General features: G+C 48.3%; 51 protein-coding genes, 6 pseudogenes and 1 other annotated feature. Of the genes and pseudogenes, 34 read left to right on the top strand and 23 right to left on the bottom strand.

The features are described 5' to 3' along the window. Positions 1 to 507: 507 nt before the first annotated feature. Positions 508 to 873, bottom strand: a complete 366-nt coding sequence (locus HV213_RS32580) for a helix-turn-helix domain-containing protein (RefSeq protein ID WP_181213168.1) — start codon at positions 871 to 873, stop codon at positions 508 to 510. Positions 874 to 1,110: 237 nt separating this feature from the next. Here HV213_RS32580 and HV213_RS32575 point away from each other — a divergent pair, with 237 nt between their 5' ends. The 22 genes and pseudogenes from HV213_RS32575 to HV213_RS32470 all read left to right on the top strand — a co-directional run bounded on the left by HV213_RS32575 (position 1,111) and on the right by HV213_RS32470 (position 20,744). Continuing rightward, on the top strand, positions 1,111 to 1,566 hold the full coding sequence (locus HV213_RS32575; protein WP_181213167.1) for a transcription termination/antitermination NusG family protein: 456 nt from the start codon (positions 1,111 to 1,113) through the stop codon (positions 1,564 to 1,566). 64 nt (positions 1,567 to 1,630) lie between these two features. After that, positions 1,631 to 1,855 (top strand): hypothetical protein, encoded by a 225-nt coding sequence (locus HV213_RS32570; protein WP_115105220.1) that lies wholly within the window; start codon positions 1,631 to 1,633, stop codon positions 1,853 to 1,855. A 52-nt stretch (positions 1,856 to 1,907) separates the two neighbouring features. Beyond that, a complete protein-coding gene (locus tag HV213_RS32565) occupies positions 1,908 to 2,582 on the top strand; it encodes a lytic transglycosylase domain-containing protein (RefSeq protein WP_181213166.1) in 675 nt (224 codons plus the stop codon). 65 nt (positions 2,583 to 2,647) lie between these two features. Beyond that, positions 2,648 to 2,881, top strand: coding sequence for a TrbC/VirB2 family protein (locus HV213_RS32560; RefSeq protein ID WP_249415269.1), 234 nt, complete (start codon positions 2,648 to 2,650; stop codon positions 2,879 to 2,881). A 14-nt stretch (positions 2,882 to 2,895) separates the two neighbouring features. Then, positions 2,896 to 4,764: pseudogene (locus tag HV213_RS32555) on the top strand (VirB3 family type IV secretion system protein); the annotation flags it as partial. A 92-nt stretch (positions 4,765 to 4,856) separates the two neighbouring features. Next, positions 4,857 to 6,085, top strand: a protein-coding gene (locus HV213_RS32550) for an IS3-like element ISEc36 family transposase (RefSeq protein ID WP_110129298.1) whose coding sequence is annotated in 2 segments (ribosomal slippage) — positions 4,857 to 5,172 and positions 5,172 to 6,085 — 1,230 coding nt in all. Because the reading frame shifts where the segments join, the coding sequence is not laid out codon by codon here. A 12-nt stretch (positions 6,086 to 6,097) separates the two neighbouring features. After that, positions 6,098 to 6,982 (top strand): annotated as a pseudogene (locus HV213_RS32545) (VirB4 family type IV secretion system protein); the annotation flags it as partial. Between the two features lie 46 nt (positions 6,983 to 7,028). After that, a complete protein-coding gene (locus HV213_RS32540; RefSeq protein ID WP_115105225.1) occupies positions 7,029 to 7,754 on the top strand; it encodes a TrbJ/VirB5 family protein in 726 nt (241 codons plus the stop codon). Positions 7,755 to 7,764: 10 nt separating this feature from the next. Continuing rightward, positions 7,765 to 8,043, top strand: coding sequence for an EexN family lipoprotein (locus tag HV213_RS32535; protein WP_181213165.1), 279 nt, complete (start codon positions 7,765 to 7,767; stop codon positions 8,041 to 8,043). 10 nt (positions 8,044 to 8,053) lie between these two features. After that, positions 8,054 to 9,073 (top strand): TrbL/VirB6 family protein, encoded by a 1,020-nt coding sequence (locus HV213_RS32530; protein ID WP_181213164.1) that lies wholly within the window; start codon positions 8,054 to 8,056, stop codon positions 9,071 to 9,073. A 217-nt stretch (positions 9,074 to 9,290) separates the two neighbouring features. Beyond that, entirely contained in the window at positions 9,291 to 9,974 is a 684-nt protein-coding gene (locus HV213_RS32525) for a VirB8 family type IV secretion system protein (protein ID WP_115105229.1), read from the top strand. Then, positions 9,974 to 10,873 (top strand): P-type conjugative transfer protein VirB9, encoded by a 900-nt coding sequence (virB9, locus tag HV213_RS32520; RefSeq protein ID WP_115105231.1) that lies wholly within the window; start codon positions 9,974 to 9,976, stop codon positions 10,871 to 10,873. Before HV213_RS32525 ends, virB9 begins: the two co-directional genes overlap by 1 nt. After that, on the top strand, positions 10,870 to 12,144 hold the full coding sequence (gene virB10 / locus HV213_RS32515; RefSeq protein WP_115105232.1) for a VirB10/TraB/TrbI family type IV secretion system protein: 1,275 nt from the start codon (positions 10,870 to 10,872) through the stop codon (positions 12,142 to 12,144). Before virB9 ends, virB10 begins: the two co-directional genes overlap by 4 nt. A 6-nt stretch (positions 12,145 to 12,150) precedes the next feature. Next, the gene (gene virB11 / locus HV213_RS32510) at positions 12,151 to 13,182 is read left to right on the top strand and encodes a P-type DNA transfer ATPase VirB11 (RefSeq protein ID WP_115105234.1); all 1,032 of its coding nucleotides are present in this window, start codon (positions 12,151 to 12,153) and stop codon (positions 13,180 to 13,182) included. Further along, positions 13,169 to 13,573, top strand: coding sequence for a cag pathogenicity island Cag12 family protein (locus tag HV213_RS32505; RefSeq protein WP_115105236.1), 405 nt, complete (start codon positions 13,169 to 13,171; stop codon positions 13,571 to 13,573). The genes virB11 and HV213_RS32505 overlap by 14 nt, the downstream gene beginning before the upstream one ends. 30 nt (positions 13,574 to 13,603) lie before the next feature. Continuing rightward, complete coding sequence (locus HV213_RS32500; RefSeq protein WP_115105195.1) at positions 13,604 to 13,909, top strand: conjugal transfer protein; 306 nt, start codon at positions 13,604 to 13,606, stop codon at positions 13,907 to 13,909. 2 nt (positions 13,910 to 13,911) lie between these two features. Continuing rightward, complete coding sequence (locus HV213_RS32495; RefSeq protein WP_115105196.1) at positions 13,912 to 14,220, top strand: hypothetical protein; 309 nt, start codon at positions 13,912 to 13,914, stop codon at positions 14,218 to 14,220. Positions 14,221 to 14,226: 6 nt separating this feature from the next. Continuing rightward, positions 14,227 to 16,428 (top strand): type IA DNA topoisomerase, encoded by a 2,202-nt coding sequence (locus HV213_RS32490; protein WP_115105198.1) that lies wholly within the window; start codon positions 14,227 to 14,229, stop codon positions 16,426 to 16,428. Further along, positions 16,425 to 16,823, top strand: a complete 399-nt coding sequence (locus HV213_RS32485) for an H-NS histone family protein (RefSeq protein ID WP_181213163.1) — start codon at positions 16,425 to 16,427, stop codon at positions 16,821 to 16,823. The genes HV213_RS32490 and HV213_RS32485 overlap by 4 nt, the downstream gene beginning before the upstream one ends. Before the next feature lie 746 nt (positions 16,824 to 17,569). Next, positions 17,570 to 19,468 carry a type IV secretory system conjugative DNA transfer family protein gene (locus HV213_RS32480; protein ID WP_115105201.1) on the top strand — a complete coding sequence of 633 codons (1,899 nt, stop codon included), beginning with the start codon at positions 17,570 to 17,572 and terminating at the stop codon, positions 19,466 to 19,468. A 9-nt stretch (positions 19,469 to 19,477) separates the two neighbouring features. Then, positions 19,478 to 20,224, top strand: a complete 747-nt coding sequence (mobC, locus tag HV213_RS32475; protein ID WP_115105203.1) for a MobC family replication-relaxation protein — start codon at positions 19,478 to 19,480, stop codon at positions 20,222 to 20,224. Then, complete coding sequence (locus HV213_RS32470; protein WP_115105205.1) at positions 20,217 to 20,744, top strand: phospholipase D family nuclease; 528 nt, start codon at positions 20,217 to 20,219, stop codon at positions 20,742 to 20,744. The genes mobC and HV213_RS32470 overlap by 8 nt, the downstream gene beginning before the upstream one ends. Positions 20,745 to 20,931: 187 nt before the next feature. On the opposite strand, the gene HV213_RS32465 is transcribed toward HV213_RS32470, so the two are convergent. The 4 genes from HV213_RS32465 to HV213_RS32450 all read right to left on the bottom strand — a co-directional run bounded on the left by HV213_RS32465 (position 20,932) and on the right by HV213_RS32450 (position 24,329). Beyond that, positions 20,932 to 21,882 (bottom strand): ArdC family protein, encoded by a 951-nt coding sequence (locus HV213_RS32465; protein ID WP_181213162.1) that lies wholly within the window; start codon positions 21,880 to 21,882, stop codon positions 20,932 to 20,934. A 310-nt stretch (positions 21,883 to 22,192) separates the two neighbouring features. Next, complete coding sequence (locus HV213_RS32460; protein ID WP_115105208.1) at positions 22,193 to 23,029, bottom strand: macro domain-containing protein; 837 nt, start codon at positions 23,027 to 23,029, stop codon at positions 22,193 to 22,195. Positions 23,030 to 23,076: 47 nt separating this feature from the next. After that, a complete protein-coding gene (locus HV213_RS32455; RefSeq protein WP_115105210.1) occupies positions 23,077 to 23,631 on the bottom strand; it encodes a TIR domain-containing protein in 555 nt (184 codons plus the stop codon). Between the two features lie 47 nt (positions 23,632 to 23,678). Beyond that, positions 23,679 to 24,329 carry a YkgJ family cysteine cluster protein gene (locus tag HV213_RS32450; RefSeq protein ID WP_115105212.1) on the bottom strand — a complete coding sequence of 217 codons (651 nt, stop codon included), beginning with the start codon at positions 24,327 to 24,329 and terminating at the stop codon, positions 23,679 to 23,681. Between the two features lie 475 nt (positions 24,330 to 24,804). Here HV213_RS32450 and HV213_RS32445 point away from each other — a divergent pair, with 475 nt between their 5' ends. From HV213_RS32445 to HV213_RS32435, 3 genes are all read left to right on the top strand, one after another. Continuing rightward, positions 24,805 to 25,794, top strand: a complete 990-nt coding sequence (locus HV213_RS32445) for a recombinase family protein (RefSeq protein WP_044715113.1) — start codon at positions 24,805 to 24,807, stop codon at positions 25,792 to 25,794. A gap of 153 nt (positions 25,795 to 25,947) precedes the next feature. Next, positions 25,948 to 26,568, top strand: coding sequence for a ParA family partition ATPase (gene parA, locus HV213_RS32440; protein WP_044715110.1), 621 nt, complete (start codon positions 25,948 to 25,950; stop codon positions 26,566 to 26,568). Positions 26,569 to 26,606: 38 nt separating this feature from the next. After that, positions 26,607 to 26,834 carry a plasmid partition protein ParG gene (locus HV213_RS32435; RefSeq protein WP_044715105.1) on the top strand — a complete coding sequence of 76 codons (228 nt, stop codon included), beginning with the start codon at positions 26,607 to 26,609 and terminating at the stop codon, positions 26,832 to 26,834. A gap of 15 nt (positions 26,835 to 26,849) precedes the next feature. On the opposite strand, the gene HV213_RS32430 is transcribed toward HV213_RS32435, so the two are convergent. From HV213_RS32430 to uidA, 10 genes and pseudogenes are all read right to left on the bottom strand, one after another. Beyond that, positions 26,850 to 27,547 (bottom strand): IS1-like element IS1B family transposase gene (locus tag HV213_RS32430; protein WP_095033700.1). Its coding sequence is split into 2 segments (ribosomal slippage): positions 26,850 to 27,298 and positions 27,298 to 27,547, totalling 699 coding nucleotides; the frame shifts between segments, so codons are not numbered across the junction. Positions 27,548 to 27,688: 141 nt separating this feature from the next. Further along, positions 27,689 to 27,892, bottom strand: a pseudogene (locus HV213_RS33470) (aldehyde dehydrogenase family protein); the annotation flags it as partial. A 78-nt stretch (positions 27,893 to 27,970) separates the two neighbouring features. Then, positions 27,971 to 28,096: pseudogene (locus tag HV213_RS33465) on the bottom strand (integrase core domain-containing protein); the annotation flags it as partial. Between the two features lie 70 nt (positions 28,097 to 28,166). Further along, the gene (uxuR, locus tag HV213_RS32420) at positions 28,167 to 28,955 is read right to left on the bottom strand and encodes a Uxu operon transcriptional regulator (protein WP_181213170.1); all 789 of its coding nucleotides are present in this window, start codon (positions 28,953 to 28,955) and stop codon (positions 28,167 to 28,169) included. Positions 28,956 to 29,172: 217 nt separating this feature from the next. Next, positions 29,173 to 30,603 (bottom strand): glucuronate isomerase, encoded by a 1,431-nt coding sequence (gene uxaC, locus HV213_RS32415; protein WP_058656698.1) that lies wholly within the window; start codon positions 30,601 to 30,603, stop codon positions 29,173 to 29,175. 19 nt (positions 30,604 to 30,622) lie between these two features. After that, a complete protein-coding gene (locus tag HV213_RS32410) occupies positions 30,623 to 32,092 on the bottom strand; it encodes a fructuronate reductase (RefSeq protein ID WP_071446540.1) in 1,470 nt (489 codons plus the stop codon). Between the two features lie 106 nt (positions 32,093 to 32,198). Further along, positions 32,199 to 33,383 (bottom strand): mannonate dehydratase, encoded by a 1,185-nt coding sequence (gene uxuA / locus HV213_RS32405; RefSeq protein ID WP_071446539.1) that lies wholly within the window; start codon positions 33,381 to 33,383, stop codon positions 32,199 to 32,201. A 300-nt stretch (positions 33,384 to 33,683) separates the two neighbouring features. After that, positions 33,684 to 34,949, bottom strand: a complete 1,266-nt coding sequence (gene uidC / locus HV213_RS32400; protein WP_058656695.1) for a glucuronide uptake porin UidC — start codon at positions 34,947 to 34,949, stop codon at positions 33,684 to 33,686. 49 nt (positions 34,950 to 34,998) lie between these two features. Further along, positions 34,999 to 36,371 (bottom strand): annotated as a pseudogene (gene uidB, locus HV213_RS32395) (glucuronide transporter). After that, positions 36,368 to 38,179 carry a beta-glucuronidase gene (uidA, locus tag HV213_RS32390; protein WP_058656693.1) on the bottom strand — a complete coding sequence of 604 codons (1,812 nt, stop codon included), beginning with the start codon at positions 38,177 to 38,179 and terminating at the stop codon, positions 36,368 to 36,370. Before uidA ends, uidB begins: the two are co-directional and overlap by 4 nt. Before the next feature lie 376 nt (positions 38,180 to 38,555). Between uidA and HV213_RS32385 the strand changes: the two genes are divergently transcribed. Further along, positions 38,556 to 39,164 carry a TetR/AcrR family transcriptional regulator gene (locus HV213_RS32385; protein ID WP_058656692.1) on the top strand — a complete coding sequence of 203 codons (609 nt, stop codon included), beginning with the start codon at positions 38,556 to 38,558 and terminating at the stop codon, positions 39,162 to 39,164. A 246-nt stretch (positions 39,165 to 39,410) separates the two neighbouring features. On the opposite strand, the pseudogene HV213_RS32380 reads toward HV213_RS32385, so the two are convergent. The 3 genes and pseudogenes from HV213_RS32380 to cadR form a co-directional block, all read right to left on the bottom strand. Further along, a pseudogene (locus tag HV213_RS32380) lies at positions 39,411 to 40,337 on the bottom strand (IS3 family transposase); the annotation flags it as partial. Then, positions 40,227 to 40,343, bottom strand: a sequence feature (AL1L pseudoknot). It overlaps the preceding pseudogene by 111 nt. 272 nt (positions 40,344 to 40,615) lie before the next feature. Then, positions 40,616 to 41,620 (bottom strand): IS110-like element IS4321 family transposase, encoded by a 1,005-nt coding sequence (locus HV213_RS32375; RefSeq protein WP_000427623.1) that lies wholly within the window; start codon positions 41,618 to 41,620, stop codon positions 40,616 to 40,618. 90 nt (positions 41,621 to 41,710) lie between these two features. Further along, complete coding sequence (gene cadR, locus HV213_RS32370; protein ID WP_050136657.1) at positions 41,711 to 42,151, bottom strand: Cd(II)/Pb(II)-responsive transcriptional regulator; 441 nt, start codon at positions 42,149 to 42,151, stop codon at positions 41,711 to 41,713. Between the two features lie 85 nt (positions 42,152 to 42,236). Here cadR and HV213_RS32365 point away from each other — a divergent pair, with 85 nt between their 5' ends. From HV213_RS32365 to HV213_RS32340, 6 genes are all read left to right on the top strand, one after another. Next, positions 42,237 to 44,642, top strand: coding sequence for a heavy metal translocating P-type ATPase (locus HV213_RS32365; RefSeq protein ID WP_011638891.1), 2,406 nt, complete (start codon positions 42,237 to 42,239; stop codon positions 44,640 to 44,642). Further along, positions 44,639 to 45,718 (top strand): signal peptidase II, encoded by a 1,080-nt coding sequence (gene lspA, locus HV213_RS32360; RefSeq protein WP_050136658.1) that lies wholly within the window; start codon positions 44,639 to 44,641, stop codon positions 45,716 to 45,718. Before HV213_RS32365 ends, lspA begins: the two co-directional genes overlap by 4 nt. Before the next feature lie 129 nt (positions 45,719 to 45,847). Further along, positions 45,848 to 46,405 carry a recombinase family protein gene (locus HV213_RS32355; RefSeq protein WP_082238049.1) on the top strand — a complete coding sequence of 186 codons (558 nt, stop codon included), beginning with the start codon at positions 45,848 to 45,850 and terminating at the stop codon, positions 46,403 to 46,405. Between the two features lie 2 nt (positions 46,406 to 46,407). Further along, the gene (locus tag HV213_RS32350) at positions 46,408 to 49,377 is read left to right on the top strand and encodes a Tn3 family transposase (protein ID WP_004213592.1); all 2,970 of its coding nucleotides are present in this window, start codon (positions 46,408 to 46,410) and stop codon (positions 49,375 to 49,377) included. A gap of 78 nt (positions 49,378 to 49,455) precedes the next feature. Next, entirely contained in the window at positions 49,456 to 50,460 is a 1,005-nt protein-coding gene (locus HV213_RS32345; RefSeq protein ID WP_000427623.1) for an IS110-like element IS4321 family transposase, read from the top strand. Between the two features lie 322 nt (positions 50,461 to 50,782). Continuing rightward, positions 50,783 to 50,920, top strand: a complete 138-nt coding sequence (locus HV213_RS32340) for a hypothetical protein (protein WP_164845859.1) — start codon at positions 50,783 to 50,785, stop codon at positions 50,918 to 50,920. A 287-nt stretch (positions 50,921 to 51,207) separates the two neighbouring features. On the opposite strand, the gene HV213_RS32335 is transcribed toward HV213_RS32340, so the two are convergent. Then, positions 51,208 to 51,762, bottom strand: a complete 555-nt coding sequence (locus HV213_RS32335; protein WP_050074634.1) for a hypothetical protein — start codon at positions 51,760 to 51,762, stop codon at positions 51,208 to 51,210. A gap of 2 nt (positions 51,763 to 51,764) precedes the next feature. Next, on the bottom strand, positions 51,765 to 52,346 hold the full coding sequence (locus tag HV213_RS32330; protein ID WP_050074633.1) for a ComF family protein: 582 nt from the start codon (positions 52,344 to 52,346) through the stop codon (positions 51,765 to 51,767). 522 nt (positions 52,347 to 52,868) lie between these two features. Between HV213_RS32330 and HV213_RS32325 the strand changes: the two genes are divergently transcribed. Next, positions 52,869 to 53,432 (top strand): ParA family protein, encoded by a 564-nt coding sequence (locus HV213_RS32325; protein ID WP_181486543.1) that lies wholly within the window; start codon positions 52,869 to 52,871, stop codon positions 53,430 to 53,432. A gap of 39 nt (positions 53,433 to 53,471) precedes the next feature. Next, positions 53,472 to 53,699, top strand: coding sequence for a plasmid partition protein ParG (locus tag HV213_RS32320; RefSeq protein WP_008815937.1), 228 nt, complete (start codon positions 53,472 to 53,474; stop codon positions 53,697 to 53,699). A gap of 130 nt (positions 53,700 to 53,829) precedes the next feature. On the opposite strand, the gene HV213_RS32315 is transcribed toward HV213_RS32320, so the two are convergent. From HV213_RS32315 to repA, 3 genes are all read right to left on the bottom strand, one after another. After that, on the bottom strand, positions 53,830 to 54,114 hold the full coding sequence (locus HV213_RS32315; RefSeq protein WP_142972764.1) for a type II toxin-antitoxin system RelE/ParE family toxin: 285 nt from the start codon (positions 54,112 to 54,114) through the stop codon (positions 53,830 to 53,832). Next, positions 54,107 to 54,349 (bottom strand): type II toxin-antitoxin system ParD family antitoxin, encoded by a 243-nt coding sequence (locus tag HV213_RS32310; RefSeq protein WP_050074632.1) that lies wholly within the window; start codon positions 54,347 to 54,349, stop codon positions 54,107 to 54,109. Before HV213_RS32310 ends, HV213_RS32315 begins: the two co-directional genes overlap by 8 nt. Before the next feature lie 571 nt (positions 54,350 to 54,920). After that, entirely contained in the window at positions 54,921 to 55,838 is a 918-nt protein-coding gene (repA, locus tag HV213_RS32305; RefSeq protein WP_149465089.1) for a plasmid replication initiator RepA, read from the bottom strand.

Below are 55,838 nucleotides of genomic sequence, written 5' to 3'. Positions count from 1 at the left end.
GCCCGCCCGCGCTTATGGCGAGGAAGAGGGGTTGTTTTAGGTTATGCATTTGCTATAATCCTTTTCAGGCGCCGCGCCTGCTTTCGACCCCCTGAATATCCCTCGTTCCGCCAAGTTCGTCAGGATTTCAGGGGGTTTTTGCATTCAGGGTGTGGCTTTTGCCTATCACCCTTTCCCTAGACGCTATTACCGGGAACGTCCCACCCGTATGAATACTTGTAAACGCAGGTAAATTACCACGTAGTGAAGCAACGATCAATTCCCCCGCCAAAAGATCCCGCAAAGAACATATCTAATTTACCCAATCAATTCATACAGATATTGAGTCTCAACATTATTAACATTGTGAATATCAACAGGGGTTTTCTCTTGTCTATGTAGATTCAGAGTGAACGCATTTCTTTGTTAATTCAGTGGAAATTCCGCTTCCTCGCTTTGAGTGTTCGGTGCTCGCCTATGGCTGCGCTCCGCCTCAATCAAAGACTGTGGCGAGCGGTAGATGCTGGATTAACGACGTTTTAAGCATTCACTTAATTCGCCAGCTAGCTTTCTCGCCTCATCAAGCTGTTCCGCTAATTTTTTCACCTCTATGACGGTGTTGTAATGGGGATTTGAATCAGGATTCATACGATTCCTGTGGAATTCCAAAACAGTATTAGCAAAATCATCATCCACCGTATAAAAATAATTTTCTGGATAATCAAGAACTTTGGCAATCTTTTTTACTAAGTTAAAAGGCGGCTCTGTCCTTCCTACCTCATAACTCGACAATCGGGAACGAGTGTTGATTCCCTCAACACCGATAAGCTGAGAAAGTTTTTCCTGTGAAATTCCAGCCATTTCCCGCGCTTCTTTCAGTCTCTTAGGCACCATGTATGTCACCCCCTTTGGGAGTCTCATCTTACAAGGCGCAAACGCGCAAAATGTCCACATAATGAATCGTGGTTGATTTTGCATACATCAATGTTATTATCATTGCAGAACCTTTACATTGACATACTATTTATACTGTATAAAAATACAGTTGTTTTATGTAAAGGGACATTTACTAAGGAGTACGCCTCTAAGGACGGCGGAAAATGGGGGCTTGTGCCCGGGAGGTAAATTGCTATGAATCTATGGTATTTGCTGTACTGCAAATCGCAGGATGCAGAAAGAATAAAGAATCGTGTCAGTGGGTTAGGAGTTGTCTCGTTTTCCCCGCAATATGTAAAGGTAACAAGGCGCAAGGATTGCAATGCAGTTCGCATGGAAGATAAGCCACTATTTCCTAATTATTTATTCCTCTCTTTTGATATTAACAAAATCCACACATCTGATATTACATCTATCCCCGGTGCTATTGGCTTTGTTCGTTTTGGTACTGATCCGTGCACTATCCCCGACAAAGTAGTTTCAGCCATCGAGTGCGCCCGTCTGGTTTCGATTAACCAAGACGAGGACGCGATTGAATGCCGCAACATCTCCCCGGTGTTGCTTCAAAAAATACAAGAGCTATCGCTGATTAGATCAGTAGAGACGCGCCAGGTCGCATTTTCAAAGCTTCTGGAAACTGCTGACTTTTAAATCATCCCCAATCGCACACTGCCAGTCATACAGGCGATATTTATTTACAGGAGATCCCCTCCCAATGCCGAAAAAAAAGTTGGGTGTACCAACCAGCACGGCGGTTATTTACGTTGGGCAACCCCGCTACCAGCTACTTGCCGCCCACGCCAGGGAAATTAGTTATCTGTCGAGCACAGATATAAAGGCAAGTAATTTCCTCCATTACCTGATCGATGAATTTGCAGACAAGGCTCATAAAAAGCTACTCGGGGAGTTACTTGAAAAAACTCAATCAAAAGAGGATTAACCCATGCCCAAATCCACCTTAAGCGCTCCGGACGACTGTCAAGGAGGGTAAAATGCTATCGACCTCTGCCTTTCTTGCTCTGACGTTACAGTGTGCCGCATCAATTCACCCGGACACAGCACAGGACGTTGCAAGAATTGAATCAGGTTTTAATCCCTATGCCATTGCCGAAATAATCCCAAAAGCAGAAAGATTACCAGGTGATAAAGGTGTTATTACTCATTTACCAAAATCAAAAGGAGAAGCCCTCAATATAGTAAAAAACATTGAAAAGAAGAATAGACGCTATTCTGTCGGTTTAATGCAAATTACCAGCACCAACTTTAGCAAGTTTGGCATGACCGCCGATAAATTATTTTCCCCCTGCAATAATCTTTCTGTTTTCGAAAAAATAATTACTGATTGCTACCTACGCGGTACAACGTTGGAAAGGGCGCTCAGTTGTTATTATTCTGGAAATTTCAATACAGGAAAAAAACCGGAAAAATCATTCGGTAATACAAGTTACGTGCAGAGAATAGGTTACGTTGTGCCTTCAACAAAAGAGGACAAGCAATCAATCCAAACTGAACCAGAGAAAATAAATATATCAACCTTCTATCCTCATGAGGTTGTTCGCGGCGATGTTATAGATAGCACCCAATCAGAAACCGAAACAATCAAATACCCTGCACATATCGTGCGCGGTGACTTTGTTATTACTGAAAATAAGGAAACCAACAAATGAGCATTAAATCTAAATTTGTAGCTATCAAAAATAAAGTTCAAGAAACCATCATTTCCCTGTCCGTCATGGTATCCCCAGCTATGGCGGCCAGTGGGGGTTTTGATAAAGCTAATGAATCACTCAATATGTGGGTTGTGGGCTTAGGAACTTTAGCTGTAGCCACAGTAACGCTGTGCGTAATGTGGATTGGCTACAAGGTCTTATGGGATGGAAAGAAACTTAGTGACATGCAAAACGTCATTATTGGCGGCATTCTTATCACTGGTGCATCTGGTTTTGGTGCGTATTACATGGCTTAACTCTGGAATAAATCATGGCCATTCTAAACAAGGCATTAACAAGACCAGCGGCACTATTGGGAATACCATTAGTCCCTCTGGTTATTGCATGTGGGGCAATTGCACTGATGACTGTTTATCTCAGGAATTATTGGTTGCTTTTACTGCTTATCCCCACACTAATTGAAATGAGAAGCAAGGCACGAAAAGACATCCAGTTTTTCAACCTTAAACTTCTTGAATTCAAGACAAGAGGCCGTAAGGCCTCTAATAAATTCTATGGTGCAAATGTAATTTCATCACAGCAGTATGAAGCCATAGATATTACGGAGTTTAATAAAAAAATGAGATTAAACGAAAGTGTAAATATCTCTAAATACATTCCTTACTCATCACATGTTAATGAACATATAGTCAAAAACCGAAAAGGAGACTTTGTTGCAACATGGGAACTCGGTGGAACTATTTTTGAATGTGAAGACGAACATCACCTCACATTTCAAACGGTGAAGCTGAATAATATGATAAGAGCATTTGAGGGGCTTCCGGTCACCTTCTATTTGCATAGAGTACGGGAAAGTTACACTGATACTTTCGAGTGTAACTCTGGCATTCCCTTTTCTGATGAAGTTGCCAGCCTTTACTACAATACGATTAAAGATAAGCCATTTCGCCATAGCCGGTTATTTTTAACAGCGTGTTTTATCCCGCTATCTCGCCTTGAAAGATCAGCGATGAAACAGAAGTCTGACGGGGCAAGGAGACAAGCGCTGGATGCTTCGCTAAAAGTGATGCTTGAGCATTGGGAACTATTAAATACCTCGCTGGAGAGCTTTACAGCGACACCATTAGGTGCGTATGAAGAGAACGGGCGCGTTTACTCCTCTCAATTGTCGTTCTATAACCGACTACTTACAGGGAAATGGCAGAAAATCGCCGTTACACGCTCACCGTTCTATGACGTACTCGGTGCATCAGATTTGTTTTTCTCAACGGATACTGGCCAGTGCAATGGGATTGATGAGCCGATATTTTTCCGTAGCCTGGAAATCAAGGATCACGCACCTGAAACTTATACCGGCCTGTTTGATGCGTTGCTGTACGCCGACTGTGATTATGTACTTACACAATCGTTCACCTGCATGGCTAAGGATGAAGCTAAAAACTATATTAAGCTGACACAGAACAGGCTTCAATCGGCTGATGATGATGCCATAACGCAGCAGGAAGACCTTATGGTTGCTCGTGACCTGCTCCAGTCTGGCCACATCTCTTTTGGTAAGTATCACTTCTCTTTAATTGTTTCCTCCCCTAGTGAGGAAAGGGTTATCAAAGATACCAACGCGCTGGCCGAACCACTAAAAGACCTGGGTATTTTGGTTACATTATCAACAATGTCGCTCCCTGCTGCCTATCTGGCACAGCTTCCGGGGATTTATGATTTACGTCCGCGCCTTGTACCGGTAAGCAGCCAGAACTTTGCCGATATGGCTTCACTGCATAATTTCCACTCCCATAAACGCGAAGGGAATCCGTGGGGTGAAGCAATTGCGGTAATGAAAACACCCTCTGGCAACGGCTATTATTTAAATCTCCATAATAGCCAGGCTGACGTGGATGAATTCAACGAAAAGAACCCTGGTAATTCAATGGTGATTGGTAGTACAGGTACAGGTAAATCTACATTGCTGGCCGCAATGAAGCATTTAATGCAGAAATATCGCCGTCCATCATCGTTTACTGATTCAGCTACCCATAAGCGCATGACAACGGTTTATTTTGATAAAGACCGCTCCGCTGAAATGTCCATACGCCAGATGGGAGGGCGCTACTTTCGTATCAGAACGGGTGAACCAACCGGGTGGAACCCCTTCGCTCTGCAACCAACGAAACGTAACATCAATTTAGACTGGCCCCCTGAATCTCCAGACAGTTGGTATCACTTAAGTTAGTGATAGTCTTAATACTAGTTTTTAGACTAGTCGTTGGAGTCCGAATGATTGATGTTTTAGGTCCAGAGAAGCGCAGACGGCGAAGTGTTCAGGAAAAAATCGCCATTGTTCAGCAGAGTTTTGAGCCCGGAATGACCGTGTCGCTGGTCGCCCGTCAGCATGGCGTTGCTGCCAGTCAGCTGTTCCTGTGGCGTAAGCAGTATCAGGAAGGCAGCCTTACAGCCGTTGCCGCAGGAGAACAGGTTGTGCCCGCGTCGGAGCTGGCATCTGCGATGAAGCAAATTAAAGAGCTGCAGCGCCTGTTGGGCAAGAAAACCATGGAAAACGAGCTGCTAAAAGAAGCCGTTGAATATGGCCGACAAAAAAAGTGGATAGCGCACGTGCCCTTGTTGCCGGAGGATGGCGAATAAGCCTTGTCAGTCGTTGCCTCCGGGTCTCACGTGCGCAACTGCATGCCATGGCCCGTCGGTCGAAGGACTGGCAGGATCGTCGGTGCAAGCGCAAGCCTGATGATACTGACGCGCTGGCCCGTATCCATACCGTTATCGGCGATCTGCCCACCTATGGTTATCGTCGGGTATGGGCACTGCTGCGCAGACAATCAGAAACTGACGACATGGCGGTGATCAATGCCAAACGCGTATACCGCATCATGCGTCAGAATGCGCTGCTGCTTGAGCGTAAACCGGAAATACCGCCATCGAAGCGGGCGCATACAGGGAAAGTGGCCGTTGGAGAAAGTAACCAGCGGTGGTGCTCTGACGGCTTCGAGTTCAGCTGTGATAACGGTGAAAAACTGCGGGTCACGTTCGCTCTGGACTGTTGCGATCGCGAGGCACTTTACTGGGCGGCCAGTAACGGTGGATATGACAGTGAAACCGTGCAGGACGTCATGCTGGGTGCCGTGGAGCGTCGCTTCGGTAACAGCCTGCCGACATCCCCAGTTGAGTGGCTGACAGACAACGGTTCAGCCTACCGTTCTTATCAGACGCGTCAGTTCGCCAGAATGGTAGGACTGGAGCCTAAACATACGGCGGTACGTAGCCCGGAAAGCAACGGGATGGCAGAGAGCTTCGTGAAAACGATGAAGCGCGATTACATCAGCATCATGCCGAAACCCGACGGGTTAACAGCGGTAAAGAACCTTGCGGAGGCCTTCGAACATTACAACGAATGGCATCCGCATAGTGCACTGGGGTATCGTTCGCCACGGGAATATCTGCGGCGACGAACCAGTCATGGGTTAAGTGATAAAAAGTGTATGGAAATATAGGGGCCAATCCACAATTTTATTAAGCAGCTTATCCGCATAATTTGTACAAGAGATGGTAAACCACTCGACCCTCGCGATGAGGAACGCATCAGTGCAGGGGTAAATACTATCATGCTGGATTATCCCCCGGAGTACCGGCGCTACGGAATAACCCGACTTCTGGAAGTGCTACCGGAGCCACCAACCAAAGAAGCGCGTACAAATGGGTTACGTATCCGTTTGAAACAATGGGCGCAAGGTGGGGAATTTGGCTGGGTATTCGATAACGAAGCTGACACATTCAATATTGCCGAAGACGACAACTTTGGTATTGATGGCACCGAGTTTTTAGATGATAAAGACGTCAGAGCACCCATTACATTTTATCTGCTTTATCGCGTTACCAGTTTACTGGACGGAAGACGACTCGTTTTATTCATGGATGAATTCTGGAAGTGGCTTGCCGATAAGGAATTTGCCAAGTTCGCGCTTAATATGCTTAAAGTTATTCGCAAACTTAACGGGATATTCGTACCAGCAACACAGTCACCGGATGAAATGGTTAAAAATGAAATTTCAGCCGCAATTATAGAACAGTGCGGCACACAAATATTCATGGCCAACCCTAAAGCCTCTCGCGAAGACTATGTTAACAAGCTCAAAGTACCAGAAAGTGTCTTTGATATTGTTAAAAACCTTGATCCTGGCTCCCGTCAGATGGTCATACTTAAAACCCCGCTGCGCCGTGGTGAAACAAGACCTTTCGTTTCCCTGGCTAAAATGGATTTATCCGGGTTAGGTCGCTATACAAAAATACTGAGCGGCAGTGAAGATAACTTAAAAATATTTGACTCCATATATAAGGAAGGTATGAAACCAGAAGAATGGAAAGACGAATTCTTGAAAAAGGCAATATAAACCCCTTGCACTTAAAAAATACCAATCAATCATAATGGTGAAAAACATGAAAATTAAAAAGTCATTGGCCGCTTGTATTATTTCAACGGTCTTATTTTCTTCCAGCGCAATTAGTGGCGGAATCCCTGTATTTGATGGCGTTGCAAATGTCACTGATATTAATCAGTGGATTGAAAAGGTAGCACAATGGGAAAAAACCGTAGTGCATTATAAAGATCAAATGAGCGCCTATAAGGAGCAACTTGCAACAGCTACCGGCATTCGTGACGTTCAGGCATTTATGAATCAGGCAAAAAACCTCACTAATGACATTAAGAACCTACAACAGCGGGGTATTTCTCTTAATGACCTCCTGACGAATCCGGGTGGTGCATTTACTTCTGAACTCAATGGCCTTTACGACAAATACAAAGTGTTTGATAGCTGTAACGCCAGCGCCTCCGGCACCTATCTTAATAGCTGTAAACAGATGGTGTTGAACCAGGCCGTAGCCGTCGAGGAAACCTCTGATGTACAGAATAAGATCGCAGACGTTCTTAGTGATATTTCACAGCTATCTGGCCGAGTAGAGCAGTCTAAGGATGCAAAGGAATCGCAAGACCTGGCTAACGTAGTTGCTGCAAAAAGCGTTCAGCTTAATGCCCTGACATCACAGTGGGAGATGTCAGTTAAGCAAGCTGAATTACGTGCTAACATGTTAGCGACACAAAGGCAGAAAGCCTTTGCCGAGCAGCAACTGAATGCACCAGTAGCTGATCTTAATAACTTATAGGAACCACACGATGCATAAAAAAGCCAAATTAATAATGATTTTATCCATGTTAACGCTACTTGCTGCATGTAAAGAAGAAAAATCAGAATCGTGGTACAAGCAACATCCAGATGAAACCTATGAAGTATATTCACAATGTTTGAAAGATGGAGAAGCCAGTGATAATTGTGAGTTTTCTTATAGGGCAGCATTGATGTTTGCCAGAGCTGGCAATCCGGGTGTTAAAGATAAATTCGAAAATCTTTTCGCTAAAAAAGAAGAGATGAGAAGAAAAGTTACGACTCAATAAAGAGGTACTTATGTCAGGTGGTGTATTTGTTGGAATGAATAACACCATCATGGGAGGTCTTAATGCCGTATTAGAGGGTCAAACTTCCGTATACGGCTCCATGATTAGTGTTATTGCAGTGAGTTCCTTTACTGTATTCATAATGTTCCGTGGTTATCAAACGTTAGCAGGTAAACTTCAAACACCCTTTGAAGATGTGGCTTGGGATTTTGGACGCCTGCTGTTGATTTTAATGTTTGTTTTAAATCTTGGTGGCTGGCTCGATTTGACCATATCAGCTATTGATGGTTTGAAAAATGGAGTGAGTGGAAGTGATAACGTATGGACGTTATTAGATACCGTATGGAATAAAGCACAGGCGCTAGGTCAAACGCTATACGAAAAAGACGATTCAACATATGTGAAATTTAATGGAGGGTTAGCCGAGGGATTAGTTTGGGGAGGTTCAATATTTGTACTTATTGTTTCAACTATAGTTAACCTCCTTGCTGAAATAACAATATTATTGATGTGCACCACCGCGCCTATATTTATTTTTTGTTTATCCTATGGTTTTCTAAAGCCAATGTTTAATAATTGGTTGCAAACCATATTTGCAGCAATATTAACGATAATGTTCTCGGCGTTATTTGTAAGGATAGCAATTAATTATATAAATAAGATATTGGATGTTGCAGTAACAACATCCAATGAAAGTAACATGGTTACTCTTGCGGCTCAGTGTTTACTCGCCGGTATTGGTGCAGGTGTCATTGTCTGGTTCTCTGCCAAAATAGCTCATGCGTTGAGTGGCGTAGCCGTTCAGGGTGTCATGCAAGGCGTTGCAAAGGCTGGGGGTAGCTCTGTAGGTAGTAAGTTCACAAATGCTGCCAGAAGCGGTTCAGGTGCCATTGGCGACCGGGCAGCGAATAACCTTCAATCCGGTGGCTCTGCCAGTCCAACGCAAAGGACTGGAGGGACTAACGCGGCATGGGAACGCCGATCCGCATCAATTAGCACTATCCAACGTATGAATCAGCAACGCCGCTAAAAATTGCTGCAATCCTTTAAATAACCTCGCACGTTTACTTTCCCCTGATTCAGGCGGGGAATGACTCTGTATTAAGGAAAATCAATGATACGCATCATCATACTTCTGATGTTGTGCGTGCTTACGGGCTGCGCACAGCAAAAAAACAGCCTCCCGGAAATTTCCGGGAAACCAGAACCCGTTAACTCACCGGTAATTATTCAGGAGCTGACCTCTAATGTCTGAATTAGCGAAATCCATCAATGCCTCACGTCAGTTTGAAACGGTCATGCTCGAAAAATCAGAGCGTATTACAAAACTAGCCTGGTTCCTCACTGCGTTTTTTGGTTTCTTAACTGTGATGGCCATAGCGGCAATTATAATTATGTTGCCACTTAAACAGACCGAATTAGAACTATATACACTCGACAAACAAACAGGCCGAGTGGAATACGTCACCAGAGTTAAAGACCGTGATATTTCTTCACAAGAGGCTTTAGCTAAAGCGTTTGCAGCCAACTACGTCACACTTCGTGAAGGTTATAATTACTTTGCTTTACAGAATGATTATGACACCACGCAATTATTTAATAGTGAGAATGTAAACCGCGAATATTTAGCCTGGTTTAATAGCACATCTGCACCTGATGTTATTTACGAAAAAGCGGCTTATGTAGTAAAGGTCGAAATTATTTCTAATGTCCACGCAAAAGCAACAGACCCGGACAGGCTGGCCATGTTGCGCATTAAGCGCACGATACGCCGCATTGCAAACGGTTCGGAGAAGACGGATTACTGGAACATCCGCCTGACATACCGCTATTTACCTCGCAATGAACTGACATCTGCACAGCGCGAAGCTAACCCGCTTGGTTTCATCATTACCAGCTATCAGCGCGATAAAGAATTAAGGACGGAATAATGAATATGAAGCTCCTTACTGTGGCTCTATTACTTGCCTCATGTTCAACCTGGGGAGCGGCACTCCCCAAAGGCAGTTCTTACGATAGCCACATGCAAAACGTGTCCTATAACAGCCAGAACACGACCATTATCAATACCCGCGCCGGTTTCGTTTCGACACTCGTTTTTGACGATGATGAGCAGGTAATCGATGCACAGGCAGGCTTTGAGAAAGGCTGGACGATAACTACAGCAGCTAACCGGGTAAATATCCGTCCAGCCCCGATCACTCAACCCGTCACGGACGCAGACGGTAAAACCGCGAAGCAGGTTTTTTTACCCACATCTAAGGACTGGAAAACAAACCTGTTTGTGACCACCTCGAAGCGGTACTACAGCATGGTACTTAACGTGATCGATGATGGAAGCCCGGAACATGGTATCGCTTTTGTTGTGCGTTATCAGTACCCCGCTGATATGCGCAAACAATCGGAGTCGGCGCGACTGGCCAGAGCTGCGGAGTTGCAGGAAAAACAGGATAAAGAGCGTATCGATACAGCTTTCATGAAGGCCACCGCCCCCCGTAACTGGGACTACACCAAACGGGTGGCCAGCGGCTCAGAAATGATTGCACCGGACTTCGCGTATGACGACGGCCGCTTTACTTATCTTGGTTTTTCACCGCAAAAATCCATCCCTTCCCCGTTCGTTATCGTGAACAGCAAAGAGCAGGTCATCACGCCAACGTTCATTAAACAGGGGAATTACAAAGTGATGATCGTGCGCTCATTATCACCGCGCTTTGTCCTTCGCTATGGCGATGCCGTGGTTGGAATAGAAAACGCCGGATTTGGAAAAGTAAAAATCGCGAACGGTGACACTGTTTCGCCGTCTGTCACCCTGGAGACAAAACAATGACAGATAAAGAAGAAGACCTGAAGACCCCCGCAGAACTGGAAGCCGAAGCGCGTGAACGGGCGCGCGCAGAATTGGCCAAAGGTGCACCGGATGATAAACCGGAACCCGGTCAGCCGATTGTTGTTAAGCATAATAAGCCAAAAGGAAAGCGGACACTGATTGTCGGTATTATCAGCCTGATACTGCTGATAGGTCTGGCCGCTGGCGGCGACTATGTAATGGGGTTGTTAAAAGGCAGTAAAGAAGACACCCCGGATAGTGATAAACAGGTAAGCGCAACACCTAAAGGGGGGACGGAACGGCGTGGCATGGGGCAGGACACAAACCCACTGGGTGCGTTCATGCAAGATTCATCAGCAGATAATAAGGCCGGGGAAAGCGATATACCGTCAGTGCCACCGCCGCCAGTTGCATTCAGTAAGGCCAGTGCACTGGCCGAATCTGGCGGCTCAGAGAATACTGGCCAGCGCAGTAACACCGCCAGTCAAACCGGGGGATCAACGCGACAACAGGAAACTGGACATACCGCTGATTCTCCACAGGATTTATCCTACGTTCAATGCAAAAAAATACTGGTAAAAGGTGCTGATGGGAAATTGCATTGCCCGGATGGTAGCGATACACCTAGTGATGCAGGTCAGGGATCTGATGGTGTGGCCAGAATCACCGGAGTTAAACGCCTTAACCTTGATCCTAACCTCTATATCCCTGTAGACCGCTATATTCCCTGCTCGTTAATGCGCCGGTTCGTATCAGACGTTGCCGGTAAGATTACCTGCATGATTAGCGAAGACGTTTATAGCGCCAACAATTTTGTACGGCTGATCCCTGCCGGAACAATAGCGCGTGGCGTCTACCGTAACGGCACATTGAAGCACGGCCAGGGCAGAATGTTTATCGCCTGGACAGAACTGAGAACCCCGGATGCAGTCCAGATTCCCCTTATCGATTCACAGGTTGTTGGCCAACTCGGTGAAGCCGGAATCGATGGGTGGATTGATACTCACTTCTGGGAGCGATTTGGCAATGCCATGATGCTTAGTATGGTGCAAGACGTTGCCGCAGCAGCCGCCGATAGCGCACCAGGTAAAGACCGTAATACTGATTATACTGAAAATACCCGTACCGCTGCCGCTGAGATGGCCAAAACAACACTGGATAATAGTATTAACATCCCGCCAACCATGTACCGAAACCAGGGCGATATTATCGGAATAATGACCTCGACAGATATTGATTTTTCCGGTGTATATAAATTAAACATGAGATGATTTTCTATGAAACAGGAAGAAAACCTCTCTCTTGAATATATGCGTGACAGTATATTTGGAGATTATCTTGCAATTGACGGGTTAACAGAAATTGCCATTAATCGCCCCGGAGAGCTTCACACTAAAATCAGGGGGAGGTGGGAGATGCACGACTCCCCTGTGACCCTGGCTCAGTGCCAGGCGTTTGCTAAGGCTCTCGCCGTCTGGAATGACGATAACATTGATGATACCAGCCCTATCCTGTCCGCTACGCTGGCATCAGGGGAGCGCTGCCAGGTTATTATCCCTTCAGCCTGTGAGCGCAACACCGTTTCAATCACCGTGCGTAAACCTGATTTTTATCAGCGAACGCATCAATCATATATAGACGGCGGTTTCTATAACCGTGTAACAGGAACAGAAAAGGTTCAAAGTAAAGATGATGAACTCGCGGAAATTTATAAATCTGGAAATATTCCGTTATTCATGGAAAAAGTAATTGAGTGCGGGAAGTCTGTATTTATTGTCGGTGAAACTGGCTCAGGTAAAACAACCTATATGAAAATGCTTTTGCATTACATTCCAATATATCTGCGCTTAATTACTATCGAAGACAACCCTGAAGTTAAATTCTATCACCATAAAAATTATGTCCACCTGTATTACCCGGCTGACGCCGGTGAAGATGCGATTGTTACCCCGGCACGGCTTATCCGTTCCTGTTATCGCATGAACCCGGATCGCATCCTGCTGGCTGAAGTACGCGGTGGTGAGGCATGGGATTGCCTCAAGATTATCGGATCTGGCCACGAAGGGCTTGTAACTTCGCTTCACGCCGGTAATCCCAAAGACTGTATCACCGGCATCATCGACCGCTGCTATGAGAACGCCGCTTGTAAGGGAATGCCGTATGACGTGCTGTTACGTAAGGTACTCAACTGCGTTGACGTAATAGTGAGTGTCGATATTCACGGTGATATTCGCCGTATGGGCGATGTTTACTTTAAACCCCTGCACCTTGCAGAAATAAAGGAGAGCTTTGGCTATGCCTCAATGTAAATTCCTCTACGCGGCCACATTGGTGGCTGTGCTGTCCGGGTGTTCCTCCCCACCGGAACCCGTACAACCTGAATGGGACAAAGCACCGGCATCGATGAACACCAGTTTGCCCCACTGGGAAGAAAATGGTGTTGTGGTTCCAGCGGCCAGCGTAACAGGCCACTGGTCGCAACATATAACCAATTTCGACCCCGATGAGGTTTACCCTCCGGGAGTTTGGTATGCGGTTGTTCATTCGCCAAACATCATCGTGAATGCCGCCAGCGGCGCACAATATTTTGCTGCAAAAGCCTGGTTGAGAAGCCACGGCTCTAAAGCCGTTGTTTCATTTACGCCCAAAAGCAGCGGCTGTCTTACCTGTTCTGTCACCGATATTTACTTTTATCGCTAATCCCCTCATTTAAATTCAAAAGGTAATCACATGAAAAATATCGCTATCGCGGCGGCACTGCTGTGCCTGTCTGCTGGTTTTTCTGCTCCTACTTTCGCTGCTGATCCCTGCGAAGTCGTGTTGTGTATGTTCGGCAAAGTAACGGGTAACAGCGGTGGCAGTGAATGCAGCAGCGCCGAAAGATCCTTTTTCAAGATTAACGCTTTCAAAAAGAAAGGCCGGTTTGACCCCTCGAAAACATCAAACATGCGTAAGGAGTTTCTCGGGGAATGTAAAGCCGCAGATCCAGAGGCCATCGCCAAAATCATCAGCCAATTTGGACGAATCAGGGGGTAGCGATGAGTTTTAAGCCCGGATTTATTGCATCTCCCTGGGCACACGAACGCGGCGACTCGGTTAGAGCTGAAAGCCTTATTCAGCGCATCGAGAAAGAAGCACACCACGGATGTGGTTTGCATTACGAAATCTATCAATACCGCGTCCTTAGTGAGCTAAGAAAGCTGCTGGCCAACCTCAGCGCCGGTGATGCCGAAACATTCCAACAGGCAGCGGCCAAACGTGGTTTTCACCTAGATGACAAAGCCCTAGAGGAAAGTCGCCAGTGCTACCACGAAACGCTGGCTGAAATTCGCCAAAATCAGGAGTAGTGAGTTATGAGACTCTTTATTGCAGAAAAACCCTCAGTGGCAACCGACATAGTTAAAGCACTCAACGGAAATTTCACCAGGCACGATGGTTACTTTGAATCAGCCACCGATATTGTGAGCTATTGCGTTGGCCACGTCCTTGAAATGGTGCCGCCTGAGCAGATTAACCCCGCTTACAAGACCTGGACTCTCGATACTTTGCCGTTGAAGCTGTACCCCGTACAGCTTCAACCAAAGGAAAGTGTGGCCAAACAAGCGGCTACGTTAATATCGCTCATAAAACGACCGGACATCAAAATGATTGTGCATTGCGGCGATCCCGATGATGAAGGTCAGTTACTGGTTGATGAATTGCTCGAATATGCCGGAAACACAGCCCCTGTAAAACGCGCCCTGATTAATGACAACACCGCGCCAGCGGTGAAAAAGGCGCTCAGTTCACTGAAAGATAATAGTCAGTTCCGGGGGCTTTATCTTAAAGCCCTGATGCGCAGCGCCGGTGACGCTATTTACGGTTTCAGCATGAGCCGCGCATATTCCATTAAAGCACAGGAAAAAGGCTATAAGAATGTCCTTTCCGTTGGTCGAGTCCAAACGCCGGTGCTCGGTTTAATCGTGCGCCGGTGGCGTGAAAACCAGTCTCATGAATCAAGTTTTTACTACACCCTGATGGGAAACTTCCTCAATGATACTGACGTAATTCGCGCTAACTGGAAGGTGTCAGAGAATGCACCCGTTGACGAGAAAAACCGGCTCAACGATAAAAAATGGGGAGAAAGCCTGGCTAAATCGCTGTCTGGGAAACCAGCCACGATTAAGGCCGCAGCAGTTGATGATAAGGAAACCCCCGCCCCTCTGCCGTTTAACCTGGTTCGCCTACAGCAGTACATGAACCAAAAAAACAAACTGACGGCACAGCAAACCCTGGACATTACACAATCGTTACGTGAAAAACATAAGGCGATCACGTACAACCGTTCTGATTGCTCCTATCTGTCTGATGAACAATACAGTGAAGCACCTCAACTCATTGAGGCGCTAAAATCGTTACCTGATTTTAGTTCGCTCGATACCGACGCCAGCCGGAAAAGCAAAGCGTTTAACAGCAGCCAGGTAACAGCGCATACGGCGATTATCCCAACAAACCGAGTGCCTGATTTATCAGCCTTGAGTGCCAACGAAAAAGTGGTTTATCTGGCTGTTGCGTCCTTTTATATCGCGCAATTCATGCCGAAAAAAGCCTTTAAAGAGGCCAGCGTAGTGATTGAATGCGGCGGAGAAACGTTCTCAGTACGCGCCCGTAAAACTATCGCAGTCGGCTTTACGTCATTGCTGAATGATAGTGATAGCGACGACGAACAAGCCGATGAGTCTGGTGATTTCGACTTGCTTAGTCTTTTACGAACGGGGGAAACACTTACCTGCCGTGATGTAGATGTGTCTGAGAAAAAAACAAAGCCAGCCCCATTGTTCACTGAGGCCACATTGCTGGCTGCGCTGGTTCGCGTGGCCGATTTTGTGAGTGATCCACGCATTAAACAACTGCTGAAAGAAAAGGACAAAGACAAAAAAGACGAACACGGCGGAATTGGAACTCCAGCGACCCGTGCAGGGATTATCGAAACGTTGAAAAAACGCAATTATATCAGCATAGAGAAAGGGAAATTCATTCCTACCGATGCGGGTATTTCTTTAATTGACGCGCTTCCAGACGTTGCCACACAGCCTGATATGACGGCTGTATGGGCTGAAAAACAAGCGGCAATTGAAAGTGGCCAAATGACTATTGATAAGTTTATAGATGGCCTTTATGCCGAAATCACTCGTATGGTGGAAAGTGCTAGCATCAATATTACGGCTACCGAACAGGTAGCATCTAAAACCCAACTATCACGACTCACTGTTACATGTCCGTCATGTAATTCTGAATTAGTTATGACGGCAAAAGCCTGTAATTGCACCGGATGTAAATTTAGAATATGGCTTGAATATCGGGGTAAAAACCTGACTCAAAAACAGATCGAGACAATTATATCAAAAGGGAAAAGCGGGGAGATAAAAGGATTTAAAAGCAAGAAAAATGACAGCACCTATTCAATGTTTATTATTCTGAAAGATAAATCAACAGGTGCATTAGATTTTGAATATCCACCGCGAGATGATAAAAAACCATCACCTAAATCCATGCCAAGAGAGCTAAAGCTATGAACCCTATCCAGGAAGAATTAACCTCTGAAAGAACGTTAAAGAAATTCCTTAAAGAAAGTGATTATACATTTTTAAACATGCTCAATGACCGTATTTCATCCGCACTGGCGGATAAAAAAGCAGAGCATGACGAGCAAGAAAAACAACGTATCGAACGTGAAAATAAGCGAATGGAATTAATGTCACTTATTGAAGCGGAAGGGTTTTCCTTGACTGATTTAATCGGTAGTGAAGCACAGGTCAAATCTCCGAAACGCAAACCTAAATATGAATATATTGAAGGTGGTGTTAAAAAACATTGGTCAGGCGTAGGACGAACACCCCGCCCTATTCAAAACGAACTTGATGCAGGAAAACCTCTTGATTCCTTCCTGATCGCCAATCAAAGCAGTTAAGCAAAATATGTAGTTAAAATCGCGCCAAGTGATGAAATTCAATCCATAAGATTGCTAATTTCATCACACCGAAAACACCTCCAGTAAAAGTGATAACAACACTCACAGGCGCGGCTTTGTGGCTTTTAATTTCATGCCCCGCATGGAATTAAAAGTGGAGTGCGGCGAGTAAATTCAATTTCGAAGAAATTGCTAATTTGCGTCGCCAAACCCACCTGAGAGCGTTCCCCCAAAGGGAACCGAACAGGCCGGGGGGAGCCGAATAAATTTTGCCGCCCCAGCGAGCAAAAAGCTATCGCCCACGATAGCGGTTTATTTGGGGGGCTTGCCCCGCACACCGTCGAGGCTAAGGGGGCTTTATCCCCGTGGCGCGACCACCCCCTTTAAAGCCTAGTTTCCCTTTAATTCGCTTTGTGAGGAACGAGCAAAGAGAAGAAAAGGGTCAAAACAGGCGTCTTAAAGGGGGTGGTCGCGCGTAGCGCAAGACGGTGTGCCGCCTTTGACCTTTGGGGTTTTGGCGGTGCGTCCAGCGCCGACATTACCCCCTTGTGACATGGAATAAGGGCGTCCAGCCCGCATGAAATGGCACATGTCGTTAGAACCGGGAAGTATACCTCCCGGTTCATGGCCGCATCGCGGCCACCTTCCTTAGCCTCATGGCTTCGCCGCATTGATTCGCCGCGCATTGCGCGGTGAGTTGATGCGGTGAGGGTATGCGGCGAGAACAGCAAACCGGAGATACAAGAATGTTTAATCAAATTGCCGTCATGCTATCACCGATAGTAGACGGTGCTCTTTCGTTTTATGGTTTTATGCAACGGCATCAATTGATACTCGCGTTATTATCGGGTTTAACTCTCCCATTTTTCGCAACGCTTAAAAGTGATGATCATCAGAAAGCACCTGCGTGGAAAAAACTGATTATTGGCTTTTCCATGCTGTGCTTTTTATTTGGCACTCTGGCACCCGTTGCAACATGGTTTTTGCAGATGATCTACAAGGGACGTGGTGAAGTTGATGTACCCGTTCTAAAGTGGTCATTTCTGTTACTACTTACCATTATCGGTTTTATTTTTCACCTTATCATGCGCCGCTTACTAACACCGGAACTTGACAAGGTGAAGAAAAAACTGGTTAAAAAAACTGGTTTAGAAAGGGAGGTTCGTACCGATGTCCGGCATGTTAAATCACTTTTACCAAATACAGAACATTATGATCCAATGGATTATATTGATTTGCAAAAAGGGATTTTCATTGGTTTAGACCGAGATAAAGAACCTCAGTATATCCCTGTAAAAGACTGGCAAAAACAACACGCTGATATTATTGGTACTACCGGGGCAGGTAAAGGTGTTTCAGCCGCGCTTTTACTTTATCAAAGTATTTTAGCGGGTGAGGGTGTTTTTGTTTTAGATCCAAAAAATGACGAGTGGGCACCACATCTTTTCAGGAAGGCTTGCGAAGATGCAGGGAAACCTTTTGTGTTAATCGACTTAAACAAAGGTGATTATCAACTAAACCTGATAGAGGGAATTACAGCGGAGCACCTCGAAGAATTATTTGTTGCAGGGTTCAGCCTGGCAGAAAAAGGCGAGGCAGCGGACTTTTACCGTATCGATGACCGTAAGGCCGCACGTATAGCTTCTCAGTTTGTCGCAAAAAATCCCGATGCAACTATTCGTGACGTTTACAACAGTGAATATGTTCAAAGCATTGGCGAAACGATTAAAGCTTTCCACGGTAAAACCGAAGAATTAGCGCTCCTGAATTCAATTAATGCACCCGGAGGATTTTCGCTAAAACAGATTTTTGATGAAGGTGGATGCTGTTACATCATTGGTTCAATGCGTAACTCTAAAATCATTACGTCACAACGTATGACGCTAGTACGTTTATTTCAGTTAGCTGAATTACGTGATCGTGTTGCTGGTGATATTCGTCCTATCGCCATTTTCCTGGACGAACTTAAATACCATCTATCAAAACCTGCACTCGAAGGTTTAGGAGCAGCCCGTGATAAAGGTGTTCATATTATTATGGCGCACCAATCAATAGCGGATTTAAGAGACTGCCCGGCTGATTTAAATGGTGATGCTGTTGTTGGTGCTGTAGTTGAAAATGCCAAGTTTAAATTGGTGTATAAGTTGCAAGATCCAGATACGGCGGATTGGGTAGCCAGAATGTCCGGTACTATTTTAGTTGATGACGAGAGCCGTAAAGCTAAAACCAATGCTGTATTGACTGAAACAATCGATGATGAACGAACCATCCGACAGGCTGAACGGTATTTTATCGATAGTAATATGCTTCAAAATTTGCCTCCCTTTGTTAGTTACATCTTTACCGCAACGGAGTTACCTCGCGCCTCGCTGATCTCGCCCCTGAAAGTGAAAAAGCGCCCTCTGGAAATTTTCACACTTCCCCCTGCACTTGCAGATGCCGCGCCGCAAGTTAAACAGGCACTGGATTTTGACGACGAGGAAATCACGCCAGTGACAGACACAGGGATAGTCATTCCTGAATTGATAGAAGTAGACCCGGTTCCGGTAACTGATCCACATGCTAAACCAGAGCTGGAGACAGCAAGCGCAGAAGAAGAACCGCAGCAGGTAGAAGATCAAAAATTATCGCTACTCGATTTTTAAGGGGGAAAAATGCTGTTAGCTACTCACGGCGAACGCCAGGAGCGTAATCATGAAAAAATCCGCATCCTGTTAAATTTTCTCAAAGAGGAAACCTATAGCGATTATCAAACGCTGAGATTTTTATTTGGGTTTAAGCATCATAAATCACTTTATGATTTGCTTGAAAAAGTAACGAAAATGGGGCTGATTCAAAAGCATGTCATTGAATCACGCACAACAAAACTATCATTGTGGGGAATTACAAACGACGGGCTAGCCGTCGTTTTAACCCCTGATGATAAAACATTTCCCTCAAGATTTGAGCCGTCCAGGCTTACCGGTTGGACACTGGAGCATCATCTCGATAATCAGCAAGCCAGGCTGATTATCGAAAAGAAAGGTGCGACAGGATGGATTAACGGCGACAGGTCTACGTTTCTTAATCAGTACCAGACTAAACACCGCCCTGACGGATTAATCACTTTGCCTAACAGCAAAGTGATTGCCGTTGAAACAGAGCGTCGAATAAAAACTAAAGCGCGTTATCAGTCGATAATGGCCAGCCATCTGATGGCACGGACAAATAAACATTGGCTTTACGTGTTCTATATCACACCTGATGATCAGAAAAAACGCGCCCTTATGCTGCTGTTTGACAGCATTAAACATGTAATTGTGAACAACCAACAGGTGACGCTTGAGGAACGGCACCGCAATGTTTTTCGATTTTATACCGTTGATGAGCTAACAAACCTGGATCTAACAAATTATGCGTAAATCAGTGTTCTTTGTACTGGCCATCGTAATGGCTGCGCCAGTGCTTGCCACAGCAGAGCCTACGGTTTCCGTAGGCTTTTCACCCTCTGCTGGCCAGGGTGCATTACAGATCGTTTTAAGTGCCATTGATGGCGCAAAGCGTAGCGTTGATGTCGCGGCTTACAGCTTCACCAGTAAGCCGGTTGCAGCGGCGCTCGTCGCCGCAAAAAATCGCGGGGTATCTGTCCGGGTAGTGGCCGATGAGAAAGCTAATAACGACAGATACACCGCCGTTACGTTCCTGGCTAATAAAGGTGTACCTGTGCGCCTCAATACACAATACGCCATCATGCATAATAAATTTATGATCGTCGACGGCGACACGGTGCAAACCGGGTCATTCAACTACACCGCCAGTGCGGCAACACGCAACGCAGAGAACGTGCTGCTGGTTCAGGATGCACCGACACTGGCGGCGACGTATCAGGGCGAATTTAACCGCCTTTGGAACGAGTCCAACGAGTTGGCCAATCATTACTGAAATAGCATCAATGGTTTTGATGCTATCTGCTTTTTTACACATCGCCGGTCGCAGTTGGCCAACGTCCTGCAGGACGTTCCTGGTAAACGGTAAGACACTAAAAAAACAGGTAGTTATAAAAAATAGATAATCTCTGATTATCTATCAGAAAATTTGAAGCCCTGCGGCGTGCAGGGCTTTACCATCCTCAGCAGTCCATCAAATACCGATGCGCTTTAGATGCGGCACTGGCCGCTTTGAAAATATAACGTTTATCGTCTTTCAATGATTTCAGCCATGATGCAATATAGCTTTCATGCTGAACCTCTCCCACAACGCCTAAATCAGCCATCATGAACGCGCTTCCAAGTTCGGCGATCAGTTCTTCAAAGGCGTACCCTTCCGATCCGAATCTCCCTTTCATTTCACGATTTAAACGGCTTTTCGCCCCGCTCCAGTGAACCAGTTCATGCAAGCCGGTGGCGTAAAAATTCGCGGCATCAGTAAACAAATGACGCTCCGGCAACCAGATTTCATCCGTTAGCGGTTTAAAAAATGCCTGTTGGCCACTTTCGGTAATGTTCGCGCCTGTACGCTGGAATAGTGCTTCAACCTGCGGCAGCGGATCAAACTCTCCTACCGCCAGTGGTTCAATTTCGGCACCAATTTCCAGCCCGTCGATTTGCTCAACATTAAACACGGTAAAAGTTTTCAGCATGGGAATTTTTTCAATCTCGCCATCCTCCGCTTCTTTTTCCAGCGTCTTGTAAAAGATGGCTGTAGTACCATGCTCACCCTTACGAACCTGTGCGCCCTGATCCTGAGCCTGTTTGTAGGTCAACCAGCGAGAATCATTAAACCCCTGCTTTGCTGCACTGCACCATAACAGCATGATGTTCATCCCGCTGTAGGCTGTGCCGGTGGTGAAGTTTGACGGAATACCTGACACCGCACCGTTACGCTTCCACGGACACACCCACGGTTTAACCCCTATTTCTAACGCTTCGATGATACTGTCAGTCACAACCTGGTAAACATCTGGTTTGGCCTTGCCTTTAGAAAATTTCGTTTTTGAGGAGCCTGACTGCTCCAGCGGGGATACGCTGGTCGCCGGTGCGGGATTAGGGGCGCTTGTTTGGGTATGCAGGTTCATAGTCATGGTTGTTTCTCCGTCAGTGTGAATTTCGTCTTCGTATCGCCTGACGGTTCGGCCTCCCCGGAGTCGTTCTGGCCAGCAAGGGCGCGAAGCGTTTATATACCCTTGCTGACCAGGTTGTGACGGGGAACGATTACCGGAAGCTGATATGAAGAAGAAAGACTCACAGGAGAAAATGACGGCGAGCATACCCGGACTTAGCGACCCTTATGCCGCAGTGGTGAAATGCCGTTGCGTCAGTAATGGAAACCCATCGAGGTGATATAGGTTCCCTAACTCAATGCGGCGGCACTACGCAATGCATAAAAATAGATTACAGTCCATTTCTTGCTGTTTTTAACGCAAGAAGATTAACTTTATCTATTTTTCCTTCATGTATAATTACTGTGAGTTTTGCAGGGTGTTTGAAACGCATTTCACTTATCCTGAAAGTCCATAACATTATCTTCAAAAGATCTTCTTCATCAATTGTCTTATGTCCTTTTATTCTAGTTACCCCTGATCCAAAAATAGGAACAGACACACTTTTCTGAGCATAAACACGATTAACCTTATCCCAAAAACTTATTAAAAACTCAAGGTATTCAGGCATCGTTAAATTAGCTTCATTCTTATTATTGAATTTAGAAAGAGCGGTCAATATATAATCACCATATACGCATATTGTGCCTATCTCATATGTTTGTTTTTTACCTTTAACTCTCAACTCATTAACATCTTTAATTTCATCCGGTTCAAAATCATAGTTTTCAATATAACGATCCAACTCCATCACAGTACCCGGTAAATGGTCTATGATAAACTTCCCATTTAGACTATTGGCCGCAATTATTTTATCATCCACTTGAGTATCAAAATATTCATTGAATGCGATAACCTTTAAGCCTTCCTGTTTAAAAATATCCCCTGCCTTCACTGTAACCGTACTACCTTCAATAGTTAAATCTATTTCCCTGAGAGCGTTAGCCCTGTACCAAAAATAAAAATAACCGGCAAGAAGAATTAGAATACACGAAACACCGGCAAATATCTTTTGATTTGCAGGAATATCAACAAATATAACTATCGCGCCAATAAATCCGAACAATCCTGACGCATACCCCTTAAACTCATTAAAAACCTGTTTATCACACAAATTAACTTTAGACATATCCATTCCTAAAAAAAGCGCCAAATTGACGCCTTTAGTAAGTTTAATTATACTTTATACCTATAAACATCAGGTACACCCTTGCTCTTCACCATGAACTTTGAATCTTCAAGTGAATGTTTAATAAGGGCTTTATCCATTGGTATATGCAGCGTAGGAACTGAAGACATAGAATCTCTAAATACAGGGATTTTCCCCCATAAATTCTGTATCTGTGGTTTCAATATATTATTATTAAGCAAACTTTCCTTTGTATTATAATCAGGGTAAATGACAATAATCGGCAAGCCTAATGTATTAACACCATAATCGATCTCTTCTCGCAGAGCGCGAGAATTGATTGTTCTCTCACTTAAGAAAAGGATGATATTTTTTGAGTTCCGCAAACGCAGCCTAAGTCTCGGCATTAGCGTTAATTCCCAATTACTACCATCACGCACATTATAAGTAGTATCGTGAGAATTATTAAATGGAAAGCTAGAATCTGCGCCCTTCCACATCCGTAAAGTATTATAGTAAACAAAATCCTTTGTTGCATGTGCACCTAAAGCACTTTCATTAAAAGGTTCAGCAACATAAAAGGCGCAATAATTTCCACTCATTTATCTAACTCCTTTAATAAAATTAAATATATTTATTTTTCAACACATCAACACGGTGGTCGAGGATGATTATTCTTAATAAAACCCTGAATATCTTCCCTATCATATGGGAAAAAATCTCTTATATCCCTAAACTCAATCCCTCCAAAAGTATGATATGTTTGAAAGTAAATCCACTCAGCGGCAGTTTTATAAATAAAATTCCCCATATTCGCACTTTGCGCGCCATACTGCATAACCTGGGCATCAAGATCATTACAAAGTTCTGGTTCAGATAGTACGTGGTAAGTCCGACAAAGTAATGGCCTGTAATTATATATAGAACACGTTCCTTTTTCGGAAAGAAACGGGCAAGAAGACTCATGGCCTTTTGATAACGGAGAATTTCGGTGAGGAATAGAGCTTGCAAGCGCTATATATTCAGCTTCAAAAGGTGTTAACTGCACATCCATCTTACAACATGCAGAACATCCTTTCTGGCAAGTTGTAAAAGTGCTTACAAAATCCTTATTGAACCGGGTTAGAAAGGCATAAAGCTGTTTCAGCTTAAGCAAAAGCGTGCCAGGTTGCCTGTTCATCCTGTCAAGAAGTGTTTTCAATTCATCAATGTATTTATCCGGCACTGGCTTTAAGTTTGAATAGCCAGGGAGGCTTTCTCCAGGTTCAAGATGGATGACTGAGTTAGGTTTTATTTCCATAGTATTTTCCAAGCTACAGTATTATTGAAGAACACCCACATATAGCAATTAAGCATCAACGCAAAAACACTATAAGTGTCAACTCTGTAAGCGCCGAATGCCAACACTATTTTCCATAGGTTTTTCACGACCAGCACCACTCTTGCTCATCGTATCTGTTGTATTTATGTGACAACGTGACTTTTTTCACATTCCCGTCGAGGATTCGGTGAAACTCTACTCCGCAAATCCACCGCCCGCTCAAAAGTTATCCACTATTTCTGTGGATAACACCACACCTTGTATGCCGATCAGCTACGGTCAATACTATATAGTGCCGGACGGGGTAGGTTCCAATCACCCGTGGGGGGCGTTCTGCCCTGCCCCGCTCCGACCAGCGGATTTTGGTACTATATAAGTATACCTTCCTCGTACCACTGCAAGCTGGTACTGTTTAAACACACACGACACACTTAAACAGAACCGGTTCTCAAAAATGACCCAAACAGTACCGACCTGCTTTGTTCGCGCTTATCTTCGTGCCTCCACGTCCGAACAGGATGCATCACGAGCACGTAGCTCTATCGATACTTTCGCCACTGAGCACGGGCTGGCCATCTGTAACTATTATATTGAAAATGAGTCAGGTTCACGCCTGGAACGTCCTGAGCTTTTCCGGCTGCTGAAAGACTGTCGGCAGCGCGACATCTTACTTATTGAAGATGTTGACCGCCTTTCACGACTGGCCGGGAATGACTGGATCACGCTCAAGAAAATGATTGCCAGGAAAGATATAAGAGTCGTGGCCGTTAATGTTCCCACTACCTGGCTGCATTTATCTCCGGGGCTGACCGATTTTGATAACCGGATGTTTTCGGCCATCAATGACATGCTGCTCGATATGCTGGCCGCAGTGGCCAGACGCGACTATGAGCAGCGGCGGGAACGCCAGAAACAGGGGATCGCCAAAGCAAAAGCTGAGGGCAAATACCAGGGCAGAAAGGTTAACCAACATCGCTATGATGCCATTAACCGGCTGCTGGCCAGCGGCAGTTCCTGGAGCCAGGTTCAGAAGACCATCAATTGCAGTCGTGGCACCATTAGCCGGGCGATTAAACAGTGTCCCCCAGTTACAGCCCTCCCCTCTCTTTCCGGGCAGTCTGAGAGTGCTACCGCATTTTCCGTGACAGCCACTCTGTGGGTGCCGGTGCAGAACGGCAGCAAATTTACCCGTGGGAAGAAAAAGGTCAGAGAAGATATTGCCTGGCTGGTTGAGTGCGACTATGACGGAAAGGTGTTGGACAATAATGAGTACAGCCTGATTTTTACGTATAGCGATGAAGCCGATTTGAAAGAGCAGATTGACGAACTTTTTGACGAGATATACCGCACCGCTGAGATACGTAACTGCGTGGTCGATGATATGACGCTAACCAATGATGCGACGAATCAGGGCTGGAATGAATACGATGGAGGTTGGCAATAATTTCCTGAGAGAAGCTTAAACCAAAATTTCCGCCAGTTCTAACATTCAAAAAAACACTCATATACTCATTCACACACAACAAACACATTTACTCATTTGTGTTTTTGTGTATAATTAAACTCAAATGAGTAAACACACAAATGAGGTTTAGACATGAAAATTATCGCGTTCCTCAACCCTAAAGGTGGCTCCGGTAAAACGACTGCAACAATCAACGTCAGTAGCTGCCTTGCCAGTTCGGGTAAAAAAATTGCAGTTGTAGATACAGACCCACAGATGAGCCTGACTAACTGGAATAAAGCAGAGAAAGCAGCATTCGATGTTTACACCGCAGCATCAGAGAAAGACGTTTACCAGGTAAGAAAAGATCTGGCTGAATATGACTTTGTGATTATTGATGGAGCCGGTTCTCTGTCAGTTATTACTTCCGCAGCGGTGATGGTCAGCGACCTGATTATCATCCCGGTAACACCCAGCCCTTTGGATTTTTCCGCTGCCGGTTCTGTCGTCACGGTACTGGAAGCCCAGGCTTATAATCGTCCGGTAGAAGCTCGATTCCTCATCACACGGAAAATCGAACAAGCCACCATGCTTAACGTTCTGAAAGATAGCATTGCTCAGACGGGTATTAAGCCGTTTAAAACTGCGATCACACAACGCCAAAGTTACGTTAAATCCGTCATGGAGGGTGAGAGCGTTTTCGATACCAACGATGGAGCAGCAAAGGGCGAGATAGCCATTCTGACGCGAGAAATACTCGAATCATTTGAGTAAAAACTCATATACTCATTTCAGCATATTAGAGGTTATGTATGGCACTAACTAAGCAACATACATCAAAAACAATGAGTTTCGGTGAGCATCGAGATCTTGAAAAAGTCGTCAATAGCACACCCACGGGAAAGCAAAAGAGAGTCAACGTTAACTTTGATGAAGAGATACATACCCGCTTCAAAGCTGCGTGTGCAAAACAAGGTACATCTATTACTGATGTGATAAAGGATTTGGTCGATAATTGGCTGAAAGAAAATGACAAGTAAGGTAATGACTCCAACTTATTGATAGTGTTTTATGTTCAGATAATGCCCGATGACTTTGTCATGCAGCTCCACCGATTTTGAGAACGACAGCGACTTCCGTCCCAGCCGTGCCAGGTGCTGTCTCAGATTCAGGTTATGCCGCTCAATTCGCTGCGTATATCGCTTGCTGATTACGTGCAGCTTTCCCTTCAGGCGGGATTCATACAGCGGCCAGCCATCCGTCATCCATATCACCACGTCAAAGGGTGACAGCAGGCTCATAAGACGCCCCAGCGTCGCCATAGTGCGTTCACCGAATACGTGCGCAACAACCGTCTTCCGGAGCCTGTCATACGCGTAAAACAGCCAGCGCTGGCGCGATTTAGCCCCGACGTATCCCCACTGTTCGTCCATTTCCGCGCAGACGATGACGTCACTGCCCGGCTGTATGCGCGAGGTTACCGACTGCGGCCTGAGTTTTTTAAATGGCGGAAAATCGTGTTGAGGCCAACGCCCATAATGCGGGCGGTTGCCCGGCATCCAACGCCATTCATGGCCATATCAATGATTTTCTGGTGCGTACCGGGTTGAGAAGCGGTGTAAGTGAACTGCAGTTGCCATGTTTTACGGCAGTGAGAGCAGAGATAGCGCTGATGTCCGGCAGTGCTTTTGCCGTTACGCACCACCCCGTCAGTAGCTGAACAGGAGGGACAGCTGATAGAAACAGAAGCCACTGGAGCACCTCAAAAACACCATCATACACTAAATCAGTAAGTTGGCAGCATCACCCAGTTTGCCAGTCGATTTGACTGTGGCGATAAAAGACCCGGCCAGGTGCTCGGGTCTTTATCGAACTAAATATGCTTCAAGCGCGATCAGAAGGGAGCGTTGATATCCACCACGTTGATCAACTTGTGGTTGACGAACTCTTTCAGGCCTAAGTCGATCAGTTCACGACCATAGCCGGAGCGGCGGATGCCGCCAAAGGGCAAATCAGCCTTAACCATGGTGGGGTGGTTGACAAACATCATCCCGGTAGAGACTTGCTTGGCTACCGCCAGACCGCGCTGTTCATCGGCTGGTGGTTTGTGTTTGTCAATGTTTTTTGGTTGTATCTTAAATAGTACTGATCCTGACTCAAAATCAGTGATCTTCGTCTTTTGCAGACTTCGGATAAATTCAGCCGGAGTCATGTCATTTAATGATGAATGCGTTCTCTCATGATTGTATTCCCTGCTCCAGTTGTTGAGTTTGTCCTGCGCATCTTCCAGTGACAGGAACCAGTAAGTGTCCATACGCCATTTATCCAGAATTTTCGAGATAAAGCCGTTACTTATTGCGGTTGGATTCTGTTCAAGCGTTAGCATCACGTAATGGCCAGGATTCGAAGAGGTAACCGTCGAAATTAAGATCATCAACATCTGAGAGTTCCAGCAGGCGGTTTTTCACATTCTCAAGATGCTGCCACATGGCTAATTTCGCGGCCCGTGCATCTTTTTTGATTAAAGCAGCAAGGATCTGTTTGTGATCGACCAACCATTCCTTACGGTACTGTGTATCACGTAAATGAAGATGGAGCTGAATCCACATGGGATTATTAACACGCCACTGCCAGGACTGCTTAAACAGCTCAACCAACATGCTATTATGAGTCGATTCAGCAATTGCCAGATGAAATTGCATATCACCGACCTCGTGATCGTCAGAAACTGCCCCCTCCTCCTGCAACTGCAAAGCGCGGCGCATTTTTATGATGTCTTCACGGGTCGCCTGTAAGGCGGCGAATTCGGCTATGTTACTTTCCAGCAGTTGTCGGGCCTGGAGAAGTTCAAAAGGACCGGCATCATTACACTGGTTCGGTGTATTCTCGTCGCTGCTCTCTTCATCTCTGACGACCCCCTCTTTCCCATCAGGAATGCGTACCACAAAAATACCAGCGCCCCGACGAACTTCAACGATGCCTTCGATTTCCAGCATGATCAACGCTTCTCGAACGACCGTACGGCTGACTTCCAGCATGTCTGCTATTTCGCGTTCTGGCGGTAATCTCCCACCTACGGCATATTTTTTCTCACTGATCATCAGGCGCAGCATAGAACCCACTTCCTGGTAGGGACGCTGCTGGAATAGAGCTTGTTTCATGGTGGCTGTAGCTTCACTTTTACCAAAATAACCCCGTAATATCGGGGATTACTCAGACTATAGCATAAGTTGTCAGTCAGCTATAGCCACACAAATCAAACAAGGATACCAATTAAATGCTAAACAAATACAATACCTTAACTTGATTTATAACATGGAAAAATGCACCGAAAGAAAAAATTGGCTGACCAATCACTGCCTGCGGTGCCTCACATTATTAGCTGACAAATAATGCCTGATTCACCGTAAAATAGCGCTGAGCATTATTGAAACAAATGTCCTGCACCATACGACTCAACATTACTTCATCATCAGGGATTTCGCCCTCTTCAGCCCATCGGCCAATCAGGTTACACAATAAACGTCGGAAATATTCATGCCGGGTATAGGACAGAAAACTACGAGAGTCGGTCAACATGCCGACAAACTGACTTAACAACCCCATCTGTGATAGCTGTTCCAACTGGCGCAACATGCCATCTTTCTGATCATTGAACCACCAACCAGAACCAAACTGTACCTTCCCGGAAATACCCGGCCCCTGGAAGTTGCCAATCATCGTCGCCAGCACTTCGTTATCACGTGGATTGAGGCAGTAAAGAATCGTTTTCGGCAGCTCGTTGGTCATATCCATGCTATCGAGCAACCGGGCAAGCGGCTGACTGATATTATTATCGCCAATTGAGTCAAAACCGCTGTCCGGCCCAAGTAAACGGAACATTCGCGTATTGTTGTTACGAATAGCCCCAATGTGCAGTTGCATCACCCATCCCCGTGCCGCATACTGGCGCCCCAACCAGACCAAAACCGCCGTAGAAAATTGCGCAATCTCCAGCTCGCTGAGTTCATTGCCCGCGAGACGTTTAGCAAGAATAGTGTCGAGCTGCGCGTCGTTCGGTATCTGGGCAAAACGCACCGTTTCAATACCGTGATCCGACGCGCGGCACCCATGTGCAACAAAATGATCGAGACGACGGCGCAGCGCACAGCGCAGATCATCGAAGCAGGTAATGCTAATATCCGCTGCAGCTTCCAGCTTATGCAGATAATCAACAAAACCCTCCAGCTCGATTTTAAAGACCCGGTCAGGACGCCAGCTCGGTGCAACATCGATATCAACGCTTGCATCCTCGGCGATTTGCCGGTGATACCGCAAATCGTCAATGGGATCGTCGGTAGTGCCGACCATTCTTACATTCATCTGTCGCATGATCCCGCGGGCCGAAAACTCTGGGGTAGCCAGCTTTGCGTTGCAGTGTTCCCAAATAGCATCAGCGCTTTGCGGATCCAGCAGCGTATTCGTGATGCCGAAGGGACGACGTAACTCGAGGTGCGTCCAGTGGTACAGTGGGTTACCTAGTGTTTTTGGCACCGTGTCCGCCCAGGCAAGATATTTTTCGTAATCACTGACTTCTTTCCCGGTAATGAGTCTCTCCTCTACCCCCGCAGTACGTAGAGCTCGCCACTTATAATGGTCCCCTTCAAGCCAGATTTGCCCAAGATTTTCAAAACGGCGATCCTGCGCAATCTCTTTCGGGCTCAGGTGGCAATGGAAGTCGTAAATGGGCATTACTGCCGCATACCTGTGGTAGAGCGTGCGGGCAGTCTCATTTTTGAGTAAAAAGTCTTCCGTCATAAATGCAGTCATGGTTTTTCTCCTTTATTAATCACTGTAGAGATTCAAGCACCGCGCGTGCCCCGCGCTGTTCCAGCCGGACGTACGTCTCCATGACCGCATTTACGAACGAGCTATTTTCTGGCAGATCGCGACCAAAAATTGACTCAATTGCCAGTAGCGCACGCACACGTTCTTGCGCGCTATGATACTGCTGATGGATGGCCTGATAGCGGGCAAAAAGTGGATCAACGATATCTATCTTTTGTCCTTTATCGTCAAGCCCACTAACGTAGCGCATCCATCCAGCAACGCCAAGAACCAGATGACGATGATCGGTTCCCTTTGCCAAATGGATACGAATTGGATCAAGCAGGCGTTGCGGTAGTTTCTGACTGCCATCCATTGCAATCTGCGAGGTACGGTGCCTGAGTGAAGGGTTGGTAAAACGGGAGAGTAGCAAATCAGCGTAGCCCGATAAATCAGTGCCCTCAGGCATCGACAACGTGGGAGCTTGTTCATTCAGCATCAACTTCCGTACCGCCTGACGATATTCTGGATTAGCCATGGTATCGGCGATTGTTTCATAGCCGGCCAGATAGCCAAGATACGCCAGAAAAGAGTGACTGCCGTTCAGCATCCGTAGTTTCATCATTTCAAATGGTACGACGTCTTCGACAAACTGTGCCCCGACGTTGTCCCACTCCGGTCTGCCATTGACAAAGTTATCTTCTATCACCCACTGACGGAAAGGCTCGCAGGCTATACCACAGGGATCGAACACACCAAGCTGATCGGCAATCAGTTGCAGTGTCTCTTCCGTTGCTGCCGGAACAATACGGTCAACCATGGTACAAGGGAATGTTACGTTTTGCGCAATCCACGTCGCCAGCTCCGTCGAACGTGCCTTTGCCAGTCCTATAACCGCCGCTCTGGCAACGAGACCATTCTCTCGAACGTTATCACATGACAGAACGGTAAATGGCCTTATCCCCTGCAGACGACGCATGTCTAAAGCCTCAACGATGTATCCAATAGCCGACTTAGGTTGTTGTGGTGATATAAGGTCATGTTTAATCAGAGGGTTGTTCAGATCTAACTTGCCGCTAGCAGCCTCCGTGCAGTAGCCCTTTTCCGTCACTGTCAGAGAAACAATCGCCGTCTCGGGACGCGCCATGGCTTTCAGAATCCCGTCACATCCATCAAATTCAGGGTGCAGAGCTTCTTTCATTGAGCCAATGATCTTGAGTTCTGTTATTTCCGCTCCGCGTTCTGCGACGGTATAAAGCAGATTTTGTGCTCTAAGGCTTTCAATCAACCGTGCATCGTTCCCCGGCATCAGGTTAACTTCACAGATCCCCCAGTCGCTGTCGCTACACTCCAGTAAATGGTGAGTAAACAACGCCTGATGTGCACGGTGAAACGCCCCGCATCCCAGGTGGACGATACGGGAAACCAGACGTGAACCGTCCCATTGCGGACGGGTAGCGGAAAGCGAGCCGCTAACGATATTTTGTTCCATGGCAAACTCCTGTCGTGCGATGACTTCACCCACGAAATGTGGGTGAGTATGTGTCTACTGCAGTGGATATAAACGCTGAATGCCCGGTGACGCCACCGGTGGAAACTTAATGACTGAAGAAGGCTCGCTGAATCGCCAGTTCGACTCCTCGTACTTCAGCCAACCCTTTTAGACGGCCAATTGCCGAGTAGCCCGGGTTTGTTTTCTTTTTCAAATCGTCCAGCATCTGATGCCCATGGTCAGGACGCATAGGGATCAGATCCTCGTAGCCTTCGGCTTTACGGCGATACTCTTCCTCGACAATGGCCTTCACCACGGCATACATATCCACATCACCATACAGATGCGCTGCTTCATGGAACGTTTTTGGGTTATCTTCACGCAATGTTGAGCGTAAATGCGTGAAGTAAATACGTGGGCCGAACAGTTGAATCATACTGACCAAATCGTTATCCGCACGGACACCGTAGGAACCGGTACACATGGTGAAACCATTCGCCATGCTGTTGACGGTCTCCACCATCCACTGCATATCTTCAATGGTGGAGACTATACGCGGTAGACCTAGGATCGGGCGCGGCGGGTCATCAGGGTGTACCGCCATACGAACGCCGGTCGCTTCGGCAACCGGAACGATGGCTTTGAGGAAATACGCAAAGTTGTCACGCAATTTTGCTTTATCAATATTTTGATAAGTCGCCAGATGGGCGCGGAACTGATCTAGCGTATAGCCCTCTTCTGCTCCCGGAAGACCAGCAATTATATTGCGAGTCAGGCGTGCTTTATCTTCTTCACTCATGGCAGCGAAGCGCTGATTGGCCAGCTCTATCTCTTCTGCTGTGTAATCAGTTTCTGCCCCCTGGCGTTGTAAAAGGTGTAATTCAAACGCTGCGAATTCTATCTGGTCAAAACGCAACGCTTTTGAACCATCCGGCAAAACATATTCAAGATCAGTGCGAGTCCAGTCCAGTACAGGCATGAAGTTGTAGCAAACGGTGTAGATCCCGCATTGTGCCAGGTTACGCAGCGTCTGTTGATAATTGTTTATCCACAGATCGTATTGACCACTGTGGGTTTTGATATCCTCATGAATCGGCACGCTCTCGACCACAGACCACTCGAGCCCCGCCTCTTCGACAATAGTTTTACGCGCCAGAATCTCTTCAACAGACCAAACCAGCCCATTCGGGATATGGTGTAATGCGGTTACCACGCCACTTGCGCCAGCCTGACGTACATCGGCAAGCGTTACCGGGTCATTAGGGCCATACCAACGCCAGGTTTGTTTCATATTTCAACTCCTCTCTTACGATGAGATCGCTGTTTTATACAGCTCAAACAGGCTATAGCCATGTTTAGGGGGGACGAGTCATACAGTCAAACAACCCGCCAAACAAGCCAACCTATTGGTCGACCAATTAATTTTTTAATAAATGCCAATCCGTTCTTCATCGCACATGCTTCGTCAGGAGTCTCAAGGCCATACTCAGGCAGGTGCTGATGAACAAGTTAAGCAACTACCGAAAGTCACAACACCCCAGCTATTCTGAAGCCATCCGATGTCGTAGTGAAAATGCCCCTCCCGTTAGCATTACCGCAGCATAAAGTCATACTGGATGCTCATCTTCACATCCCAGTAATTAAGCCTGTCACCTAGCGAACTGCCGTCGCGCTTTTCACGGCCCTTATCGGCGGCAAGGAATATATTCATCCCGCTGAGCGGCCCCTCGGCAACCCGATAGTTAACCGCGCCGAGCAGCCCCATACCTTCAATTTGTACATCTCGCTGACTGGATTCGTAGCCACGGGTGACAACTGGTGCCAGTGTTAAAGTCAGCTGCGGTGTCAGTCGATAGTTGGCCCCCATCTGCCAGGACTGCATCCCTTCGCGGTTGCGATCGAGGCTGAGTGAGAAGGGATAGCCAATATCTGTATCAACCACCGCACCATTCATCGAATGGCGGAGATATCCACCGCTGGCGAAAAGACTTCCCCACGGCGCACTCCAGGTCAACTGACCGCTGACCAATACAGTCTCATTCGGCTGGCTGGACGAGCGGCTCACCCCATCAAGTCCGGCATAGAAACCCAATAGCTCGCCCTTCAGGGCATATCCCGACGACAACGGAATTGTTTGTTCAATAATGCTCTGCAGCTGGTGAGATACATCTCTCTGTACTGAGCCTCCCAGTGAATAGCGGCTACGATCATCATGCCAGCTGGCGGTTAAAAATGAGCGAGTTCGATGTTTATCGTATTTTCCGGTCTTACTGTTATATACACCTTCATCACGAATACCGGTTGCCGAGTCGGTCCATTGAAATACTCGTGTGCGCCACATTGCCCAAAGCTCAAGATTCTCTGTCGGAGCGAAATAACCTAAAGCGCCTTCGGAAACCGTAGGTAACGTACGCTGTGAACTGCTACCAATAAGGGGGATTCGCCACGGTAAACTCCCGTAACTATAATCCGTTCCAAAACGCCCTATTTTCAATCTAAAATTGTCACCAGCCTTTATTTTTAGAGCGCCAAGTGCATAGCCAAAACTTTCATGCCCATCTAAGTACCAGCGTGTACTCATATTATCTCGGGCACCAAGTTTATAAACGTAATAGGCACCACCCTCTACCCCTATAAATTGAGAGTAATAACCACTATTAAAATCAACAAGCCCTCCCTGCACCCAGGCATATATATTTCCCCCAGTGCCGGCGCTGGGTTTGTCAGCCCTGCGCAACTCATTTTTCAATCTAAATCTTAATGCTGCTTCATCGTCAGAGATTTGTTCCGCTAACACAGAGGTACACACCGAGGCCACGGCTATAGCAATAGCCGTTAAACGTGTTATTTTATTCATCGTTTAACCTTTGGTTTTGTAATTGTTTTATAATAAAACTATAGGGGTCTTACTTTTTAAAGTCGTCGATCAGTTTTTGTTGCGTTTTTTACGCGTGTCAATCTCTAAAATAATTTCTTTGAATTTCTGATCTGTTAGCGGATAAAACCACATAATAATAAATGCTAATAATAAGAAGCCACAAGGTACCAGCGCAATCGACATCCGGATACCCATAATGACTTCTGGCGTTTGTGCCTGATTAGCAATATATCCGCTGAGTCCCAGAATAAATGCCGGGATTGAACCACCGATGGCTTGACCACACTTGCGAGTAAAGGAAAACAGTGAGTAGGTTAACCCCTCAATCCGCACACCTGTCAGATACTCGCCATACTCAACAGTATCCGCCTCGAGTGCCCACATCACCGTCATTGATATTCCCTGACCAACAGAAGCGATTGCCAGCGCGGTGAGCGCAACAGGAACTGAATGAGCCGACATATAAAAAAACAATAAATAACCGCTAGTTCCAAGTAACGAGCCAATCAGAAAGGTGTTCTTTTTCCCAACTCGAGTGACCAATCGCGGAACCATAGGAGCCGAGGCAACAGTTCCTATCAACATCTGAACCAATACCATCACCGAGAAAAGTCCAGCATCATTTAAAACATAACGAACATAAAATAATGAAGATGCACTGACCGCAAAGGTAGATATAAGTACACACAGTGCCCCAGCACACAGCATAATCAAGGGTCGATTTTGCTTTACCGTCTGTAAACTTATCTTCATCGAAGGCTGCGCCACGATACGCACGACATTTTCTTTGGTCGATTTAAAACAGACGAAATATAGCACAGTACCTGCAACTGCCAGGATAATAGTCCAGAAGAGATAAACATCCTGCATTTCAGTCGGACTGGCACTGCTAATCCGTGGCCCGATGAGAAACGCCAGACAAACAAAGGTGAGTGAGGCCGCGATACTGCGCGCAGCGCCAAGCCGGGCACGTGATTGCGGCTGTTGGGTCATGGCCGTCGCAAGTGAGCCATAAGGGATATTCACAAGGCTATAGCAAATTCCCAGTCCCATATAAGTAATATACGCGTAAATAACTTTGCTGCTGTGGCTCCACTCTGCGGGGACACAAAAAACCAGAACGCTGAAAATCATTAAAGGTGCTGAGCCGAAAAGCAGGAAAGGACGGAATTTTCCCCAACGCGTATTAACACTGTCCACAATACGCCCCACCGTGACATCAGCAAAGGCGTCAAAAACACGCACCAACAATAGCATCGTTCCCGCAGCTGCGGCACCGACGCCTGCGACGTCGGTGTAGTAGCTCAGAAGAAATAGTGCCCCCATAGCGAAGGCAAAATTATTAGCGACATCACCCAGACTATAGCCGATGATGGCGCGCCAGGAGAGCTGCTGGCTCATAATGACTCTCCCTGCTGAGGTTTCTCGCCAAATGTCATGGTAGTCCAGCGTTTTTTCAGCAGGAAAGCAGCGGATTTCGGTTTTCTATCGCGGGTAAAAATCCCTTTGCGGTTGCCACCAACGCGCATAATTCCTTGAGAAGTAGAAAAATCAGCAAAATTCCAGACCTGTTCGCCCACCACGGCACTAACCCGATCGAAAACACGGTGGTACATATCGAGCCACGCACACTGAAACTCTTCGCTCCACATATCGGTGTACATCGAATGCAGTCCGGCCATGGTATCAACACCATATTCGGTAATAATGATGGGACGATGAAGTTTGTCCTGCCATGCCAGCAGCTCTTTTTCCAGCACACGTTCAGCTTTCTCAAGATCGCCACTTTGTAAATACCATCCGTAGTAGCGGTTAAGGCAAACCACATCGAAAAGATCGGTGATCGTATCGCTTTCAGCATCACAGAACATCACATTGACACAGGTAATAGGTCGGGTCGGATCAAGCTCGCGTGTCGCAATCGCCAGAGGCTCAAAGTATTCCCTGGCCCCTTCAGGACGTGTATCCGGTTCATTGGCAATACTCCACATGACAACGCTTGGGTGGTTTTTATCGCGTGCGATGAGTTCCCGAATAGCCTGAAGGTGCGCCTGTTGGGTCCGATCATTAATTGCGCCATCGCCGTACAATGACGTCGGTTTTTCGCACGCATCAAAGCCAATGCCCAGAGACAGGTTAAAGCCGACTGCAGCTGTCTCATCGATTATGACAATGCCCTGTTCATCCGCCCAGTCGAGCATCTCCTCAGCATAGGGATAATGTGATGTTCGATATGAGTTCGCACCAATCCATTCCATTAGCGCATGGTCGTGGACCATCAGGACGTTATCAAATCCTTTCCCTCGTAAGTCGGCATCTTCATGACGCCCAAACCCAGTGAAATAAAAAGGTTTGTTGTTAATCAGAAACTGTTCTCCCTTCACTTCAACTGAACGGATACCCACGCGCAGCGGGTATTCATCACGCACTGCCGAGTCAAACAAAACCACTTTAAAATTATATAGATAGCCTTCACCAGGCTGCCACAGGCATGGGGAAGTCAATCGTAACTGGCCCTCAGCCCCTTGCCCTGAAGCGACAAGTTGCTGTTCCGCATCACGTAATTCAACAGCAATATTTCCCTTGCCCGTAACTTGCCAACAAATGGTGGCCTCTTCACCATTCTCACTGACATGGGTCACCACAGTGATATCTTCAACGAAAGAGCGTGGAGTGGTATAGAGCATGACACTGCGATGAATGCCGGCATAGTTAAAGAAATCATGGAAATAGGATTGTTGCTTCTTACCATTATCATCACATGTCACTATTCCCGGAGGAATCGTCTGCCAGTTGAGTTCGTTATTCACACAGACTGTGACCTGGACATTTTCACCCGGTGAAACAAGATGGCTAATATCAGCCTCAAAAGGTGTATACCCACCCTGATGTTCCATTAAAAAGTTATCGTTAACCCAGACCTTTCCATAATGCGTGACCGCGTCAAACCGTAGAACAATACGTTGGTTACCCCACCCATTCGGAATAAATACCTGCCGCTGATACCAGACGTTCCCAACGTAATTGCGAATATCAGCATCGGCGAACTGATCGTTAAAGCTACCAGGTACTGCAATCGCACGACTTGGAGAAAGCGGGCGCTTCCACCATTGCTGTGCCATGCCGCAATCAGCAGTATCCAGACAGAATGACCACAGACCATCTAGTTTCTTGATTTCTCGGGTTGAAGTTTCAACAGGACGTAACATCACAACTCTCCTTTTCTTTGTGGGTGATTGGTCAACCAAAAAAAAGTACAAGTTAACCAGTTCATAGACCGCATTGTTATCACGGATGAATCACTGCGGAGAATCCACACCACAAAGAACTGAAGAGAATGTCATAAAATTAAAATTTGCAATGTAGTTTATGCTACACCAATCACATATACATAAAACCACCAATTGACATAGAGTGAAAAATACCCAACCGAACGTTCATTCTAATTTCCCTGCGTGTGTTTCTCACTTCAGAAAGGCTACGCAACATAAAATATTGGTTGACCAAAAAAAGTTAATTTGCCGGTAGGCGTCAATCTAATCACCGGTTACACTGTTGTTTTTGAAGAAGAATCGAGCAACCTTAATGGGTAAAACATTATCCGGAATGTCAACGCGTACCAGGATCCTGAAGGCCGCAAGAGAGTGCTTTGCAGAAAATGGTTTTCATAACACATCAATGAAAACCATCTGCAAGGCCAGCGACATGAGTCCTGGAACCTTGTATCACCACTTCGTGTCAAAAGAGGCCTTGATTCAGGCCATAATCCTTGAAGATCAGGAAAGAGCCTTAACCCGCTTTCGTCATCCACTCGAAGGCGTTGGCCTGGTAGATTATCTGGTGGACTCTATGATTGACGTCACACATGAAGATTGCGCTCAACGCGCGTTAGTTATGGAAATAATGGCAGAGGGGATGCGAAATCCTCAGGTCGCGGACATGCTCAAAAGCAAATACCAGACCATCACAGATTTCCTCGTTGCACGTTTCAACGATGCGCAGGCCAAAGGGGAGATCGGCAATAATATCAATAACAGAAAGGCGGCCAGGTTACTGTTATCTCTGACCTATGGCATCTTGTCCGATATTGAAGCAGATGAAAATTCACGGGATGCTGATTTCGCAATGACATTTCGCGATATGATCGGCGGAATGCTGCATGTAGGAAACACCGTCAACAAACAAGGTACATGAGCGCATTTGTTCTGATCTGCAATTCTCCATTCAGAAACAAAATTTAGGAATGATGCCCCCCTCCCCTGAACCAAGGTGTGCAGGGTGATCCCAAAACACCGGTTTGTCATTCAGGGCCATTTTCAGGACCACACACTCAGTTCTGTCTGCGGTTTCCTTATGCCGTCGCCTTAGTCAGAAATGGACTTGTCTTCTAAGTATCCCTGAACCGCTCCGGTTTTCCTGGAGAGTATTTTGCCTGAGTGATCAGGCTGCCACATCCCGGTCATTCAGCGAAGCGTAATAGGCTTTTTCTGCCTCCACTGGCGGGATATATCCGGTCCGTTCCATCAATCGGTGATTATTGTACCAGTCCACCCATTTCAGCGTAGCCAGCTCAACATCCTGTCGGGTTTTCCAGCTTTGCCTGTGGATCACCTCCGCTTTGTACAACCCGTTGATACTTTCTGCCATCGCATTGTCATATGAGTCGCCCGTGCTGCCTGTTGAAGCCAGCAGCTCCGCGTCCTGCAGCCGTTGCGTGTACGCCAGTGACACATATTGCGAACCTTTGTCGCTGTGATGGATGGTACCGCTCGGGCGTCTGGCCCACAGCGCCTGCTCCAGTGCATCCAGCACGAACGACGTTTCCATCGTGGATGAGACCCGCCAGCCCACGATAACACCGGCGAACACATCAATGATGAAGGCCACATATGCGAACCCCTGCCAGGTGCTGACGTAGGTAAAATCGGCCACCCAAAGACTATCGGGCCGTTCAGCCACGAACTGCCGGTTCACCCGATCCTGCGGTGTTTCGGCTTTGTTGCTGCGGGTGGTTCTGACACTTTTGCCGCGTGTCACCCCACGTAGCTGCAGGGCTTTCATCAGGCGCTCAATGGTGCAGCGGGCAACGCCGACACCTTCACGTTTTAGCTGTCGCCAGACCTTACGCACACCGTAAACGCTGTAGTTTTCTTCGTATACGCGCTGTATCTCAGGTATCAGCACGGCATCGCGTTTATCCCGACTACTGCGTCGTTCAGGACACTTCCGGCGTTGCTGATGCCAGTAGTACGTTGACGGAGCAATATCCAGCTCATGACAGACTGGCCCGACCCCGTGTTCACCGCTCAGATTTTCCAGAAGCGGCATTATTTTTTCCAGTGGCGGTCGAGCTCCGCCTGGGCAAAATGGGGTCGCCTCAGAAAACGGAATCTATGGTCACTCCCGTTTTTGCAACACCGATTTTGACGACAAGTTGGCTTGCTTGAATCTATCCGGCGTCTGAATGGGATTTTATTCCCGCGCCTTGATGAGTTCCGCGCCTGATGAACCTCCAGAAAATATACGGCTTCAATGAGCCTTTCCGTTTTACAGGTTCCTCAACAGGCCGGTGGGCCGTTAGTATCATCAATATCAGTATTCGCAAAACCAGATCAGTAATTCTTTAAACCGGTGTATTTCTGCCGTTATGCTACATAAGTTTGCTGTCGTGCCGTTAGGGCCCAGGCTATTCTGGCCAGCTTGTTTGCCAGAGCACAAGTGACGACAAAGTTGCTTTTCCGGCACAGTAAATCCCTGACCCAATCGGCCAATTTGCCAGACTGGTGTTCCAGTTTTTGTATGAATACCCTGGCACATTGAACCAACAAAGTTCGGATCTTTTTATTACCTCGCTTACTAATTCCCAGCAATGTCGTCCTACCTCCCGTGCTGTACTGCCGAGGTACAAGCCCTGTTGCCGCCGCAAAGTCACGGCTGCTGGCGTACTGCTTCCCGTCGCCAATCTCAGTTGAAATAGTACTCGCTGTCAGTGTTCCGACGCAGGGAATGCTCAGCAAGCGCTGTCCAACCTCATCTTCGTCCAACTTTCGTTTCAACTGGGATTCCAAATCTTTAATCTGCTCAACAAGATAGTGATAATGCTGTTGTAATTTCAGCAATAACTGGCTGAGGTAAAGAGGCAAACTATTATCCTCAAGAATGGTACTCAGTCGGCTAATAACGGCAGCTCCTCGGGGAACGCTAATGCCAAATTCCAGCAGAAAAGCATGCATTTGATTGGTTGTTTTTACCTTATCCTGAACCAGGGATTCACGGACACGATGCAGAGCCCGCATTGCCTGCTGAGATTCCGTTCTGGGCTGCACAAAACGCATAGACGGACGCGATGCAGCTTCACAAATAGCTTCGGCGTCGACAAAGTCGTTTTTATTGCTTTTAACGAACGGGCGGACAAATTGTGGTGATATCAGCTTTGGGGAATGCCCCAACTCTTCCAACTTGCGTGCCATAAAGTGAGAACCGCCACAGGCTTCCATTGCGATGGTTGTAGCGGGGCATGTCGCCAAAAATTCGATCAACTTTGGCCGGGTAAATTTTTTACGGTAAACAGCCTTCCCGCGACGATCCTGACAATGAATATGGAAAGAGTTTTTACCCAGATCGATACCAATGAGCGCAATGTTTTCCATGATAGTTCTCCGAATGAAAGCCTGTCCTCAGCATAGTACCGGGAAGGAGGGAGTGACCATCTCATTAAATAAAGCACGCTAAGCCCTTACTTACCCAGATGTTTGACTGTTCGTGGCACTTTCACCATGGCAATTGCAATTGCCCAACCCTTGCAAAATGCCGCACGCCTCTACAGATCGAGAGCCAGAACACTTCTCGCGCAAATCAACCAAGTGCCGTTTTAACTGCAACAGCGCGGACACACGCATTTCCACCTGTTGAATATGGGCCTCCAGCAGCGTGTTGACCTCCCCACAGTCCTGCATCGGGTTGTCTCGCAGACCCAGCAATGCGCGAATCTCGCTCAACGTCATGTCGAGCGAACGGCAATGACGGATGAATTGCAAGCGCTCAATGTGCACCTCACCGTACAGCCGGAAGTTGCCACCGCTTCGCGCTGGCTTCGGCAGTAGCCCTTCCTTCTCGTAGTAGCGGATGGTCACGACCTCGCACCCAGAGCGCTTGGCGAGGTCGCCAATTCTGATTTCCATGCATCAATCTCCAATTATCACTTGACTCTATAGTGACTATAGAGATTTTAATGGAGGCTGAATAGAAGATTTTCAGGAGTTACTCATGAGCGAATGCGCTTCAAAGGGGTGTGGCTGCACGACTGAGCCGATCATCCAACCCACGGCACCGGCCCCGCTGGCAACCGGATCGGCTCAAGCGGTGTACCGCATCGAGAACATGGATTGCCCGACCGAAGAGGCGCTGATCCGAAGCAAACTGGCCGGTCTGGCGGGGGTGGCGGGTCTTGAATTCAACCTGATGCAACGTACCTTGGCCGTGCGACACGAATTGCCTTCGTTGTCTCCCGTCGAGCAGGCGCTGAAGGCCATCGGCATGCAAGCTGTGCGCATGGATCAGGCGTCGGCCGAGCAGACGACCAAGCTGTCCATTGCCAAGATGGATTGCCCGACCGAAGAGACGTTGATCCGCAACAAGCTCGGCACCGTGGCCGGTGTTGCTGATCTCGATTTCAACCTGATGCAGCGCACGCTGTCGGTACGCCATGCGAACCAGGTTCTGCCAGACGTGCTCGTGGCACTGCAAGCGCTTGGATTCGAGGCGCAGGTCGTGGACACGGCAGAGGTCGCATCTCCATCCGCCGCCCCTGTGACCACGCCGACCAACTGGTGGCCGCTGGGCATCTCCTTGGTCACTGCATCGGCGGCCGAGGCGGTCTACTGGCTCCACAACGGCAATCACTGGTCGGTTGTCGTTCTGGCGCTTGTCGCGGTCTTCACGGGTGGCCTCTCCACCTACAAGAAGGGGTGGATTGCGCTCAAGAACCGTAATCTCAACATGAACGCCCTCATGTCGATTGCGGTCACGGGTGCCATGTTGATCGGCCACTGGCCCGAAGCGGCAATGGTGATGGTACTGTTCGCGCTGGCCGAGGTAATCGAAGCCAAATCGCTGGATCGCGCTCGTAACGCTATCCGTGGCCTGCTCGACCTGACCCCGGAACAGGCCACGGTACAGCAGGCTGACGGCACATGGCGCGAGGTGGGCGCCAAGCAAATCACCATCGGCGCCCGCGTCCGGGTCAAACCAGGTGAGCGCATCGCCCTTGATGGTGAGGTGCTGGAAGGCCGCTCTGCCGTCAACCAAGCCCCGATCACGGGTGAAAGCCTCCCGGTCGAAAAATCCCCCGGTGATTCGGTGTTCGCTGGCACGATCAACGAATCCGGCTCGTTCGAGTACCGCGTCACCGCCTTGGCCAACAACTCCACTTTGGCCCGGATCATTCACGCGGTAGAGGCTGCGCAAGGTAGTCGTGCGCCGACTCAGCGTTTTGTCGATCAGTTCGCCCGCTGGTACACCCCCGTTGTATTCGGCGTTGCCATCGCCGTCGCGTTGTTGCCGCCGCTGTTCATGGGTGCGGCATGGCTCGACTGGATCTACCGTGCATTGGTTCTGCTGGTGGTCGCCTGCCCGTGCGCACTGGTGATCTCTACACCGGTCAGCATCGTCAGCGGCCTGGCCGCCGCCGCCCGCCACGGCATTCTCATCAAAGGTGGCGTCTATCTGGAAGAAGGCCGCAAGCTGCGCTGGCTGGCTCTGGACAAGACCGGCACGATCACGCACGGCAAGCCCGCACAGACCGACTTTGTCACATGGGGCAATGCACTCGCCTCGGACAGCCGCAGCATCGCTGCCAGTCTGGCGGCCCGCTCGGACCATCCTGTATCCAAGGCGGTGGCACAGGCCGCGCAGACGGACGGGGTTGCCTTGCTCGACGTGGCCGAATTCAACGCGCTGCCCGGTCGGGGTGTGCAGGGCCAAATCAACGGTGAAACCTACCATCTTGGCAACCAGCGGATGCTAGAAGAGCTGGGGCAGCGTACTCCCGAGCTGGAACAGCGCATCGCGGCGCTGGAAACCATGGGTAAAACTGTCGTGATGTTGGTCAGCGCAAAAGGGGTTCATGCCTTATTTGCCGTAGCGGACACCATCAAGGAAAGCAGCAGGAGCGCCATTGCCGAGCTTCATGCACTGGGCATCAACACCATGATGCTGACCGGCGACAACCCCCACACGGCACAGGCCATTGCCGCACAAGCCGGGATCGACCGTGCGCAAGGCAATCTGCTCCCAGACGACAAACTGCGCGAAGTTGAGCTACTGGCCATAAAGGGCAAGGTCGGCATGGTCGGTGATGGCATCAACGATGCCCCGGCCTTGGCGCGTGCGGACATCGGCTTTGCCATGGGAGCGGCTGGCACAGATACCGCCATCGAGACCGCTGACGTGGCCCTGATGGACGACAACCTGGGCAAGATTCCGACCTTCGTGCGCCTGTCGCGTGCGACGGCGCAGGTGCTGATGCAAAACATTGTGCTGGCCCTTGGCATCAAGGCAGTATTTCTGGTGCTGACCTTCACGGGTCAAGCGACCATGTGGATGGCGGTGTTTGCTGATATGGGGGCCAGCTTGCTCGTCGTTGGCAATGGCTTGAGGCTGTTGCGCAAATGAGCTGGAAATTCTTTCTCTACGACTGGGGTGGTCTGAACATCGCGTTGTTCCAAGCCATCAACATGAGCACACCTGCAGCGCTGGAACCGCTGGCATCGTTCTTCAACCTTGTGATAGGCAACTACTGGACTGCACCACTGATGCTCTTGGCGATGTGGGGATGGTCAAAGTCGGCACCTGACCCAACGCGGGCCGATGCCATCCGGTACAGACTCAGAGTCTTTAGCGTGGCCTTTGCGTTGGCATTTCTCGTCGCCACCATCTTGAAGCCATGGATCGACTTTCCACGCCCGCCTGCCGTTTTTGGCGACATGGTGCGCGTTATCGGGGGCATCGAACGACACTACAGCCTGCCCAGCGGGCATGCCACCTATGCCGCGCTGGTGGTCGGCGCGCTCTGGCCTTTGATAGGCCGTCGTGGCCGCATCGGCTTGGTGTTGTACGCCGCATTGGTCGGTTGGTCACGCATCGCAGCCGGAATGCACTTTCCTGCCGATGTGCTGGCGGGGTGGGTACTTGGATTGAGTTGCACGGCGCTCGCCGGGTGGCTGATGCCGCTGGCCGCCCCTGTGTGGCAATCGGCTCGCCGCACATCGACTTGGGTCTGGTTCGCAGTGGCCGCCAGTGCTGTCATGACAGATCAGCTCGCAAAGTTCGCCATCACCCGCACGTTTGCCTACGGTGAACAGGTCGAAGTCACGCCCTTCTTCAACTTCGTCCATGTCCTGAATCCCGGCGCGGCATTCAGCTTTCTGGCGAACGCTGGCGGCTGGCAACGTTACTTTTTCATCACGCTGGGCCTGGTCGTTTCTGCTTGGCTGGGACGCATGCTGTGCCAGCAATTGCCCCGTCTCGAAGCGATGGGATACAGCCTGATCCTCGGCGGTGCGCTGGGCAATGTCGCGGATCGTGTGCTGCGTGGACAGGTTGTTGATTTCCTTGACTTCCATTGGCGACTTGCGCACTGGCCCGCCTTCAACCTCGCTGATGTGGCGATAACTATCGGAGCGCTCTGCCTGTTCTTGACGGTTGTACCGAAAAGCAGTAAAGGCACAGAGGCCGAGGTGTCCGGTTAAGCTATACCCTAACCTGATGTCAGATGCTTGGCGCAAAGCACGTCAGAATAGAGTTGTAGTTTGTATTTATTGACACAAGCCGCCAAGGGTAATGGATTTCATCCTGACACTTTTACCTTTGGAGGCACCTTGCAAGGTCAACGCATTGGCTATATCCGCGTCAGCAGCTTCGACCAGAACCCTGATCGGCAACTGGAGCAAATCGAAGTCGGTAAGGTATTCACCGATAAGGCTTCCGGCAAGGACACGCAACGTCCCGAACTTGAAAGGCTGCTGGCCTTTGTGCGCGAGGGCGACACCGTGGTGGTGCACAGCATGGACAGGTTGGCACGCAATCTCGATGACCTGCGCCGCATCGTTCAGGAGCTGACACAACGGGGCGTGCGGATGGAGTTTGTCAAAGAAGGGCTGGCGTTCACCGGCGATGACTCACCGATGGCCAATTTGATGCTGTCGGTCATGGGGGCTTTTGCGGAGTTCGAGCGCGCACTGATCCGCGAACGCCAGCGCGAGGGAATCGTGCTGGCCAAGCAGCGCGGTGCCTACCGGGGACGAAAGAAATCGCTGAACAGCGAACAAATTGCCAAGTTGAAACAGCGAGTCGCGGCAGGCGATCAAAAAACCTTGGTGGCCCGTGACTTCGGCATCAGTCGCGAAACCTTGTACCAGTACCTGCGGGAAGACTGATCATGCCGCGCCGCTCAATCCTGTCCGCCACCGAGCGCGAAAGCCTGCTGGCACTACCAGATGCCAAAGACGAACTGATACGGCACTACACGTTCAACGAAACCGACCTATCGGTGATCCGCCAGCGTCGCGGCGCTGCGAATCGATTGGGCTTCGCCGTGCAGCTTTGCTACTTGCGATTCCCTGGCATCTTCTTGGGCATCGATGAGCCTCCGTTTCCGCCCCTGTTGCGCATGGTGGCCGCACAACTCAAGGTGCCGGTGGAAAGTTGGAACGATTACGGCCAGCGCGAGCAGACGCGGCGGGAGCACTTGGTCGAGCTGCAAACGGTGTTCGGGTTCAAGCCCTTCACCATGAGTCACTACCGGCAAGCCGTGCATACATTGACCGAGCTGGCCTTGCAGACCGATAAAGGGATTGTGCTGGCCAGCACCCTTGTCGAAAACCTGCGGCGGCAGAGCATCATCCTGCCCGCCATGAATGCCATCGAGCGCGCGAGCGCCGAGGCCATCACCCGTGCCAACCGGCGTATTTACGCGGCGTTGACCGATTCTTTGTTATCGCTCCACCGTCAGCGCCTGGACGAACTTCTCAAGCGCAAGGACGGCAGCAAATTGACGTGGCTGGCATGGCTGCGCCAGTCGCCCGTCAAGCCGAACTCTCGGCATATGCTTGAACACATCGAGCGCCTCAAGGCTTGGCAGGCGCTTGACCTTCCCGCAGGCATCGAGCGACAAGTTCACCAGAACCGCCTGCTCAAGATCGCCCGTGAGGGTGGGCAGATGACGCCTGCCGATCTGGCAAAGTTCGAGATGCAACGACGCTATGCCACTCTGGTTTCGCTGGCCATTGAAGGCATGGCCACCGTCACCGACGAAATCATCGACCTGCACGACCGCATCATTGGCAAACTATTCAACGCCGCCAAGAACAAGCATCAGCAGCAGTTTCAGGCTTCCGGCAAGGCGATCAATGACAAGGTGCGGATGTATGGCCGCATCGGCCAAGCCTTGCTGGAAGCCAAACAGAGCGGCGGCGATCCGTTCGCCGCCATCGAGGCCGTAATGCCGTGGGATACCTTCGCCGCCAGCGTCACGGAGGCGCAAAAGCTCGCGCAGCCGGAGAGCTTCGACTTTCTGCATCGCATCGGTGAAAGCTACGCCACGTTGCGCCGCTACGCGCCGCAGTTCCTGGACGTACTTAAGTTACGGGCGGCACCAGCCGCCAAGGGCGTACTCGATGCCATCGAGGTGCTTCGCGGCATGAACAGCGACAACGCCCGCAAGGTGCCCGCCGACGCGCCGACCGCATTCATCAAGCCACGCTGGGCGAAACTGGTGCTCACGGACGATGGCATTGACCGGCGCTACTACGAGCTGTGCGCCCTGTCAGAGCTAAAGAACGCGCTGCGATCAGGCGATGTCTGGGTGCAGGGTTCGCGCCAGTTCAAGGACTTTGATGAGTACCTGGTGCCGGCCGAGAAGTTCGCTACTCTGAAGCTGGCCAACGAATTGTCGCTGGCAGTGGCCACCGATTGCGATCAGTATTTGCACGACCGACTGGCATTGCTGGAACAGCAGCTTGCCACCGTCAACCGCATGGCGGCGGCCAATGATCTGCCGGATGCCATCATTACCGAGTCCGGCCTGAAGATCACGCCGCTGGACGCGGCGGTGCCGGAGACCGCACAAGCCCTAATCGACCAGTCGGCGATGCTGCTGCCACACGTCAAGATTACCGAACTGCTGATGGAAGTTGATGAGTGGACAGGCTTCACCCGGCATTTCACGCATCTGAAGACCGGCGACACGGCCAAGGACAAAACCTTGCTGCTGACGACGATCCTGGCTGATGGCATCAATCTCGGGCTAACCAAGATGGCCGAGTCCTGCCCAGGCACGACTTACGCCAAGCTGTCGTGGCTGCAAGCCTGGCACATCCGGGATGAAACGTACTCAACGGCGCTGGCCGAACTGGTCAACGCGCAGTTCCGGCAATCCTTTGCCGGAAACTGGGGCGATGGCACCACGTCATCGTCGGATGGCCAAAATTTCAGAACCGGCAGCAAAGCGGAGAGCACCGGGCATATCAACCCGAAGTATGGAAGCAGTCCAGGCCGGACGTTTTATACCCATATCTCCGACCAGTACGCGCCCTTCAGCACCAAGGTAGTCAACGTCGGCGTGCGTGATTCAACCTATGTGCTCGATGGCCTGCTGTACCACGAGTCGGACTTGCGGATCGAGGAGCACTACACCGACACAGCGGGCTTTACCGATCATGTCTTCGGCCTGATGCACCTACTGGGCTTCCGATTCGCGCCACGTATCCGAGACCTGGGCGACACCAAGCTATTCATCCCAAAGGGCGATGCCGCCTATGACGCGCTCAAGCCGATGATTAGCAGCGACCGGCTGAACATCAAGCAGATACGCGCCCATTGGGATGAAATCTTGCGGTTCGCCACTTCGATCAAGCAGGGTACGGTGACGGCCTCGCTGATGTTGCGCAAGCTCGGCAGCTATCCGCGTCAGAACGGACTGGCCGTTGCACTGCGCGAGCTGGGGCGCATTGAGCGCACGCTGTTCATACTGGATTGGCTGCAAAGCGTGGAGCTGCGCCGCCGCGTGCAGGCCGGACTCAACAAAGGCGAGGCGCGCAACGCGCTGGCCAGGGCGGTGTTCTTCAACCGACTGGGCGAAATCCGCGACCGCAGTTTTGAGCAACAACGCTACCGGGCCAGCGGCCTCAATCTGGTAACGGCGGCCATCGTGCTTTGGAACACGGCCTATCTGGAACGGGCAACCAATGCTTTGAACGGGCACGGCAAACCGGTAGACGAGACGCTGTTTCAATACCTGTCACCGCTGGGGTGGGAACACATCAATCTGACCGGCGATTACCTCTGGCGCAGCAGCACCAAGGTCGGCGCAGGCAAGTTCAGACCGTTGCGACCACTGCCACCGGCTTAACGTGCTTTATTTAATGAGATGGTCACTCCCTCCTTCCCGGTACTATGCTGAGGACAGGCTTTCATTCGGAGAACTATCATGGAAAACATTGCGCTCATTGGTATCGATCTGGGTAAAAACTCTTTCCATATTCATTGCCAGGATCGTCGCGGGAAGGCTGTTTACCGTAAAAAATTTACCCGGCCAAAGTTGATCGAATTTTTGGCGACATGCCCCGCTACAACCATCGCAATGGAAGCCTGTGGCGGTTCTCACTTTATGGCACGCAAGTTGGAAGAGTTGGGGCATTCCCCAAAGCTGATATCACCACAATTTGTCCGCCCGTTCGTTAAAAGCAATAAAAACGACTTTGTCGACGCCGAAGCTATTTGTGAAGCTGCATCGCGTCCGTCTATGCGTTTTGTGCAGCCCAGAACGGAATCTCAGCAGGCAATGCGGGCTCTGCATCGTGTCCGTGAATCCCTGGTTCAGGATAAGGTAAAAACAACCAATCAAATGCATGCTTTTCTGCTGGAATTTGGCATTAGCGTTCCCCGAGGAGCTGCCGTTATTAGCCGACTGAGTACCATTCTTGAGGATAATAGTTTGCCTCTTTACCTCAGCCAGTTATTGCTGAAATTACAACAGCATTATCACTATCTTGTTGAGCAGATTAAAGATTTGGAATCCCAGTTGAAACGAAAGTTGGACGAAGATGAGGTTGGACAGCGCTTGCTGAGCATTCCCTGCGTCGGAACACTGACAGCGAGTACTATTTCAACTGAGATTGGCGACGGGAAGCAGTACGCCAGCAGCCGTGACTTTGCGGCGGCAACAGGGCTTGTACCTCGGCAGTACAGCACGGGAGGTAGGACGACATTGCTGGGAATTAGTAAGCGAGGTAATAAAAAGATCCGAACTTTGTTGGTTCAATGTGCCAGGGTATTCATACAAAAACTGGAACACCAGTCTGGCAAATTGGCCGATTGGGTCAGGGATTTACTGTGCCGGAAAAGCAACTTTGTCGTCACTTGTGCTCTGGCAAACAAGCTGGCCAGAATAGCCTGGGCCCTAACGGCACGACAGCAAACTTATGTAGCATAACGGCAGAAATACACCGGTTTAAAGAATTACTGATCTGGTTTTGCGAATACTGATATTGATGATACTAACGGCCCACCGGCCTGTTGAGGAACCTGTAAAACGGAAAGGCTCATTGAAGCCGTATATTTTCTGGAGGTTCATCAGGCGCGGAACTCATCAAGGCGCGGGAATAAAATCCCATTCAGACGCCGGATAGATTCAAGCAAGCCAACTTGTCGTCAAAATCGGTGTTGCAAAAACGGGAGTGACCATAGATTCCGTTTTCTGAGACGACCCCAACAATGAGTACAGCCTGATTTTTACGTATAGCGATGAGGCCGATTTGAAAGAGCAGATTGACGAACTTTTTGACGAGATTTACCGCACTGCTGAGATACGTAATTGCGTGGTCGATGACATGACGCTAACAAATGATGCGACTAATCAAGGCTGGAAGGAATATGATGGAGGTTGGCAATAAGTCACTAGTAGCAGTTAGAACCAACATCCCTCGCAAGTTCCAACCCTTAAAGATACGCATATACTCATTTACACATAAAGGCGCATTTACTCATTTGAGTTTATGAGTATATCTAACTCCAATGAGTAAACACACAGATAAAGTTTAGACATGAAAATTATCGCATTCCTCAACCCTTGGTTTGACGTCCAGCGATGTAAAAACAACGCTAGCAGTCAAACCTCAGTGCCGGAGAAGGGTATAACCCAACCGCCTAGCTGCGGTTGGGTTTGAATTGAGGTTCCGGATTACAGCAAAGCCATTTGATTGTTTTTTAAACGTGCCAGCTTGCCGCCTAGACTGATTTTTTCTTCTGCCTTTTCTAAGTCTGTCGCTGTCATCATTTTTATAAGGGTATCAATGTCGTCAGGCGTTTTAACCTTCACAAAGTCCCGCATTTTGTTGACGAACACCACCGAATACTTATTTCGCAGAAGCAGTTCTACAACGTTGTTAAGCGTACCCGGACTTTTGCAGTCCCACACCATCAGACCACAATCAGCCTTTTCGGCCATCTGAAGATCTTTAGCTGTGTAAAACTCACGAGTTCCGCGCCGGAATTCTGTTTTGACGACATTCACCGGCCACGCACCTAAGTTGTTTCGTGGCTTTGTTGAACTGCTGAAAACCGTAGTGGTATCACATTGTAAATTCAGCAGCGCTTGCTGTACTGATGAGTCTACGCCGTTAGCATCGCCAACAACCACACGGTATTTTTTATTAACAATCTTCTTCAACCGTTCGATAATGAGCGGATCAAGTTCTTTGATGGTTATAGAGCCAGCAACGAAAATCGTCGTCATGGTTATCTCCAAGTAAGCGCTGCAACATAGATGTTATTAATTTTATTATAGCCGCGTAACGCCGCACAAGCAGCCTCCATTGATGCGCCAGTGTGGTAGAGGTCATCTATCACTAAGACGTTCCATCTGCCTTCATTAGAGATAACAGGACTTACGGAAAAGCTGCCGCCAATGGCATCAACTTTTTCCTGCTTGGTATTCAGATTCTTGAGTGAAACACCGCCAGGTGCTTTCAACAGAAGATCGTCAAAACAGGGGACACCGGCTAATTGTGCCAACGCCTGAGCAACTTCTGTAACAGGTTGCCGTGCCCGGACGTTAGAAGCGGCCATAGGGAGAATGAACCCGACTTTTTGAAACAGTGGGTAGGCTTTAGCATAAAGGCATTTGGCCAGCGGCTGAACCTTAGTCCAGTCAGATTTATATTTAAGCTGATAAACAGCTTCACCTACCTCGGTACGAGTAGTGTCATAAATGTTGTGACCCCACTCGTTTTGTCCTGTCACCACGCTGAACTTGCTGTGCTTGTCCAGTACAACACCACGATCCCAGTTACCCGTAATGTCTTTGATATTCACTTCCATCGGCGTTTCCCTCATTCGCTACAAGATATGAATAAAGATACGCTCGTTAAAAATTAAAGCACACTGGGACGTGAATTTGTCTATATGGGCTTCAAACCCCTTCTAACACTCATATACTCATTTACACACAAACCGTATTTACTCATTTGTGTTTTTGTGTATAATTAAACTCAAATGAGTAAACACACAAATGAGGTTTAGACATGAAAATTATCGCGTTCCTCAACCCTAAAGGGGTCAGTTTGGAGATCGGAAATTTTTGTACGTTAAGCACATTATTCAACCAATTCGGATGCGTAAGTGATTGATTTATCGTCAGTGGCTATCGCTTTTAGGTTGTCGCTCTTGCTGTATCGCATTTAGGTTATCCGATTAAGACAAAATCCCCTGAAAACGCTGTATAGCGCGGGAGTACACCCTATTGCTATAGGTAAGTCTGTTCAAAAAACAGGCTTACCGTACAATAATTCTCTATATCCAAACTGACCCCCTAAAGGTGGCTCCGGTAAAACGACGGCAACAATCAACGTCAGTAGCTGCCTTGCCAGTTCGGGTAAGAAAATTGCAGTTGTAGATACAGACCCACAAATGAGCCTGACTAACTGGAACAAAGCAGAGAAAGCAGCATTCGATGTTTACACCGCAGCATCAGAGAAAGACGTTTACCAGGTAAGAAAAGATCTGGCTGAATATGACTTTGTGATTATTGATGGAGCCGGTTCTCTGTCAGTTATTACTTCCGCTGCGGTGATGGTCAGCGACCTGATTATCATCCCGGTAACACCCAGCCCTCTGGATTTTTCCGCTGCCGGTTCTGTAGTCACTGTGCTGGAAGCCCAGGCTTATAATCGTCCGGTTGAAGCTCGATTCCTCATCACACGGAAAATCGAACAAGCCACCATGCTTAACGTTCTGAAAGATAGCATTGCTCAGACGGGTATTAAGCCGTTTAAAACTGCCATCACACAACGCCAAAGTTACGTTAAATCCGTCATGGAGGGTGAGAGTGTTTTCGATACCAACGATGGAGCAGCAAAGGGCGAGATAGCCATTCTGACGCGAGAAATACTTGATTCATTTGAGTAAAAACTCATATACTCATTTCAGCATATTAAGAGGTTATGTATGGCACTAACTAAGCAACATACATCAAAAACAATGAGTTTCGGTGAGCATCGGGATCTTGAAAAAGTCGTCAATAGCACACCCACGGGAAAGCAAAAGAGAGTCAACGTTAACTTTGATGAAGAAATACATATCCGCTTCAAAGCTGCGTGTGCAAAACAAGGTACATCTATTACTGATGTGATAAAGGATTTGGTCGATAATTGGCTGAAAGAAAATGACAGCTAAAAACACAAATGAGTAAAAACACATTAACTCAAAAACACACCTATCCTTACCGAGAACACTGATCTGGTGCATAAATTTTTTATGTGCCAGATCGGTGTTGGCCAAGCAAAGCGCGGCAGCGTGTTTAGACTTACAGTAAATGGCGTTTATGGTTCATCTGGTGGTGCAAAATACGCGCAATCAGAATATCCGTATCACGAACCGTATAAAAAATGGCATGTCGCTGAAATTCAATGCGCATTACACCAGGAACGGCATGGTAGTCACGTCCCATATCTGGCATTCCGGCCAGTGTCTCGAAATATGCCTCAAGTGCGTCGGTATAATGGTCTGCCTGAGCTTCACCAAATTTCAAGAGCGTATAATCATAAATCCCGGCGAAGTCTTCTGCCGCCCGTTCGGTGAGTTTATACACGATGTCTCAGTTTTCTTTCTGCTGCAATATCCCGCAGTGATAGCGAGCTTTCACCGCTTTCCAGCCCGGTAATAACAGCCTGGCGAATAACTTCATCGTTTGTTTCCTGTTGCTCCAGCAATCGCAGCGCAGAGCGCATAACTTCACTTGCAGAGCCGTAACGGCCACTGTCTATTAATCGACTGATAAACGAATCGAGTTGTTCGCCAATCGTAACGCTTGTTGTTCTGGCCATAACGCCCCCTGTGTTAACTATCAACACAATGATAGGAATACTTGCTCCTGGTGTCAACGAATACACCCAAACGGATTTCGCCCCCTTCCTGCCAGACTGTTTTTTTAGCTTACTTTTAGCGATGAAGTAGGTAAGGGCGAAAAGCGCCTTTTCGCTGCATTGCGTCTCGTTGACTCCATGCCTCCGGCTAAGGCCGGAGGTGCTACTTAAAGTCTTTTGGGAGCATAGCGACCATGTCGAACCGGCGCGGCCGTCTGGCCGCTGCAAGGGCGGTCATTATCGGTTTTCCCCGTTATCCACAGATCTTATCCAGCGAATAAGTAGATCTTTAATGAAGTTAAGTAGGTCGAAGACCTGATTATTTTGCAGCTAACTATTGGTTGATTGCAGATAATCCTATTTACCTATTTGCAGATAAGTGTGCATAAAAGATATAACGCCGGTGTTGATTGGGGTTTTGACCAAATATCGGTGAGGTTATCGTGATGATGGTGGCTAAAAAACGATCTGTTTTAGCAGATGGACAACGAACATCCTCCGCAGGGAAACGGATTAGTAAAAAGAGGGCGGGTTAGTGAGGCGGGGCTGCGCCTGGCTGCTCCATATTTACCAGTTCAAGCTGGTAAAGCTGAGTCCAGACCATTTTTTCAAACTGCTGAGGGGTTAAATGGTGTATATCACCCTTCATATCACGGAAAATACGCTCGGCCACCTGACGCTTTCGCTCATCGAACGGTAATTCGGCCAGCTTACGCCGTTGTTTGCCCTCAATAGCGCGTGTACGGCGGCTAAGTATCGTCTGATGGCGACAACGTTCATACCAGCGCTTACGGGCTTCTTTTACTGTCATAGCCTCGCCGGGTTGTAGAATGCCGTCCTCAATAGCGCGTAGGCGTTCTTCTTGCTCTGCTCGTAGCTTGTCCATATCCACACCGGTAAGACGCCAGCCTTCTTCTGTAATGATTATATGCTTAGGAAAACGGCACCCGTTCACATAATCCCACTCAGTTTCAGGCGCAAGGACTATGCCAAACCTCGCCAATTCGTCTATCAGACGCGACACCCTGGATACCGTCACGGCAGTTTCAGGGATGATCTGGCCATCTTCATTCCGTGGACTGAGTTCTTCAGCCAGCTTAGTGATGTTGATAGTGACAATACCGGTAGCAAGATCGGCTTTGTTGACGAAAAGCACAAACAACGCATCGAGCAAACGCCGGCGTACTTCACGGAAAGCTCTTTTTCTGTCCGCGACAGGTCGCAAAAAAGTGAAGATTGGATCGGCAGAAACACGACGACGAATAACCCAGGCACCAGAGGTTTTGTCCTGGCTCATAAGGTTACGTAAGGCTCGACCATGCTGTTTACTGAGGGGCTTATAATGCGCCGGACGCACGTAGAGCGGTAACGGACATTTACAGGCTGTAGAATGTTCGCCACGGTGACGTTTATCGGGGTTTTCTTGGGAAGATTTAGTCTGGTTACCCAC

Origin of the sequence: Klebsiella sp. RHBSTW-00484, from assembly GCF_013705725.1 — a bacterium.
Classification (GTDB): Bacteria; Pseudomonadota; Gammaproteobacteria; order Enterobacterales; family Enterobacteriaceae; genus Klebsiella.
The sequence above is the reverse complement of the archived record's forward strand: the minus strand, read 5'-3'. Positions and strand labels throughout refer to the sequence as shown.

Coding starts and splice junctions, on each gene's coding strand:
- HV213_RS32485 (WP_181213163.1), top strand. CDS start 16,425: ATGAACCCTATCCAGGAAGAATTAACCTCTGAAAGAACGTTAAAGAAA.
- virB11 (WP_115105234.1), top strand. CDS start 12,151: ATGAAACAGGAAGAAAACCTCTCTCTTGAATATATGCGTGACAGTATA.
- HV213_RS32465 (WP_181213162.1), bottom strand. CDS start 21,882: ATGACTATGAACCTGCATACCCAAACAAGCGCCCCTAATCCCGCACCG.
- HV213_RS32580 (WP_181213168.1), bottom strand. CDS start 873: ATGGTGCCTAAGAGACTGAAAGAAGCGCGGGAAATGGCTGGAATTTCA.
- uxuA (WP_071446539.1), bottom strand. CDS start 33,383: ATGAAACAAACCTGGCGTTGGTATGGCCCTAATGACCCGGTAACGCTT.
- HV213_RS32350 (WP_004213592.1), top strand. CDS start 46,408: ATGCCGCGCCGCTCAATCCTGTCCGCCACCGAGCGCGAAAGCCTGCTG.
- HV213_RS32565 (WP_181213166.1), top strand. CDS start 1,908: ATGCTATCGACCTCTGCCTTTCTTGCTCTGACGTTACAGTGTGCCGCA.
- HV213_RS32470 (WP_115105205.1), top strand. CDS start 20,217: ATGCGTAAATCAGTGTTCTTTGTACTGGCCATCGTAATGGCTGCGCCA.
- HV213_RS32455 (WP_115105210.1), bottom strand. CDS start 23,631: ATGAGTGGAAATTATTGCGCCTTTTATGTTGCTGAACCTTTTAATGAA.
- uidC (WP_058656695.1), bottom strand. CDS start 34,949: ATGAATAAAATAACACGTTTAACGGCTATTGCTATAGCCGTGGCCTCG.
- HV213_RS32375 (WP_000427623.1), bottom strand. CDS start 41,620: ATGGAAAACATTGCGCTCATTGGTATCGATCTGGGTAAAAACTCTTTC.
- HV213_RS32500 (WP_115105195.1), top strand. CDS start 13,604: ATGAAAAATATCGCTATCGCGGCGGCACTGCTGTGCCTGTCTGCTGGT.
- virB10 (WP_115105232.1), top strand. CDS start 10,870: ATGACAGATAAAGAAGAAGACCTGAAGACCCCCGCAGAACTGGAAGCC.
- HV213_RS32345 (WP_000427623.1), top strand. CDS start 49,456: ATGGAAAACATTGCGCTCATTGGTATCGATCTGGGTAAAAACTCTTTC.
- HV213_RS32505 (WP_115105236.1), top strand. CDS start 13,169: ATGCCTCAATGTAAATTCCTCTACGCGGCCACATTGGTGGCTGTGCTG.
- HV213_RS32490 (WP_115105198.1), top strand. CDS start 14,227: ATGAGACTCTTTATTGCAGAAAAACCCTCAGTGGCAACCGACATAGTT.
- HV213_RS32445 (WP_044715113.1), top strand. CDS start 24,805: ATGACCCAAACAGTACCGACCTGCTTTGTTCGCGCTTATCTTCGTGCC.
- HV213_RS32530 (WP_181213164.1), top strand. CDS start 8,054: ATGTCAGGTGGTGTATTTGTTGGAATGAATAACACCATCATGGGAGGT.
- lspA (WP_050136658.1), top strand. CDS start 44,639: ATGAGCTGGAAATTCTTTCTCTACGACTGGGGTGGTCTGAACATCGCG.
- HV213_RS32575 (WP_181213167.1), top strand. CDS start 1,111: ATGAATCTATGGTATTTGCTGTACTGCAAATCGCAGGATGCAGAAAGA.
- HV213_RS32450 (WP_115105212.1), bottom strand. CDS start 24,329: ATGGAAATAAAACCTAACTCAGTCATCCATCTTGAACCTGGAGAAAGC.
- HV213_RS32310 (WP_050074632.1), bottom strand. CDS start 54,349: ATGGCCAGAACAACAAGCGTTACGATTGGCGAACAACTCGATTCGTTT.
- HV213_RS32525 (WP_115105229.1), top strand. CDS start 9,291: ATGTCTGAATTAGCGAAATCCATCAATGCCTCACGTCAGTTTGAAACG.
- HV213_RS32535 (WP_181213165.1), top strand. CDS start 7,765: ATGCATAAAAAAGCCAAATTAATAATGATTTTATCCATGTTAACGCTA.
- parA (WP_044715110.1), top strand. CDS start 25,948: ATGAAAATTATCGCGTTCCTCAACCCTAAAGGTGGCTCCGGTAAAACG.
- HV213_RS32435 (WP_044715105.1), top strand. CDS start 26,607: ATGGCACTAACTAAGCAACATACATCAAAAACAATGAGTTTCGGTGAG.
- HV213_RS32540 (WP_115105225.1), top strand. CDS start 7,029: ATGAAAATTAAAAAGTCATTGGCCGCTTGTATTATTTCAACGGTCTTA.
- HV213_RS32480 (WP_115105201.1), top strand. CDS start 17,570: ATGTTTAATCAAATTGCCGTCATGCTATCACCGATAGTAGACGGTGCT.
- HV213_RS32320 (WP_008815937.1), top strand. CDS start 53,472: ATGGCACTAACTAAGCAACATACATCAAAAACAATGAGTTTCGGTGAG.
- HV213_RS32335 (WP_050074634.1), bottom strand. CDS start 51,762: ATGACGACGATTTTCGTTGCTGGCTCTATAACCATCAAAGAACTTGAT.
- HV213_RS32560 (WP_249415269.1), top strand. CDS start 2,648: ATGGTATCCCCAGCTATGGCGGCCAGTGGGGGTTTTGATAAAGCTAAT.
- uxuR (WP_181213170.1), bottom strand. CDS start 28,955: ATGAAACAAGCTCTATTCCAGCAGCGTCCCTACCAGGAAGTGGGTTCT.
- HV213_RS32495 (WP_115105196.1), top strand. CDS start 13,912: ATGAGTTTTAAGCCCGGATTTATTGCATCTCCCTGGGCACACGAACGC.
- cadR (WP_050136657.1), bottom strand. CDS start 42,151: ATGGAAATCAGAATTGGCGACCTCGCCAAGCGCTCTGGGTGCGAGGTC.
- HV213_RS32410 (WP_071446540.1), bottom strand. CDS start 32,092: ATGGAACAAAATATCGTTAGCGGCTCGCTTTCCGCTACCCGTCCGCAA.
- HV213_RS32460 (WP_115105208.1), bottom strand. CDS start 23,029: ATGTCTAAAGTTAATTTGTGTGATAAACAGGTTTTTAATGAGTTTAAG.
- mobC (WP_115105203.1), top strand. CDS start 19,478: ATGCTGTTAGCTACTCACGGCGAACGCCAGGAGCGTAATCATGAAAAA.
- HV213_RS32330 (WP_050074633.1), bottom strand. CDS start 52,346: ATGGAAGTGAATATCAAAGACATTACGGGTAACTGGGATCGTGGTGTT.
- HV213_RS32385 (WP_058656692.1), top strand. CDS start 38,556: ATGGGTAAAACATTATCCGGAATGTCAACGCGTACCAGGATCCTGAAG.
- HV213_RS32365 (WP_011638891.1), top strand. CDS start 42,237: ATGAGCGAATGCGCTTCAAAGGGGTGTGGCTGCACGACTGAGCCGATC.
- virB9 (WP_115105231.1), top strand. CDS start 9,974: ATGAATATGAAGCTCCTTACTGTGGCTCTATTACTTGCCTCATGTTCA.
- uxaC (WP_058656698.1), bottom strand. CDS start 30,603: ATGACTGCATTTATGACGGAAGACTTTTTACTCAAAAATGAGACTGCC.
- HV213_RS32570 (WP_115105220.1), top strand. CDS start 1,631: ATGCCGAAAAAAAAGTTGGGTGTACCAACCAGCACGGCGGTTATTTAC.
- uidA (WP_058656693.1), bottom strand. CDS start 38,179: ATGTTACGTCCTGTTGAAACTTCAACCCGAGAAATCAAGAAACTAGAT.